At 62.7% G+C, this 55855-nt stretch carries 50 protein-coding genes (1 of these 50 cut by a window edge); 21 read left to right on the forward strand and 29 right to left on the reverse strand.

Going from position 1 to position 55855, the window contains the following annotated elements:
* Positions 1-731 precede the first annotated feature (731 nt).
* The 6 genes from AB4Z32_RS06595 to AB4Z32_RS06620 all read right to left on the reverse strand — a co-directional run bounded on the left by AB4Z32_RS06595 (position 732) and on the right by AB4Z32_RS06620 (position 5761).
* Positions 732-1352: a chalcone isomerase family protein gene (locus tag AB4Z32_RS06595; RefSeq protein WP_441935126.1), complete on the reverse strand. Its 621-nt coding sequence runs from the start codon at positions 1350-1352 to the stop codon at positions 732-734.
* A gap of 41 nt (positions 1353-1393) precedes the next feature.
* Positions 1394-2992 (reverse strand): methyl-accepting chemotaxis protein, encoded by a 1599-nt coding sequence (locus tag AB4Z32_RS06600; protein ID WP_441935127.1) that lies wholly within the window; start codon positions 2990-2992, stop codon positions 1394-1396.
* A 267-nt stretch (positions 2993-3259) separates the two neighbouring features.
* Positions 3260-3520, reverse strand: coding sequence for a YfhL family 4Fe-4S dicluster ferredoxin (locus AB4Z32_RS06605; protein WP_441935128.1), 261 nt, complete (start codon positions 3518-3520; stop codon positions 3260-3262).
* Between the two features lie 23 nt (positions 3521-3543).
* On the reverse strand, positions 3544-4047 hold the full coding sequence (gene coaD / locus AB4Z32_RS06610; RefSeq protein WP_441935129.1) for a pantetheine-phosphate adenylyltransferase: 504 nt from the start codon (positions 4045-4047) through the stop codon (positions 3544-3546).
* A 92-nt stretch (positions 4048-4139) separates the two neighbouring features.
* Positions 4140-4778 carry a 16S rRNA (guanine(966)-N(2))-methyltransferase RsmD gene (rsmD, locus tag AB4Z32_RS06615; protein WP_441935130.1) on the reverse strand — a complete coding sequence of 213 codons (639 nt, stop codon included), beginning with the start codon at positions 4776-4778 and terminating at the stop codon, positions 4140-4142.
* 86 nt (positions 4779-4864) lie between these two features.
* Positions 4865-5761 carry a DUF6279 family lipoprotein gene (locus AB4Z32_RS06620; protein WP_441935131.1) on the reverse strand — a complete coding sequence of 299 codons (897 nt, stop codon included), beginning with the start codon at positions 5759-5761 and terminating at the stop codon, positions 4865-4867.
* A gap of 34 nt (positions 5762-5795) precedes the next feature.
* Between AB4Z32_RS06620 and glmU the strand changes: the two genes are divergently transcribed.
* Positions 5796-7169 carry a bifunctional UDP-N-acetylglucosamine diphosphorylase/glucosamine-1-phosphate N-acetyltransferase GlmU gene (glmU, locus tag AB4Z32_RS06625; protein ID WP_441935132.1) on the forward strand — a complete coding sequence of 458 codons (1374 nt, stop codon included), beginning with the start codon at positions 5796-5798 and terminating at the stop codon, positions 7167-7169.
* Between the two features lie 438 nt (positions 7170-7607).
* Here glmU and AB4Z32_RS06630 read toward each other — a convergent pair whose 3' ends face one another.
* The gene (locus AB4Z32_RS06630) at positions 7608-8081 is read right to left on the reverse strand and encodes an Lrp/AsnC family transcriptional regulator (RefSeq protein WP_441935133.1); all 474 of its coding nucleotides are present in this window, start codon (positions 8079-8081) and stop codon (positions 7608-7610) included.
* A gap of 150 nt (positions 8082-8231) precedes the next feature.
* Between AB4Z32_RS06630 and glmS the strand changes: the two genes are divergently transcribed.
* Complete coding sequence (glmS, locus tag AB4Z32_RS06635; RefSeq protein WP_441935134.1) at positions 8232-10061, forward strand: glutamine--fructose-6-phosphate transaminase (isomerizing); 1830 nt, start codon at positions 8232-8234, stop codon at positions 10059-10061.
* 143 nt (positions 10062-10204) lie between these two features.
* Here glmS and AB4Z32_RS06640 read toward each other — a convergent pair whose 3' ends face one another.
* Complete coding sequence (locus AB4Z32_RS06640; RefSeq protein WP_441935135.1) at positions 10205-10684, reverse strand: SgcJ/EcaC family oxidoreductase; 480 nt, start codon at positions 10682-10684, stop codon at positions 10205-10207.
* 321 nt (positions 10685-11005) lie between these two features.
* Between AB4Z32_RS06640 and AB4Z32_RS06645 the strand changes: the two genes are divergently transcribed.
* From AB4Z32_RS06645 to AB4Z32_RS06655, 3 genes are all read left to right on the forward strand, one after another.
* A complete protein-coding gene (locus tag AB4Z32_RS06645; RefSeq protein WP_441935136.1) occupies positions 11006-12559 on the forward strand; it encodes an ATPase domain-containing protein in 1554 nt (517 codons plus the stop codon).
* Entirely contained in the window at positions 12556-13806 is a 1251-nt protein-coding gene (locus tag AB4Z32_RS06650; protein WP_441935137.1) for a sensor histidine kinase, read from the forward strand. Before AB4Z32_RS06645 ends, AB4Z32_RS06650 begins: the two co-directional genes overlap by 4 nt.
* A gap of 224 nt (positions 13807-14030) precedes the next feature.
* Positions 14031-15524 carry a hypothetical protein gene (locus AB4Z32_RS06655; protein WP_441935138.1) on the forward strand — a complete coding sequence of 498 codons (1494 nt, stop codon included), beginning with the start codon at positions 14031-14033 and terminating at the stop codon, positions 15522-15524.
* Between the two features lie 9 nt (positions 15525-15533).
* Here the strand turns inward: AB4Z32_RS06655 and AB4Z32_RS06660 are convergent, their stop codons facing one another.
* Together AB4Z32_RS06660 and AB4Z32_RS06665 are read right to left on the reverse strand one after the other, a co-directional pair.
* A complete protein-coding gene (locus AB4Z32_RS06660) occupies positions 15534-15839 on the reverse strand; it encodes a hypothetical protein (protein WP_441935139.1) in 306 nt (101 codons plus the stop codon).
* A gap of 8 nt (positions 15840-15847) precedes the next feature.
* Entirely contained in the window at positions 15848-17032 is a 1185-nt protein-coding gene (locus tag AB4Z32_RS06665) for a PQQ-dependent sugar dehydrogenase (RefSeq protein WP_441935140.1), read from the reverse strand.
* Between the two features lie 330 nt (positions 17033-17362).
* Here AB4Z32_RS06665 and AB4Z32_RS06670 point away from each other — a divergent pair, with 330 nt between their 5' ends.
* A complete protein-coding gene (locus AB4Z32_RS06670; RefSeq protein WP_441935141.1) occupies positions 17363-19594 on the forward strand; it encodes an NADP-dependent isocitrate dehydrogenase in 2232 nt (743 codons plus the stop codon).
* A 169-nt stretch (positions 19595-19763) separates the two neighbouring features.
* Positions 19764-20438, forward strand: a complete 675-nt coding sequence (locus tag AB4Z32_RS06675; RefSeq protein ID WP_441935142.1) for an MOSC domain-containing protein — start codon at positions 19764-19766, stop codon at positions 20436-20438.
* On the opposite strand, the gene tssG is transcribed toward AB4Z32_RS06675, so the two are convergent.
* The 3 genes from tssG to tssE are packed head-to-tail and all read right to left on the reverse strand — an operon-like array spanning position 20417 to position 23785.
* Positions 20417-21463: a type VI secretion system baseplate subunit TssG gene (gene tssG / locus AB4Z32_RS06680; protein ID WP_441935143.1), complete on the reverse strand. Its 1047-nt coding sequence runs from the start codon at positions 21461-21463 to the stop codon at positions 20417-20419. The two genes, AB4Z32_RS06675 and tssG, sit on opposite strands and share 22 nt — an antisense overlap.
* A complete protein-coding gene (gene tssF, locus AB4Z32_RS06685) occupies positions 21427-23268 on the reverse strand; it encodes a type VI secretion system baseplate subunit TssF (RefSeq protein WP_441935144.1) in 1842 nt (613 codons plus the stop codon). The genes tssG and tssF overlap by 37 nt, the downstream gene beginning before the upstream one ends.
* Position 23269: 1 nt before the next feature.
* Positions 23270-23785, reverse strand: a complete 516-nt coding sequence (gene tssE, locus AB4Z32_RS06690; RefSeq protein WP_441935145.1) for a type VI secretion system baseplate subunit TssE — start codon at positions 23783-23785, stop codon at positions 23270-23272.
* A gap of 173 nt (positions 23786-23958) precedes the next feature.
* On the opposite strand from tssE, the gene tssK reads away from it, so the two are divergent.
* Genes tssK through AB4Z32_RS06710 form a run of 4 tightly spaced genes read left to right on the forward strand, consistent with a single transcriptional unit; the run spans position 23959 to position 29238 of the window.
* Complete coding sequence (tssK, locus tag AB4Z32_RS06695) at positions 23959-25305, forward strand: type VI secretion system baseplate subunit TssK (protein WP_441935146.1); 1347 nt, start codon at positions 23959-23961, stop codon at positions 25303-25305.
* A 1-nt stretch (position 25306) separates the two neighbouring features.
* The gene (locus AB4Z32_RS06700; RefSeq protein WP_441935147.1) at positions 25307-27793 is read left to right on the forward strand and encodes a type VI secretion system Vgr family protein; all 2487 of its coding nucleotides are present in this window, start codon (positions 25307-25309) and stop codon (positions 27791-27793) included.
* A 57-nt stretch (positions 27794-27850) separates the two neighbouring features.
* Entirely contained in the window at positions 27851-28243 is a 393-nt protein-coding gene (locus AB4Z32_RS06705) for a hypothetical protein (RefSeq protein ID WP_441935148.1), read from the forward strand.
* Between the two features lie 47 nt (positions 28244-28290).
* Entirely contained in the window at positions 28291-29238 is a 948-nt protein-coding gene (locus tag AB4Z32_RS06710; protein ID WP_441935149.1) for a hypothetical protein, read from the forward strand.
* Positions 29239-29350: 112 nt separating this feature from the next.
* Here AB4Z32_RS06710 and AB4Z32_RS06715 read toward each other — a convergent pair whose 3' ends face one another.
* Complete coding sequence (locus AB4Z32_RS06715; protein WP_441935150.1) at positions 29351-29686, reverse strand: hypothetical protein; 336 nt, start codon at positions 29684-29686, stop codon at positions 29351-29353.
* Positions 29687-29863: 177 nt separating this feature from the next.
* On the opposite strand from AB4Z32_RS06715, the gene AB4Z32_RS06720 reads away from it, so the two are divergent.
* A complete protein-coding gene (locus AB4Z32_RS06720; protein ID WP_441935151.1) occupies positions 29864-30127 on the forward strand; it encodes a PAAR domain-containing protein in 264 nt (87 codons plus the stop codon).
* 8 nt (positions 30128-30135) lie between these two features.
* Positions 30136-31551, forward strand: coding sequence for a hypothetical protein (locus tag AB4Z32_RS06725; RefSeq protein ID WP_441935152.1), 1416 nt, complete (start codon positions 30136-30138; stop codon positions 31549-31551).
* A gap of 57 nt (positions 31552-31608) precedes the next feature.
* Here AB4Z32_RS06725 and AB4Z32_RS06730 read toward each other — a convergent pair whose 3' ends face one another.
* From AB4Z32_RS06730 to AB4Z32_RS06745, 4 genes are read right to left on the reverse strand one after another with little or no spacing between them, the layout of a single operon-like run.
* Positions 31609-32346, reverse strand: coding sequence for a putative type VI secretion system effector (locus AB4Z32_RS06730; protein ID WP_441935153.1), 738 nt, complete (start codon positions 32344-32346; stop codon positions 31609-31611).
* Positions 32346-35210 carry a T6SS effector BTH_I2691 family protein gene (locus tag AB4Z32_RS06735; RefSeq protein ID WP_441935154.1) on the reverse strand — a complete coding sequence of 955 codons (2865 nt, stop codon included), beginning with the start codon at positions 35208-35210 and terminating at the stop codon, positions 32346-32348. Before AB4Z32_RS06735 ends, AB4Z32_RS06730 begins: the two co-directional genes overlap by 1 nt.
* A gap of 18 nt (positions 35211-35228) precedes the next feature.
* Entirely contained in the window at positions 35229-36173 is a 945-nt protein-coding gene (locus AB4Z32_RS06740; RefSeq protein ID WP_441935155.1) for a DUF4123 domain-containing protein, read from the reverse strand.
* Between the two features lie 7 nt (positions 36174-36180).
* Complete coding sequence (locus AB4Z32_RS06745; protein ID WP_441935156.1) at positions 36181-38886, reverse strand: type VI secretion system Vgr family protein; 2706 nt, start codon at positions 38884-38886, stop codon at positions 36181-36183.
* Positions 38887-39097: 211 nt separating this feature from the next.
* Here AB4Z32_RS06745 and AB4Z32_RS06750 point away from each other — a divergent pair, with 211 nt between their 5' ends.
* Positions 39098-39541, forward strand: coding sequence for a hypothetical protein (locus tag AB4Z32_RS06750; RefSeq protein ID WP_441935157.1), 444 nt, complete (start codon positions 39098-39100; stop codon positions 39539-39541).
* A 20-nt stretch (positions 39542-39561) separates the two neighbouring features.
* Here AB4Z32_RS06750 and AB4Z32_RS06755 read toward each other — a convergent pair whose 3' ends face one another.
* Together AB4Z32_RS06755 and AB4Z32_RS06760 are read right to left on the reverse strand one after the other, a co-directional pair.
* Positions 39562-40200 carry a beta/gamma crystallin-related protein gene (locus tag AB4Z32_RS06755; protein WP_441935158.1) on the reverse strand — a complete coding sequence of 213 codons (639 nt, stop codon included), beginning with the start codon at positions 40198-40200 and terminating at the stop codon, positions 39562-39564.
* 96 nt (positions 40201-40296) lie between these two features.
* Complete coding sequence (locus tag AB4Z32_RS06760) at positions 40297-40656, reverse strand: MerR family transcriptional regulator (RefSeq protein ID WP_441935159.1); 360 nt, start codon at positions 40654-40656, stop codon at positions 40297-40299.
* Positions 40657-40732: 76 nt separating this feature from the next.
* On the opposite strand from AB4Z32_RS06760, the gene AB4Z32_RS06765 reads away from it, so the two are divergent.
* Positions 40733-41200, forward strand: coding sequence for a hypothetical protein (locus AB4Z32_RS06765; RefSeq protein ID WP_441935160.1), 468 nt, complete (start codon positions 40733-40735; stop codon positions 41198-41200).
* Here AB4Z32_RS06765 and AB4Z32_RS06770 read toward each other — a convergent pair.
* Positions 41128-42018: a LysR family transcriptional regulator ArgP gene (locus AB4Z32_RS06770; protein WP_441935161.1), complete on the reverse strand. Its 891-nt coding sequence runs from the start codon at positions 42016-42018 to the stop codon at positions 41128-41130. The genes AB4Z32_RS06765 and AB4Z32_RS06770 overlap by 73 nt on opposite strands.
* A 138-nt stretch (positions 42019-42156) precedes the next feature.
* Between AB4Z32_RS06770 and AB4Z32_RS06775 the strand changes: the two genes are divergently transcribed.
* On the forward strand, positions 42157-42738 hold the full coding sequence (locus AB4Z32_RS06775; protein ID WP_441935162.1) for a LysE/ArgO family amino acid transporter: 582 nt from the start codon (positions 42157-42159) through the stop codon (positions 42736-42738).
* Between the two features lies 1 nt (position 42739).
* On the opposite strand, the gene AB4Z32_RS06780 is transcribed toward AB4Z32_RS06775, so the two are convergent.
* Positions 42740-43756 (reverse strand): XdhC family protein, encoded by a 1017-nt coding sequence (locus AB4Z32_RS06780; RefSeq protein ID WP_441935163.1) that lies wholly within the window; start codon positions 43754-43756, stop codon positions 42740-42742.
* A 239-nt stretch (positions 43757-43995) separates the two neighbouring features.
* Complete coding sequence (locus AB4Z32_RS06785) at positions 43996-44421, reverse strand: DUF7684 family protein (RefSeq protein ID WP_441935164.1); 426 nt, start codon at positions 44419-44421, stop codon at positions 43996-43998.
* Between the two features lie 230 nt (positions 44422-44651).
* Here AB4Z32_RS06785 and AB4Z32_RS06790 point away from each other — a divergent pair, with 230 nt between their 5' ends.
* Positions 44652-45428: a glutaminyl-peptide cyclotransferase gene (locus tag AB4Z32_RS06790; RefSeq protein ID WP_441935165.1), complete on the forward strand. Its 777-nt coding sequence runs from the start codon at positions 44652-44654 to the stop codon at positions 45426-45428.
* Positions 45429-45461: 33 nt separating this feature from the next.
* Here the strand turns inward: AB4Z32_RS06790 and AB4Z32_RS06795 are convergent, their stop codons facing one another.
* The 4 genes from AB4Z32_RS06795 to AB4Z32_RS06810 form a co-directional block, all read right to left on the reverse strand.
* On the reverse strand, positions 45462-46478 hold the full coding sequence (locus AB4Z32_RS06795; RefSeq protein WP_442121286.1) for a zinc-dependent alcohol dehydrogenase family protein: 1017 nt from the start codon (positions 46476-46478) through the stop codon (positions 45462-45464).
* 193 nt (positions 46479-46671) lie between these two features.
* Entirely contained in the window at positions 46672-48432 is a 1761-nt protein-coding gene (locus AB4Z32_RS06800) for a DUF885 domain-containing protein (protein ID WP_441935166.1), read from the reverse strand.
* 30 nt (positions 48433-48462) lie between these two features.
* Positions 48463-48930, reverse strand: a complete 468-nt coding sequence (locus tag AB4Z32_RS06805; RefSeq protein ID WP_441935167.1) for a DUF2269 family protein — start codon at positions 48928-48930, stop codon at positions 48463-48465.
* Entirely contained in the window at positions 48930-50234 is a 1305-nt protein-coding gene (locus tag AB4Z32_RS06810; protein WP_441935168.1) for an SDR family oxidoreductase, read from the reverse strand. Before AB4Z32_RS06810 ends, AB4Z32_RS06805 begins: the two co-directional genes overlap by 1 nt.
* 44 nt (positions 50235-50278) lie before the next feature.
* Between AB4Z32_RS06810 and AB4Z32_RS06815 the strand changes: the two genes are divergently transcribed.
* Positions 50279-50746, forward strand: coding sequence for a hypothetical protein (locus tag AB4Z32_RS06815; RefSeq protein ID WP_441935169.1), 468 nt, complete (start codon positions 50279-50281; stop codon positions 50744-50746).
* Between the two features lie 92 nt (positions 50747-50838).
* On the opposite strand, the gene AB4Z32_RS06820 is transcribed toward AB4Z32_RS06815, so the two are convergent.
* Both AB4Z32_RS06820 and AB4Z32_RS06825 read right to left on the reverse strand, forming a co-directional pair.
* The gene (locus tag AB4Z32_RS06820) at positions 50839-53349 is read right to left on the reverse strand and encodes a TonB-dependent receptor plug domain-containing protein (RefSeq protein WP_441935170.1); all 2511 of its coding nucleotides are present in this window, start codon (positions 53347-53349) and stop codon (positions 50839-50841) included.
* A gap of 260 nt (positions 53350-53609) precedes the next feature.
* The gene (locus AB4Z32_RS06825) at positions 53610-54542 is read right to left on the reverse strand and encodes a DUF808 domain-containing protein (protein ID WP_441935171.1); all 933 of its coding nucleotides are present in this window, start codon (positions 54540-54542) and stop codon (positions 53610-53612) included.
* Between the two features lie 196 nt (positions 54543-54738).
* Here AB4Z32_RS06825 and AB4Z32_RS06830 point away from each other — a divergent pair, with 196 nt between their 5' ends.
* The 3 genes from AB4Z32_RS06830 to AB4Z32_RS06840 all read left to right on the forward strand — a co-directional run.
* The gene (locus AB4Z32_RS06830; RefSeq protein WP_441935172.1) at positions 54739-54966 is read left to right on the forward strand and encodes a BrnA antitoxin family protein; all 228 of its coding nucleotides are present in this window, start codon (positions 54739-54741) and stop codon (positions 54964-54966) included.
* Positions 54967-55087: 121 nt separating this feature from the next.
* Positions 55088-55372 (forward strand): HU family DNA-binding protein, encoded by a 285-nt coding sequence (locus AB4Z32_RS06835; RefSeq protein ID WP_441935173.1) that lies wholly within the window; start codon positions 55088-55090, stop codon positions 55370-55372.
* Positions 55373-55477: 105 nt separating this feature from the next.
* Positions 55478-55855: the 5' portion of a LysE family transporter gene (locus AB4Z32_RS06840; RefSeq protein ID WP_441935174.1), read on the forward strand. Its footprint extends 258 nt past the window's final position; the window shows 378 of its 636 coding nt (coding positions 1-378); the start codon lies at positions 55478-55480; the stop codon falls past the right edge of the window.

The raw sequence follows: 55855 nt of genomic DNA on the forward strand, positions 1-55855 counted from the left end.
AACGTGAACGCCTATCACAGCCGGATGCGCACCTGGCTGCTGCCTTTCCGCGGCATCGCCAGCCGTTACCTGGACCACTACTTCGGCTGGCGCTGGGCGCTGGATGGCCAGCGCATTGCCAGTCCAGACGCCTTTTTGAGAGCGGCGCTGGGCAGATTCAACACTTAGCGCGAACAGCGCCTTTTTTTTCGTCCGTTCACCCCGTTCACCCCCTCGTTTCCTGCCCGCCCTGAGTGGGAATGAAGAATCGCGGTCGACTTCCGGTCGCTCCGGTTTTCTGGGGATTTTTTAAGCAACCGATTTAACAATTAGTCGATATCGTATGCATGGCGCATAAATTCGAATATTCATAAAAATGCATGATGCATAAATATTGATGAGTTTTGTAGTGATTTTAAGAGAGGATGATTTCATCATTGGCATTCTGCGTAAGACAGTCGATGCAGCTTCCTGATAGACGATGTGACGGCTAGAACGATGCAGATGCGCGTAATTTAATGATGAGATATCGCTACTAAGAAAGAAGTTCAAGAAGAGTCGCTATGTGTGGTTGAATTATCGTAGTTTCGATCTTATCGAAGACATGCGCCGCCAGCGGCCTCGGCATGCCTGATGGGGGCCGGCCTCATCCGGAAATCCGGCAGCTGCGCAGTAAAAAAATCAGGGCGAAAAAAAACGCGGCGCCGGTTGCCCGGGGCCGCGTCGAACCAGGATGATGCGAGGGTCTTAAATCACTTGGCTTCGCCGAGCAGGGCCGGCTTCAGCGAGCGGTCGACCGGCTTGTCGCCCAGCCAGATGCGCAGGATGGCGTTGTAGAAGTTGATGTCGGGGATGGGGTCGCCCAGCTTCTTGCCGTTCAGCTCAGCCTGGGTACCGGTGCCCGGAATCCAGTCCAGATGCAGCACATCGCCCTTCTTGAGAGCATCGACCGAGGCGAACAGCTCGCCCATCTTGCCGATCTGGGCCACGATCTTCTGCTTCTCGGCCTTGTCGACGTTTTCGTTCAGGCCATCCATGAAGGCCTTGCCGAAGTCTTCGGACGAGATGTCGCGCGCCATCTGCAGGGTCACGCGGCGCGGGCCTTCCAGTTTCATGATGTCGGCGGTGGCGGTCTTCTTTTCCGGCAGGTAGAGGCCGGCGGCATAGACCTTGATGATCAGCTTGGTGCGCATGCCGGCGCCGTTCAGTTTCAGGTCCTTGCCGGCGACCTTGGCGGTGTCCTCAAACTTGTAGCCGCTGACGTCGACCGACGCCTGGGCCGGCAGGCTGATGGCGGCGGCCAGCAGGGCGCCGGCCATCATGCCTTTGACGACCAGCCGGCGCGCAAAGGAGGTATTGGAAATGGAAGTCATGTGTGTCTCCTCAGAATGAACGGTAATGCATTAGTAATGGCTTAGCCCAGCGTCAGCCGGGGTTCGGACGACAGGTGGGACGGCGCCTGCGCAGTATCCTGGTCGAGCTTGAAGACGCTGACCGCACGCGCCAGCCGCGCCGCCTGTTCCTGCATCGTCGACGCGCTTGCTGCCGCCTCCTCGACCAGCGCCGCGTTCTGTTGCGTAGTCTGGTCCATCTCGACGATGGTCTGGCTGACCTGGGCGATGCCGGCGCTCTGCTCGACGCTGGCGGCCGTGATTTCTCCCATGATGTCGGTCACGCGGCGCACGCTCTCGACCACCTCGGCCATCGTCACGCCGGCCTGCTCGACCAGGCTGCTGCCTTCATGCACTTTATCCACAGAATCGCTGATCAGCAACTTGATCTCCTTCGCCGCCGCCGCCGAGCGCTGGGCCAGGTTGCGTACTTCGGACGCCACCACGGCAAAGCCGCGTCCCTGTTCTCCGGCGCGCGCCGCCTCCACCGCGGCGTTCAGGGCCAGGATATTGGTCTGGAAGGCAATGCCGTCGATCACGCCGATGATGTCGACGATCTTTTTCGAGGAACCGGTAATGGAAGCCATGGTGGCGATCACGTGCGACACGACGGAGCCGCCGCGCGCCGCCACTTCGGAAGCCTGGGCCGCCAGCGTATTCGCCTGGCGCGCGTTGTCCGCGTTCTGCTGCACGGTATCGGTCAGTTCGCGCATCGAGCTCGAGGTCTGGGCCAGGGAACTGGCCTGGGCTTCGGTGCGGCTCGAGAGGTCGAGGTTGCCGCTGGCGATTTCACCGGTCACGCCGGCCATCGATTCGGTGCTGGTGCGCACCTCGCCGACGATGCGGATCAGGCTGTCGTTCATGTGGCGCAGCGCTTCCATCATCTGGCCGGCCTCGTCGCGGCTGTCGACGGCGATGTCGCTGGTGAGATCGCCGTCGGCGACGCGGCGGGCGATCTCCACCACCTGAGCCAGCGGCCCGGTGATGCTGCGCGTCGACAGCACCGCCACGCCGAGCGACAGCAGGCAGGCCGCGCCGGCGAGAAGCAGGATCAGCATCTGGGTGCGGCGGGTGACGGCGGCGGCATCCTGGCCGGCCTTGTTCATGGCCGCGTTCTGGTAGGCGACGAACTTGTCGAGCTGCTCGAAATAACGGGTTTGCTGGGGACGCAGCGAGAACATGAATTTCACCATGGCCTCGTCCTTCTTGTCTTCGTTGACCAGGCCGATGAATTTTGTCTGGGCCGGCAGGAATTTGTCCTGGATGGCGGCGATCGCCTTCAGGATGCCCTCGCCTTCGGCATCGCCGACGTGCCTGGCCAGTTGCGCCACCGCCGCGGTCGCCTTGGCGCTGCGCGCTTCGGTATTGGCCAGTTCCTTCTTGATCTGGTCGGGGTCGCTCATGATCAGGACGTTGAGCATGCTGCGCGTGGCTTCGCTCACGTCTTCCTTGACCAGGTTGGCGGCCACCGTATTCGCGTAGCGCACCCGCACCAGCGTTTCCATCTCCTTGTTCAGGCTTTCCATCCGCAGCCAGGAGATCGCCGCCAACAGCACCAGCAAGGCAATCACGAAGCCGAAGCCCACGGCCAGGCGCTGGCCGATCCGCATATTCCTAATCATATGTCTCCCCGTTCCCATCAAAATAGAATGGACGTGCTATTTTTTTGATAACAAATATAGCACCAATCAATTTGCCCAAATTAAATATTCGGAACTATTTCGATGCTGCGGGTGCACAAGCGACAGTCATGCCGACGTCGCCGGAGAGGAAAAGCGGAAGTTTGCTGTGCAACACGGACGCCGGCGGATGGCGGCGCAGTGTTGCGCGAATGTCATAGTCGACGGGGGAAGGACCGGCAGGCGCCGGCCCGAACTTGAAGCACGCTCTCAGGCTGCGGCCTTGGCGGCGGTCAGCTTTTCGTACTTGGCCTGGAGTTCTTCGCGGGTTTCGCGCCACTCCGGATTGAAGGGGATGCAGGCGACCGGGCACAGTGCCACGCACTGCGGTTCGTCAAAGTGGCCGACGCATTCGGTGCACTTGTGCGGGTCGATCTGGTAATACTCCGCGCCCATCGAGATGGCGTCGTTCGGGCACTCGGGCTCGCACACGTCGCAATTGATGCAGTCGTCGGTAATCAGCAAAGCCATTTTTACAACCTCTTGCGTGAAGCTCAGGCCTTCGGTGCGGCGCCGGTGATGGCCGCGATCTTCTTCTGCAGCCAGCGGTCGACCGAAGGGAACACGAATTTGGAGACGTCGCCGCCCAGCATCGCGATCTCGCGCACGATGGTGCCGGAGATGAACTGGTACTGGTCGGACGGGGTCAGGAACAGGGTTTCGACGTCGGGCAACAGGTAGCGGTTCATGCCGGCCATCTGGAACTCGTACTCGAAGTCGGACACGGCGCGCAGGCCGCGCACGATCACGCGCGCATCATGCTTGCGCACGAAATCCTTGAGCAGGCCACTGAAGCTTTCGACCTTCACGTTCGGATAGTGGCCGAGCACTTCGTTGGCGATTTCCAGGCGTTCGTCGAGCGAAAAGAACGGTTTCTTGTTCTTGCTGTCGGCGACACCGACGACCAGGGTGTCGAACAGACCCGATGCGCGACGCACCAAATCCTCGTGGCCGCGGGTCAGCGGATCGAACGTACCTGGATAAACGGCTACAACCATTGCGGCTCCCCTGGAGAAATGCACCTGAATAAGCGCGCATTATGCCTGAAAATTCGGCAGCCGCCCCAGGATGGGGCTGAAATTGCCGTGTTTTAGTGCAACTTCAGCAGGTGAAAGTAGACCATGCCGGCCTTGTCGCCACGCACCAGCTGCCAGCCCGACAGCCACTCCGGCGTACTGTCCTGTTCCGTTTCCGCGAACGGCAGGGCCGCACCCGCCTCCGCATACACCAGGCCGCCCTCCTTCAGCAGGCCGGCGCACAGCGGCAGGGCCTGGCTCAGGAAATCCTGTTGATAAGGCGGGTCCAGGAAGATCAGGTCGAAACGCTGGCCGCGCTGGGCCAGGTCGCGTGCGACGGCCAGCGCATCGGCACGCAGGATCCTGACGTTGTCGGCTTTCAGCTTTTCCTTGATGGTTTCGAGCTGGCGCACCACCGGCCCGAGGGTATCGATCATGGTGACGGAATGCACGCCGCGGCTGGCCGCCTCGAAGCCGAGGGCGCCGCTGCCGGCGAACAGGTCCAGGCAGTCGAGCTGGTCCCAGTCGCCGCCAGTCTGGTGGCGGATCCAGTTGAACACGGTCTCGCGCACGCGGTCGGGTGTGGGACGCAGGCCGAAGGCGTCGAGCACGGGCAGCGGCGTGCGTTTCCAGGCGCCGCCGATGATGCGCACCTGTTGCGGCGGGCCCGGGCGGCGGGGATACGAAGGTTTGTGTGAGGACTTCTTTTGCATGGCCGGACTATAGCATGCAGGTTGGCACGGGGTGCCCACCCTACGGCCGAGTCAGGTAGGGCGGGCATCCATGTCCACGATCGCGATTATTTCCCCTGCGCCAGGGCGTTGAAATCGTTGATCCAGCCCTGCATCCGCTTCTGCGCGTGCTGTTTCTGCTCCGGCGTGGTCAACTTGATCGCGGTCAGGATGAACTTCGAAGTGCTGTCCACATAGGCATCGTAGAAGGCTTTGCGCTCCGGCGCCTCCGTGCGGTCGAACATGTCGCGCAGCAGGTCGTGCACGGCCGACATGGTCTGTTCCTTGTTCAGCTTCTGGTCGTGCACGCGGCGCAGCAGGGCCACGATCTTCTTCTGGCGCAGCATGCGTTCCTGCAGGAAGACGTCGTTGTCCAGCGGACGCGCATCCGAGGCCCGGCGCAGCGCCGCTTCCTGGTCGCGGTTGAAGCTGCCGAGCCACAGCTCGAACTGGCTCATCGCCTTCTTGAAGCGGGCCTTGTGCTGATCCTCGACGCTGCCGCTCATGAACTCCTTGCGGAACTTGTCGTTATTCTTGGCAAACTTCTGCTCCATCTGGGCGATCTGGCCGGGCTTGATCGACATCGCCAGGTCGGCCAGCTGGGGCAGCGCCTTGAAGGCCAGCAGTTCGGTGCGCGCCTTGATGTCGCGGTAATCGGACAGCAGCTCGTCCTGGGTGACGTTGCCGTCGCCGAGCTGGCGCTGCATCTTGCCCAGCAGGCCGGCGTAGTCGCGCAACTGGGTCGCGCGGTGCCACTGGAACAGGTTGTCGATATCCTTCTTGACCCAGTCGGACTGGTCGCTGTCGAGGTCGACGTAAGCGTTCAACCACCAGTACAGCAAGGTATCGCCGTGGTTGTAGGTAAAGCGGATCGTGCTGCAACCTGCGGCAAGAACCATCAGCGCGACCAGAAACAGCAGGCGTGCGCGCTGGAACAGCGATTGGTGCGTGTTAAACTTTTTCATGTTATTCAACTACATTTTCTATTGAGAACGGCCTATGAACGTAGTCATCCTCGCCGCCGGCATGGGAAAGCGCATGCAATCCGCCCTGCCCAAAGTCTTGCATCCACTGGCTGGGAAGCCGCTGTTACAGCATGTCATCGACACGGCGCGCAGCTTAAAGCCGAGTAAATTATGCGTGATTTATGGCCACGGCGGCGCAGCTGTGCCGAGTGCGGTTCACGAATGGGGCCTTGACGCCGGCATCGTCATCGACACCGCCCTGCAGCAGCCCCAGCTCGGCACCGGCCACGCAGTGATGCAGGCCCTGCCTCTAGTCGACGAGAACGCGCCGACCCTGGTGCTGTACGGCGACGTGCCGCTGACCACCAGCGCCAGCCTGCAGCGCCTGGTCGAGGCCGCCGGCGACGACAAGCTGGCGATCCTGACCGTGGTGCAGGACAACCCCTTCGGCCTGGGCCGCATTATCCGCGAAGACGGCAAGATCGTGCGCATCGTCGAAGAGAAGGATGCCAACGAGGAAGAGCGCGCGATCAAGGAAATCAACAGCGGCATCATGGTGATCCCGACCAGGCACCTGAACGGCTGGCTGGGCGCGCTCAAGAACAATAACGCCCAGGGCGAATATTACCTCACCGACGTCGTGGCCCAGGCGGTGGCGAACGGCGTGCCGGTGGTGTCGGCGCATCCATCCGCCGAGTGGGAAGTCGCCGGTGTGAACAGCAAGGTGCAGCTGGCCGAACTCGAGCGCCGCCACCAGCTGAACATCGCGAATGCGCTGCTGGAAAAGGGCGTGCACCTGCTGGATCCGGCCCGCATCGACGTGCGCGGCGAACTGATCTGCGGGCGTGACGTCTCGATCGACGTCGGCTGCGTGTTCGAAGGCCGTGTCGAACTGGCGGACGGCGTGACCATCGGCGCCAACTGCGTGCTGGTGAATACCAGGGTCGGCGCCGGCGTCCAGATCAAACCCTTCTGCCACCTGGAAGACGCGAGCGTCGGCGACAAATCGCAGATCGGCCCCTACGCGCGCCTGCGCCCGGGTACCGAACTGGCCGAAGATGTCCATATCGGCAACTTCGTCGAAGTGAAGAACAGCAAGGTCGCCGCCCACAGCAAGGCAAACCACCTGGCCTATGTAGGCGATGCCGACGTCGGTTCGCGTGTAAACATCGGCGCCGGCACCATCACCTGCAACTACGATGGCGCGAATAAATTCCGCACCGTGATCGAAGATGAAGCCTTCATCGGCAGCGATAGCCAGCTGGTGGCCCCGGTGCGCGTCGGCAAGGGCGCGACCCTGGGCGCCGGCACCACGCTGACCAAGGATGCGCCGGCCGGCAAGCTGACGATCTCGCGTCCGAAGCAGATGACGATCGAGAACTGGACGCGTCCGGTCAAGACGAAGTAATCCACCGGCTGCGCACAGTATAGCCACAGCTTGGCAACAGCTTGGGCACAGCCTGGTCCACCGGCTTTGCACAGGGTTTTCGCCCAGTCATCCACAAAGTCATCCACAGGCCCGTACGGTGATCCGACGGGCCTGTTGTCTTTATTGGTGTTTGTTTTATCAAGCTTTTCTTCTCTGGCGCTGGAAGCGGCTGCGGCATGATCGGGGTGTTGATTGCCGGGGTTATCCACAACGCATGAAACGGGTGCTCGTCCCCGTCGAGCGGCCGTTTTTGCGGCCGATGACACCCTCTGCTCACAAATTCGGCAATGTCACAATCTGTCCACAACCAACTGTGGATGAGCTGTGCATTACTTCGCCGATGGCAAAGTTTACAGGTAAACAGCTTATCCACATTATCCACAATCCCCTGTGGATGACTTGTGCGTGACCGTATTTTTACACCACGATACGGGTCTCGAACTTGCTGCGGAAGGTCGAGAAATAGGCTTTTACGTTACGCACGTTCTTATGCGTGGTGAACAGGCGGTGCGCCAGCGCGTGGTAGGCCGGCATGTCGGCAACCTGCACCACCAGCACGAAGTCGGGGCCGGGCGCGACCCGGTAGCACTGCAGCACCGCGGCGTCCTCTGCGACGACGCGTTCGAACTCCTCCATGCGGTCGGCGGCCTGCACGTCCAGCGTGATCTCGACGATGGCAGTCAGGCGCGCGCCCACCTTGTCCGGCGAGACGATCGCAACTTGCCGTTCGATAACACCGTTTTCGGTCAGCTGTTTGACGCGCCGCAGGCAAGTTGGCTGCGATACGTGTACCAATTCCGCCAATTCGGCGTTCGTATGAGATGCATCAATTTGTAGCGTATTTAAGATGCGACGATCAAGTTCGTCCAAGACATGGGGCTCTGTCGACATTTTTATAAAGATTTCTTTGAAATTTGAAAGAATATTTCACGTTAGATGGATCGTGAAATAATCTATCAAAAATGGTTGGATTCTGAAAGCTTATTTCATAACGTCTGCTCTACATTATTGACATCTGTTAATTTCTATTGGAGTCCAACCATGTGCGGTATCGTCGGAGCTGTAGCTCAACGCAACATTACCCCTATCCTGATCGAAGGTCTGAAGCGCCTTGAATACCGTGGCTACGATTCCTGCGGCGTTGCCCTGCACGTCGACGGCCGTCTGCAGCGTTCGCGCAGCACTTCGCGCGTGGCCGACCTCGAATCCCAGATCAAGGAAACCGAGCTGCAGGGCTTCACCGGCATCGCCCACACCCGCTGGGCCACCCACGGCGCCCCGGCCACCAAGAACGCCCACCCGCACTTCTCGCCGACCGAAGAGAACGCCCGTATCGCCCTGGTCCACAACGGCATCATCGAGAACCACGACGAGCTGCGCCGCGAACTGACGGATCTCGGCTACAAATTCACCAGCCAGACCGACACCGAAGTCATCGCCCACCTGGTCGACCACATGTACAACGGCGACCTGTTCGAGACCGTCCAGCAGGCCGTGAAACGCCTGCACGGCGCCTACGCCATCGCCGTATTCTGCCGCGAAGAGCCGCACCGCGTGGTGGCCGCGCGCCAGGGCTCTCCGCTGATCGTCGGCCTGGGCAAGGGCGAGAACTTTGTCGCCTCGGACGCGATGGCGCTGGCCGGCACCACCGACCAGATCATCTACCTGGAAGAAGGCGACGTGGTTGACCTGCAACTGGCCCGCTACTGGATCGTCGACGTCGACGGCCGCCCGGCCGAGCGCGAAGTGAAAACCGTGCACGCCCACACCGGCGCCGCCGAACTCGGTCCCTACCGCCACTACATGCAGAAGGAAATCTTCGAGCAGCCGCGCGTGGTCGGCGACACCCTCGAAGGCGTCACCGGCATCATGCCGGAACTGTTCGGCGACCAAGCCTTCCGCGTGTTCAAGGAAATCGACCGTGTGCTGATCCTGGCCTGCGGCACCAGCTACTACGCGGGCCTCACCGCCAAGTACTGGATCGAATCGGTGGCCAAGATCCCGGTGAGCGTCGAGATCGCCAGCGAATACCGCTACCGCGACAGCGTCCCGCACCCGCAGACCCTGGTGGTGACGATCTCGCAGTCGGGCGAAACCGCCGACACCCTGGCCGCGCTGAAGCACGCCCGCAGCCTGGGCATGGTCCACACGCTCACCATCTGCAACGTCGCCACCAGCGCCATGGTGCGCGAGTGCAAGCTGGCCTACATCACCCGCGCCGGCGTCGAAGTCGGCGTGGCCTCGACCAAGGCTTTCACCACCCAGCTGGCCGCGCTGTTCCTGCTGACCCTGACTCTGGCGCAAGTGAACGGCCGCCTGAGCGACGAGGAAGAGGCCACTTACCTGAAGCAGATGCGCCACCTGCCGGTCGCGCTGAGCTCGGTGCTGGCGCTGGAGCCGCAAATCATCGCCTGGGCCGAGGAATTCGCGCGCAAGGAAAACGCCCTCTTCCTGGGGCGCGGCATCCACTACCCGATCGCCCTCGAAGGCGCGCTGAAGCTGAAGGAAATCTCGTACATCCACGCCGAAGCCTACCCGGCAGGCGAGCTGAAGCACGGCCCGCTGGCGCTGGTGACCGAAGAGATGCCGGTGGTGACGATCGCCCCGAACGACGCCCTGCTGGAAAAGCTGAAGTCGAACATGCAGGAAGTCCGCGCCCGCGGCGGCCAGTTGTACTGCTTCGCCGACGTCGACACCCACATCACCTCGAGCGAAGGCCTGCACGTGATCCGTCTGCCGGAGCACTACGGCCTGCTGTCGCCGATCCTGCACGTGGCGGCGCTGCAGCTGCTGGCGTATCACACGGCGCTGGCGCGTGGTACCGATGTGGATAAGCCGCGTAATCTGGCGAAGTCGGTGACGGTGGAGTAAGAAGACAGCTTGTCCTGAACAGCAGCAGGCCGCGAACCCCACAGGTCGCGGCCTGTTTTTTTAATGTCCGAGTCCAGCCGGCGCGCGTCCAGCGAGTCGGCGCCATAACTTGAGATAGGCGGCAAACTCCCGCTTTTTCACGGCTACTCCGGCAACACCGAAGAATGATGGCTTGTAATGAGCCACTGCTCCCCATCCCATCGGTAAGTAAAGGTATAACGGGCCGGCACCACCTGCCCGGTCCTGTCGAAGGTGAAGGTGTACAGGCCGGCATCGACGGCGACGTTGCAGCCGAGGTAGATGCGGCGCAGGTCGATCTTGCCGGACGGTTCATTGAGCAGGAAAGTCTCGAAATACTCTTCTCTTTCCGCCGGCGTCAGCTTGGGCTGGTTGGACACGGTCGCCAGCAGGATGGCGTCGTCCGCATAGTTGGCGACGACCTTGTGCGGATCACCTGATTCCAGCGAGTCGTTCCAGCGGTCGAACAGGGCCGCGATCTTCTTTTCGGAGGTCGGCTTGCACTTTTCGGTGCGCGGTACGTGCGTATAGGTCTTCCCTGGCTGCGCCGGTTGCGAGGCGCAGCCGGCCAGCGCGAGGGCGGCAGCAAGAGCGAACAGCTTCATGGCGAATCTCCTTTCACGGGTTGTGCAGCCAGGGATCACTCATCAATTACCGGCCGATCATAGGGCTGTGCCTAACGGGTACCGGCTCGCTTGAATTTGTGTCGCCTAAACGCTGCAAACGCACTTGCAGCAGGCTGGGGACGCGAAAGAATCGCCGTTCAGAATGTTTCAATCGTGTTAATACATGACGGCGAGTTGTCTTAGAATCTGTCGCTAATTTCACGTAAAAAAATTACATCGAGCCACCACTGGTGCCGGCAATCGCCGGCAGACTGTTGCGCCGCCGCATGTTAAGCTGACACACTTATAGAGGGTGAATCGATGAACGAACTGGTCAAGACGGGCATTACCGGGCTGGACGAGGTACTGCACGGAGGCATTCCCCGCAATAACAACCTGATCGTCGAAGGTCCGCCCGGCTCGGGCAAGACCACGCTCGGGCTGGGCTTCATCTACCACGGCGCGCTCGACTACGACGAGCCGGGCGCCATCGTGTCCTTCGAACTCGATCCCGCCAAGCTGATGCGCGATGCCGCCGGCTTCAACTGGGACCTGCAGGGCATGATCGACCAGGGCAAGATCAAGATCATCCAGACCAGTCCGGCCGTGCTGCTGAGCGAGTTCCGCAGTGACGACGGCGCCTTCGCCGCCTCGCTCGTCGAGATGGGAGCCAAGCGCCTGCTGATCGACGGCCTGACGCCGCTGCGCCTGTACGCGGAAGTGAACGACATGCCCTTCCGCGAAGACGTGCACCTGCTGATCGAAGGCCTGACGCGTCTGGGCGTGACCACCATGGTCACGGCGGAAAAGGACGAATCGCTGACCGGCGTGCTGGCGCACGAGCGCTTCGTTTTCGACACCATCATTTCGCTCACGTTCGGCGAGGCAAGGCGCCGGGCGCACCGCCGCCTGAAGGTCACGAAGTCGCGCGGCCAGGATTTCATCGGCGGCAGCCACACCATGCGCATCGAACCGGAGATCGGTGTGCATGTGTACCGCCGTGCCCAGTCGCGCCCGGTCGCCTCGCCCGACCAGCCGACCTCGGAACGGCGCCTGTCGACCGGTTCGCCGGCCATCGACAAGATGATGGCTGGTGGTATCTACGAAGGATCGGTGACGCTGGTGAGCGGTATTTCCGGCACCGGCAAGACCGTGTTCAGCGTCCAGTTTTTGACCGACGCCATCAAGAATGGCCACAAGGCGCTGCTGGTCAGCCTTGACGAACATCCGCGCCAATTGATCCGCAACGCCAAGTCGCTCGGATTCGATCTGCAGGGCCTGATCGACGATGGCAAGCTCTTCATCCATTATGAGTCGCCGCTGGAACTCGAACTGGACGTGCACTTCGACCGTATCGTCAAGCTGGTCGAGCAGGAGAACATCGACTGTATCGCGCTCGATTCGGTGGCTGTGTATGAAATGACCAGTGCCGACGAGGTTGCCGATTACCTGTACGCGTTGGCGAGCTTCTTCAAGAACCGCCTGGCAACGACCCTGTTCAACTACGAAAGCCCGGAACTGCTGGGCGTGTCGCAGATCAGCGAGGAACTCAAGGGCTCGCACCTGGTCGACAACATCATCCTGCTCAACTACGTGGAAATCTCGACCGTGCTGCGGCGCGCGCTGGCCGTGCCGAAGGTGCGCGGCAGCCGCAATGTGCAAGTCACGCGCGAATACGAAATCGGCGTCGGCGGCCTGGTTCTGCTGGATGAAAACGGCAGCGATACCCAGGCCGTGCCGCAACTGCCGTTCTCGTCCTACTACGGATTGCTGTCGCGCTCGCCATCGCGCCAGAGCCCGGCCATCGAAGAAGCCGTGGCCAGCGGCAACCCTCTGCCCGACTCGGCGCGCATGCCGAACGAAAATCCCAGGTGATCAAGGCCGAACTGCCAGACAACACACCGGTCGACTGGAGCGACTGGCATACGCCGCTACGGCAGTTCACGGAAGCGACGGGCCTCGTCACGTCGGCCTATGACGCGGCAGGCGTGCGCCACATCGGTCCCCTGACGGGTTCGCGCATGTCGGCCTTGCTGGCGGAACGCTCGACCCTGTGGGCCGAGGACGGTCCCGGTACGGCTTTCGAGCGCGCGCTGGTGCAGCAGGCATGCGCGCAGGCGGATTCCGCATCCGGGCAATTCGGCGAAGGCTTCCGCGTGTGCGCCCAGCCGCTGCTGCTGCGCGGCCAGGTCTACGGCGTGCTGGTGTTTGGCTGGCGCTTCGCCGACTTCAGTTCACCGCTGGCCTGCGAGCGTATCGCCAAGCAGATCGGACTGGCTGGCCACCTGCTGTGGAACGAGGCGCGGCTCGATGCGCCCGTGTCCGACAAACGCATGAGCACCTATGCGGGTCTCCTGAAAACACTGTCGAGCACGCTCGACCGCCAGCGCGAAACCATCGATGACCTGACACGCGTAAACCGGACACGCGAACTGTTCCTGGCGGCGGTCTCGCACGAGATGCGCACGCCGCTCTCGGCGCTGTCGATGCGCATCGAAATACTGTTGCGCACGACTCCCGACCTGCCGCCCAAAGCGGTCAGCGGGCTCGAATCGATGCGCGTGCACGTGCGCCAGGAAGCCGGGATGGTCGAGGACCTGATCGACGCCGCGCGCACGCTGACCGGGCAGATGTCGATCACACGCACGCGTGTCGTGCTGGGACAGGTCTTGCGCGACGCCATCTCGACGGTGGAGCCCCATGCGCACGCCAAGCAGATCCAGATACGGGTGACGCCGGCCGATTACGGCGACCCTATCCGCTTCGATGCGGACGGGCGGCGCCTCCAGCAGGTCATCTGGAACCTGCTGTTCAATGCAGTCAAATTCACGCCGGTGGGCGGCGTCATCCGCATCACCATCCGGCGGCTCGATGGCATGGTCGAGATCGACATCACGGATTCCGGCCAGGGCATCGAAGCGGAAGACCTGCCGCACGTGTTCGGTGCCTTCAGGCTGCAGCAGCACGACAATGCCACCGGTCTCGGGCTCGGCCTGTATATCGCCCGCCGTATCGTCGAGCTGCACGAGGGCACGCTCAGCGTCAGCAGCGCCGGCCGCGGCCAGGGCGCCACCTTCTCCATTCGGCTGCCTGTCGTGGCAGAACTGCCTTCCAGACCTTAGATTAGGGTCACTTTTCTCCACGCTTTAGCCGCTGAGTTCGATCAAGAAGCCGTGGCAGCTTTGTCACGATAGTAGCTGATGCCGGAATCGCCAAAAAAGGGAAAGCCCATCTTCGGTAAGTCCGAATCGAAGTAGGAATATTCCGCTTCGTGCTCCGGTACACGCCTCAGACACGCAACGCGCATCGCGCATCGCAATTCATTTCAGGCAAAAGGAGAAACACCATGGAACATTCGTTCATCGAGGCTGACGCAAAGCTCGAAGCAAGTCCCGCGCAGACCAGGACCCTGGACACCATGATGGAGGACATGCGGAACATGCCGGCGCCCGCTCAGAATCTTTCGGCGCAGCAGCGCATGAAGCCCTTCCTGCCGACCATGCCCGCCGCCGACTATGCGGAGATGAAGGCCAGGCTGCAGGAAGCGGGGGCGACGGCCGACAAGCCCGCCGATGTGCACACCGCGCTGCATGCCGAAGCGCAGCCGCGCGTCCCGATCGTGCTGGTCGGACCGAATTTCCAGGGCGCCTCGAATGTCGACGGGCTCACGCCGCCCGACACCCATGGCGCGATCGGACGCGAGCATTTCGTCGAGGTCACCAATTCGCACATCGACATCTATGCGCGGGATAACCCGACCCAGCGCACCAGCATTTCGCTGGCGTCCTTCTTCGGCTACACCGCCCAGATCCTGTTCGATCCGCGCGCGGTGTACGACACCACCTGGAACCGCTGGATCGTGACCGCCGTCGCCTTCCAGGAGTCGGCCACGCGCCAGCTGTATTTCATCGCCGTCTCGACCTCGTCGAATGCGGCGGGTCCGTATTTCATCTATGGACTGAACGTCACCTTCGCCGCGGGCGACTTCTGGGATTATCCACAGCTCGGCATGGACCAGGATTCGATCATCCTGACGGCGAATATCTTCGCCGCCTCCGGCGGCTTCCGCGGTGCCGACATGTTCGCCGTCGCCAAGGCGCGCCTCTACAACGGCCTGGGCTTCGCGGTGCCCGTGTTCACCGGCCTGCGCGGCACGCTGGCGCCGCCGAACGTCCTCGACCAGAACGCGCGCACCTACCTCGTCGCGGCGGCGGGCGGCAGCGCACTGAGCCTGTACACCCTGACCAACTCGAGCCGGCCGAACGGCATCCAGCTGAGCGGGCCGGTGAACGTCGCCGTGGCCGCGTATTCGGCGCCGCCGGACGCGCCGCAGCCCGGCACCGGCGCGCTGCTCGATACCCTCGACGGCCGCTTCGTCAATGCCAGCACGCAGATGGGCAACTCCCTCTGGCAGGTGCACACGATCAACCTGGTCGGCTATGCCGCCCCCAGGTTTTACGAGATCAATACCGCCACCAACTCGATCATCCAGAGCGCCTTCTTCTTCGGCACCTCGACCTCCTACGATTTCAATGCCTCGATCGCGGCGAACGCCGGCGACGATATCTTCGTGACATGGACGATGACGGACCCGAGGAACGGCACCAATGCCCAGGTGCGCTTCTCCGGCTACGACCATAACGACGGCCTGCCGTATATCCTTGGACCGGGCACGGCGGCATTCACGAGCCCGACCTGGTACGGCGGCGGCCGCTGGGGCGATTACTCGGCGGTGACGCTCGACACCCGCAACGCCAGGCGCGCCTGGCTGGTCAACGAGTATGTGCAGAGGAACCAGGACTGGACCAGCCGCATCGTCGGCTTCGGCTTCGCTACTTAGCACCTGTGCTCAGCGGATACCGCTGTCGACAACGATGCGGACAGCGGTGTAGCGCTTCTTTTCCACGGTCACGGTCTGCGGGGGCGCCCGCGGGCCGGCCACGTCCGGCTCGGCATGCAGGACATAGGTGCCGGGCGGGAGGTCGGCCCGGAAGCGCCCGTCGGGACCGCTCCGGCATTCGGTCACCGTGCGGCCGCTCTCATCCATGATGCGGATGCCGGCCGCGTAGGGGCGATGGGTGGGTATCCCCGGCCCTTCGACCGGACTGACGGGGCGGAGGATGACTTCGCCCGCGATGCCGCTGGAGGCGTTCATGAGCTTGCCTATTGTCCCTTGACGATCTTCCAGATGCCGCTCGCGGTCAGCACATACAGCTCGCCCTGCCCGTCCCGGCCGAACGATTGCACCTGGCCGGGCTTGGCGATGTTCCAGTCGCGCTGTTCGGAGACGGCCAGGCCGGAGGCAAGGAAGCTGCGCACGAAACCGGCGCAGTAATCGGAATAGAAATAGCGCCCGGCCAGCTCCGGGATCGCCGTCCCGCGGTACACGAAGCCGCCCGTGATCGCGCACGGACTGCCGGGATCGGCATGGCTGTACTCGAGCACCGGCAGCGCCAGGCCGCTGCGATTGCAGCTGGGCGCCTGGTAGCAGGTGCTGCCTTCCATGACTTTCCATCCATAGTTCAGCCCGCCTTGCGACGCCGGCGCCAGGTCGACTTCCTCGCGCAGGTTCTGGCCGACGTCGGCGATGTAGAGCTTGTCGGCATCGAAAGCGAAACGCCAGGGGTTGCGCAGGCCGTTCGCCCAGATCTCGGGCCGTACGTCCGCCTGGCCAAGATAGGGATTGGTGGATGGGATCCGGTAGGGCAGTGCAGAGCTGGCGCCGCTCACGTCCAGGCGCAGCATCTTGCCCAGCAGCGAGCCCAGGTTCTGCGCATTGCCGTTCGGATCGCCTTCGGAACCGCCGTCGCCGGTGCCGAGGTAGAGATAGCCGTCGGGACCGAAGGCGACCAGGCCGCCGAAGTGATTGATATAGGTCGGGTGCGGGATCTGGATGATGGCGAGCGCCGACGCGGCATCCGCGCGGTTGGGATCGCCGGACACCGTGTAGCGCTCGACCACGATGTCGTGATTCGCATTCGTGCGGTAGACGTAGAAGCGGCCGTTGGTCGCATAGCCGGGATCGAAGGCCATCGACAGCAGTCCGCCCTCGCCGGCGACGTCGGTGACGCTGCGCAGGTCGAGGAAGGGCTGGGCCAGCAGGCTGCCGCCCTGCATGACCAGGATGCGGCCGGCGCGTTCGACGATGAACTGGCGCGCGTCGCCCGGCGGTGTGGTGAGGAAGGTGGGACTGGACAGGTTACTGGCGAAGGGGGCCAGCGCCAGGGTGAGGGCGGCGGACGGCGGTGCGGGAGGCAGCACCGGTGTGCCGCCGCCGGAGGTACCGCCACCGCCGCCGCAGGCGGTCAGCATTAGGGACAAGGGTATAAGGATGCGCCAGGAAAGCATGGGAGCCTCCGGATCGGTCGCCAGACTCGCGTTGCCGCAGGATGAAGCAAACCTGCCACTGGCGGCGCGCGCTTGACGCCGAAAAGCGCGAAAGGGTGGTGTCCGCCTGAAAAGCGGTGCATAATATGGCGCTTGTCTTCTGTCTTATATAAGACTTGGCCATGCGGCAAAATGATCCGCCTGGCGAAAAGCTCCTCGCATCGGAGTAGATCGGTTAGGATCATCGCCTGACATCATCGCCTGATGGCGTGCGCGATCCGCGAGCCCAGACAGTTGATATCTTTTTAGTATTAGTTTCCCTTACCTTCGCGAACACCGAGGAAAAAGCGTATGAGCAGCGATTCGACCATCATCTACACCCTTACCGACGAGGCGCCCCTGCTGGCCACCCACGCCTTCCTGCCCGTCATCAGCACCTTCACCAAGCCCGCCGGCATCACCATCCAGGAAAGCGACATCTCGGTCGCTGCCCGTATCCTGGCCCAGTTCCCCGAGCGCCTGACGCCGGAACAGCGCGTGCCCGATGCCCTGAGCGAGCTGGGCAAGTTGACCCTGACGCCGGAAGTCAACATCATCAAGCTGCCGAACATCAGCGCCTCGGTAGGCCAGCTGACCGCCGCGATCAAGGAGCTGCAGGGCAAGGGCTACAACCTGCCCGACTACCCGGCCGATCCGAAGACCGACGAAGAAAAAGAGATCAAGGCCAGGTACGGCAAGTGCATCGGCTCGTCCGTGAACCCGGTCCTGCGCGAAGGTAATTCCGACCGCCGCGCACCGAAGGCGGTCAAGGAATACGCCCGCAAGAACCCGCACTCGATGGGCGAATGGTCGCCGGCCTCGCGCACCCACGTGTCGCACATGACCCACGGCGACTTCTACCACGGCGAGAAGTCGATGACCCTCGACCGCGCCCGCGACGTCAAGATGGAACTGCTGACCAAGAGCGGCCAGACCATCGTGCTGAAGCCGAAGGTCTCCCTGCAGGACGGCGAGGTCATCGATTCGATGTTCATGAGCCGCAAGGCCCTGCTGGACTTCTACGAACAGCAGATCGAAGACGCGCGCAAGACCGGCGTGATGTTCTCGCTGCACGTGAAGGCGACCATGATGAAGGTCTCGCACCCGATCGTGTTCGGCCACGCCGTGCGCATCTTCTACAAGGACGCTTTCGCAAAGCACGGCGCCCTGTTCGACAGCCTGGGCGTGAACGTCAACAACGGCATGGCCGACCTGTACAACAAGATCGCCACCCTGCCGGATTCGCAGCGCGAAGAGATCATCCGCGACCTGCACGCCTGCCAGGAGCACCGTCCGGAACTGGCCATGGTCGACTCGGCCAAGGGCATCACCAACTTCCACTCGCCGAACGACGTGATCGTCGATGCGTCGATGCCGGCCATGATCCGTGCCGGCGGCAAGATGTACGGCGCCGACGGCCGCCTGAAGGAAGTCAAGGCCGTGCTGCCGGAATCGACCTTCGCCCGCATCTACCAGGAGATCATCAACTTCTGCAAATGGCATGGCGCCTTCGATCCGAAGACCATGGGCACCGTTCCGAACGTGGGCCTGATGGCGCAGCAGGCCGAGGAATACGGCTCGCACGACAAGACTTTCGAGATCCAGGAAGACGGCGTCGCCAACATCACCGACCTCGCCACCGGCGAAGTCCTGATGTCGCAGAACGTCGAGAAGGGCGACATCTGGCGCATGTGTCAGGTGAAGGACGCACCGATCCGCGACTGGGTCAAGCTGGCCGTCACCCGCGCCCGCAACTCCGGCATGCCGGCCGTGTTCTGGCTGGACCCGTACCGCCCGCACGAGAATGAACTGATCAAGAAGGTCAAGACCTACCTGAAGGATCACGACACCACGGGCCTGGACATCCAGATCATGTCGCAGGTGCGCGCGATGCGCTACACCCTGGAGCGCGTGGCCCGCGGCCTGGACACCATCTCGGTGACCGGCAACATCCTGCGCGACTACCTGACCGACCTGTTCCCGATCCTGGAACTGGGCACCAGCGCCAAGATGCTGTCGATCGTTCCGCTGATGGCGGGCGGCGGCATGTACGAAACCGGCGCCGGCGGCTCGGCACCGAAGCACGTGCAGCAGCTGACCGAAGAAAACCACCTGCGCTGGGATTCGCTGGGCGAGTTCCTGGCACTGGCGGTGAGCCTGGAAGACATGGGCATCAAGACCGGCAACGCGAAAGCCAAACTGCTGGCCAAGACCCTGGACGCCGCCACCGGCAAGCTGCTGGACAACCGCAAGTCGCCGTCGCCGAAGACCGGTGAACTCGACAACCGCGGCAGCCAGTTCTACCTGTCGCTGTACTGGGCCCAGGAACTGGCGCAGCAAGCCGAGGATGCCGAGCTGGCCGCCTTCTTCGCGCCGCTGGCCAAGACCCTGGCCGAGAACGAGCAGAAGATCGTGGCCGAGCTGCTGGAAATCCAGGGCAAGCCGGTCGACATCGGCGGCTACTACCAGCCGGACAACGCCAAGGTGAAAGCCGTGATGCGTCCGAGCGCGACCTTCAACCAGGCACTGGCTTCGGCTGCCTGATAGAAGCAGGTTCTCCACGGAGGACCGGGCCCTTGAATACCTTAGGGCCGCGCTCTTGAATCCGTCGTCCCCGCGCAGGCGGGGATCCAAGTTTTGTTCGCGCTATGAAAGCGCTTGCAAACTTGGGTCCCCGCTTCCGCGGGGACGACGCTTTTTTGGGGATGAACACATGATGATCGGTGCAGGACTCGGGCAGGTGCTGGCGCTGGCGGACGGCGCGCCGCATGCCGAGGCCATCGCCGGCGTGGGCCTGGCCGGCGAGCGCCATGCCGATCCGCTGTCGCCGCGCCAGGTGCTGCTGGCCGGCGCCCCGGCCTATGCCGATTTCAAACTGCCCACGCAGGCGCTGGGCGAGAACCTGCTGGTCGACTTCGACACTTCGCAGCTGGTCTCCGGCAGTGTGCTGCGCATCGGCGACGAGATCCTGCTGCGGCTGATGTTCCAGTGCGAAGCCTGCGGCCACCTCGATGCCTTCCAGGCCGGCGTGGCGGCGCGGATCGGCCCGCGCCGCGGCGTGCTGGCGCGCGTGCTGGCCGGCGGCGTCATCCGGCCCGGCGACCGCATCCGCGACCTGGGCCGCATGCTGCCGGCCTGGGATGAGGACTGGCGCCTGCGGGTGGCCCGGGTGCTGCGCGCCGTGCCGGACGGGATGGTGCTGAGCCATGCCAGGCTGGCGCGCCTGGCCGGGGTGCAGTCGAGCTACTGCCGCGCCTTCCCGCGCCTGGCCGCAAATCTGGGCCTTGCCGGCAAGGCGGTGTCGGGCCAGGCCGCGGCAGGCCTGCGCTGCTGGGATGGGGAAGGCCTGTTCGACGACGAGGGCGGCTACAGCGAATTCAGTTCGTAACGCACGTCGCGGCGGTCCGCGTGCTGGGGACCGTCGACCAGATAGGCATCCCAGCCCAGGCGGCCGATATGGGTGCCATCCCGCAGGGTGACCTCGCGCACGTCGGCCGCGCGCAGCACCAGTTCCACTTCGTATTCGAGGGTCACGCCGGTGAACAGGGTCAGCAGGGAGTGCAGGGCTTTCGCCGCCAGGCCACCGGGCAGGAAAGCGCCGAAGCTGGCGCGGTCCAGCGGTCCGATCACGAGGCGCAGGCGCAGGTCGCGCTGCCACACGCGCACGCCCGCCATCGCACCGGCGCCCAGCACGGCGGTGGCCTGGCCGAGGATGGTCTGCTGCGCGGGCGGCACCTCGTACCATTGGCCGACGAACTGTTCGGCCGCCACCGGCTGGCCGAAGTATTCGCTCAGCACGCGCGCGAGCTGGCTGCTGGAGGCCGGCCGGTGCCGGATCGCGGCGGCGAAGTAGCCGACCGATTCGTCGAGCACCGCGCCGTTGTGTCCTTGCGCCAGGCGCTGGCGCAGCGCGGCATTGCCGAAGCCGGCCAGCCCGAGCAGCAGGGGCAGGAAGCTGTCCCTGCCCTCGAGCTGGTATTTGAAGGGCAGCCGGTATTTGCGCCAGGCTTCGTAGAACAGGGCCAGCGAGCGGTTCGAGAAGGTGTCGAGGAAGGCGCGCGGGCCTTCGTCCTTGTGGCGCTGCTCGTGCTCGGCGATGCGTTCGTTGTAGTGGGCCGGCAGCACGCCGTTGCAGCCCAACAGGCCCATGAAGGCGGGCGTGAGGTGGACGTGGCGCAGGCTTTCGTCGTCGTGGGTCTCGAGGTGGATGGCTTCGAGCTGGCTGGCCGGGAAGCCGTGCGAGGTCGAGTTCCGGAAGCGCAGCACCTGCGCCACCGGGTCAAGCCGGGACTGGCGCTGGCGCCTGAGCCAGAGCTCGAGCAGGCGCACCGCCTGGAAGTATTCGAAGCGCCAGGGTTCCTTGAACAGGCGCTCGATTACAGCAGGCTCGAATCGCCGCTTCTTGGCGAACATGCGAGTAGCTCCTCTCCGGTCTTGTGCGAGACGATGGTCAGCCTGGTAAAGCTGTTGGCGTGGACGTAGAGGGCCAGGAAGCGCTCGATCAGGTGGGCGAAGGCGTGGATGCCGCTGCCGACGAAGGCTTCCTCGTCGATGGTCAGGCGCACCTCGACCCCGCGCACCAGGCAGGTGAACGGATTCCCCGGCAGCCAGGCGCTGGCGGCCTTTTGTTCGATGCCATTGATGCCGGCGATCTGGCGCTGCGAAGAGGCCGAGCGCGGCAGGTCGTACAGGGCCAGCATCTCGCGGAAGGCGTCGATGCCGTCCGAGGTCAGCGACAGGTGGTTCAGCGACAGGTGGGAGATCAGGCGCCAGTGGGTGCCGCGTCCGTGCTCGAAGCGCCAGGAATTGGTGGGCTTGCGCAGGAAAACGATCGACTTCACGCTGGATCCGCCTTCGAGGAACAGGTCGCCGCCGCGCTGGCCGTAGGCGAGCTGGGAAGGCAGGTCGCGGTTGGTGCAGATGAGTTCGAGGTTCAGCGTGTCGGTCTCCACCGCGGCGGGATCGAAGTCGATGTCGACGATCGTGATCTGGGTCTCGAAGCCCGGGCTTCTGTCGCGCAGGGTCTCGTCGCGCCGCAGGGCCCAGTAATGGCCGCCGATCGAAGGCGCCTGCGCATGCTTGAGCGAATAGAAGGGCTGGTATTCGATGATGGATTCGCCCTGCGGCGTCTGGCGCACCAGCGAGACCGACTCGATCGTCTGCACCTCGTAGGCGAAGGCGCGGCGCCCATCGGCCAGCACAGGATAGCTGGCGCTGGCATGGGTCAGGCGGATCGGCTCTCCCTTCTGGCGGAACAGGTTGACCACCGGGGTGCAGCCGAGCAGCACGTTGTTCGTCGACAGCGTCTCCAGCATGCGCGCGGTGTTCGAATCGGCGCGCAGGCCGGACAGCGCCAGGTGCAGGGTGAGCGTCCTGCTCCCCGCCGGCAGCGCGCCCGCCAGCGCGGCAAGGTCGATGTCGAAGAAGTTGAATTTTTCGGGGAAGCAGAAGTACTCGGTCAGCAGCCGGTAGGCGGGATGGGAACGCGCCGGAAAGTCGATCAGGGCATCGTCGTCGTCGAAGCCGGCGGCATGGATCGGGATCGCGTCCAGCGGCACCCAGCGTCCGCTGCGGTCGGCTTCGGCCCAGGCGCCGACGGTGCGCATGAACAGCGCATCGCGCAGGGCCGCGCAGAACGAAGGCTCGCCGTCGATGAACACGCGCAGCCGCGCCAGCTGCAACTGGCCGGGCGCCTGCTCGCCGGTTGCGGCGATGCTGAGCTTGAGGCCGGCGCCGGCGCCGCCCGGCAGCCTTACCGCTTCCGGGCAGCGGATGATGGCGGAAAACGATGCCTCGGCGAGTTCCAGCGGCGCCACGCAGACCGGGTAGACGGTGCGGAAGGTGCAGGCGGCGCCGCGCACCGGCCGGGTATTCAGCTGGGTGCCGCGCGGGATGACGCTGGCGCCGGTCTGCTGCGCGGCGGCGGCGGCGACGTCCATGCGTGCGATCGAGCACGAGGGGAAGGGCCGCAGGTAGTGCGGATACAGCACCTCGAACAGCGCCTCGGTGAACTCGGGATAATCGTCGTCGAGGCGCTTGGCGATGCGCGCGTTGAGCAGCGCGAAGGACTCGATCATGCGCTCGATGTGCGGGTCCTCGCATACCTCGCCGCTGATCAGGAGGCGGCCGGCGATCTTCGGATAGCGTTCCGCGAAGTCGCGCAGGTTGCGGCGCAGGTAACCGAGCTCGCGCTCGTAATACGGCAGTAGCAGTTCCACCTCAGGCTCCCACCGGCGCGGACGCGGACGGCGCCGCCACCGCCGTCCGTCCTGCCTTGCTGATGCTGTACTGGAGCGTGGAGCGCTGCAGCACGGCGTCGAAGTTGACCGGCTCCTGCGAGCTGCTGGCCACCAGCAGCGCCGTGATCGAGAAATTCAGGCGGTTCACCGCGCCCTCCCTGATCTCGAGCGAGGCTTTCACGTTGCGCAGGCGCGGTTCGTGGCGCCCGATGACCTGTTCCAGGCAGGTGCAGATATGGGCGCGGTCGGTGGGGCTGGACAGCGAGCGGTCGGCGAAGTCGCTCAGGCCGTAGTTCAGGATCGAATTGCTGCATTCGGGGTAGTCCTCGAGCAGCGCTTCCGGGATCACGGCACGGGTGTTCAGCAGGGCCTCGAGGTCGCGCGCGACCGCATCCTTCAAGTCCTCGGCCGAGATCCGCGACACCGTGGCGCTGCCGGCGCCACGCGTCGGCACACCGAGCAGGCGGTCGAATAAACCAGGCGTGAAACCCTTCATCGGCATCCCCTCGCGTGATCCAGCCGAGAGTCTTACATAGACGCCGCCGAAAAAATAGTTCAGTTGGGAAGGCGCTACCAAAACATTGAGCGGGAGCAAGACCCAACCGGGTTCCCGTAAAAAGGGCGCCACGAAAAAGCTATGGTTGTGGACTCGACAGGAGGGAACGCGACATGAACAGCAAGGTACTTTGGGGCGAGGGCCTGCTGCTGCGTCCGCAGCACTTCCAGCGCCAGGACCAATACCACGAACACCGTCTCTACAAGAGCATCGATGCCGTTCATCCCTATGCCTGGGGCGTGGAGCGGCTGGAAGTCGACCGCGATGCCCTCGGCAGCAACGTGCTGCGCATCCTGGCGCTGGCGCTGCGCTTCCAGGACGGCGAACTGGTCGACGCGCCGGGGCCCGACGAGCTGCCGCCCACGGTCGACCTGAACCTGCTGCAGTCCCGCCACAACCAGCAGAGCGTGACCTATTACGCCGCCCTGCCGGGACTGAAACCCTTCAGCGGCAACTTCGTTCCGCCCGGCGAGGACAGCACCACGGCCCGCTTCGTGCAGGCGAACCAGGAGACGCCCGACCTCTACACCCAGGCCTCCCCGGCCCAGCTGGCCTACCTGAAGAAGACGGTGCGCCTGGTGGCCGAGTTCGAGCCGCGCGATGCCTATACCTGTTTCCCGCTGCTGCGCTTGCGCCGCGCCGCCGCCGGCGGCTTCGAACTCGATCCGGGCTTCGTGCCGCCCAGCCTGTCGGTCGGCGCCGCGCCGATCCTGCACCTGCAGCTGCGCCGCCTGCTGGACGCGCTGCAGGCCAAGGTCAGCGCCCTGTACGGCCACCACCGCGAGCCGAGCCGCAACGTGATCGAGTTCCGCTCCGGCGACATGTCCTCGTTCTGGCTGCTGCACACGACCAGCACGGCCTGCGCGGCGCTGACCCACTATCTGCACCACCCGGACCTGCATCCCGAGCGCCTGTACGAGCAGCTGCTCGCCACCGCCGGCGCCCTGATGACCTTCTCGAAGAGCTGGACCTTGGCCGACCTGCCGCCCTACCAGCATGCGGATCCCGGCCCGGCCTTCCTGAAGCTCCACCAGATCGTGCGCGAGCTGCTCGATACCGTGATCTCGTCGAAGTACTTCGCCATCGTCCTCAGCGAGGTGCGACCCAGCTACCACCACGGCATGCTCGACTCGGGCAAGATCGACGACAAGACCACCTTCTATATCGCCGTCTCGGCCGACATCCCGGCGCTGGAGCTGGTCGATACGGTGCCGCTGCGCTTCAAGGTCGGCGCTCCCGACGACGTCGAGAAATGCGTGCTGTCCGCCCTGCCCGGCGTGCGCCTGCAGTACGCGCCCCAGCTGCCGGCAGCGGTACCGGTGCGCCCCGACACCTGCTACTTCGTGCTCGAATCCAAAGGGCAGATGGTCGAGCGCATGCTGCAGGCGCAGTCGGTGTCGATCTACGTGCCGTCGGGGATGAAGGAGCTCAAGCTCGAACTGCTGGCGGTGGCGGCCTGAGATGGGTAGCGTCTTCGGCGAAGGACTGAGGCAGCACGCGCGGCTCATCACGCTTGCGAGCGCACAGGATGGCGATCTGCCCGAATCGCTGGTGGTGGAGCGCTTCACGGGCCGTGAGGGCGTCAACGAACTGTTCTGCTTCGACATCGATGCGCTGAGCGTGTCGGCCGATCTCGAACTGTCGCCCTTCATCGGCGAATCTCTCAGCGTGGCGATCCTGCAGCCGGACGGCAGCCGGCGCGCCTGGCACGGCCTGTGCACCCAGGCTTCATGGACGGGCGCGGACGGCGGCATGGCGCGCTACCGCCTGCGGCTGGAGCCGGCGCTGTCCCTGCTGGCGCTGCGCCGCGACAGCTACATCTTCCAGGACAAGAACGCGCGCGACATCGTCACCGAACTGCTGATGGATTATCCACAGCTGCGCTTCGACTTCGACCTGACGCAGCCGCTGTCCACGCGCCCGGTCTGCACCCAGTACCGCGAGAGCGATCTCGCCTTCTTCATGCGGGTACTGGCCTCGGAAGGCCTGAGCTGGCGCTTCGAGCACGACCAGGACGGACATCGCCTGCTCATCTTCGACGGCGATGCGCCGTCGCCCGCCACGCCGGGCGGCGACACCATCCGCTTCCACGGCGTGCGCGCCACCGAGCAGGACGACAGCATCGACGTCTTCGGCGCGCGGCGCCAGGTCGCGGCCAACGGCGTCGCCATCAGCAGCTGGGCTCCGTCGCAGCTGATGGCGCCGGGCGCGGAGCAGCAGTCCCACCTGGATGCCAGCGAGCTGCCCGGGATGGCGATCTATGACGGCGGCGGCGAGCGCATCGCAGCCAGCAGCGACGAAGCCGGCCGGCACTGCCGGCTGATGCTGCAGGCGCTGGAGCTGGACAACAAGCGTTTCGAAGGCGCGGGCTCGGTGCGCCGGTTGGCGGCCGGGTACGCGTTCAACCTGAGCCAGCACGAGCGCTATCCGGAGGGAGAGAACGCCTTCGTCGTGCTGTGGGTACGCCATCAGGCGCGCAACAACCTGCGGCCGGCCGGTATCGACGGCATCTACCGCAATACCTTCGCATGCGTGCGCGACGTGGCCGCCATCATCCCGGATGCGGTGACCGCGCCGCAGCCGTGCACCGCACCCGGACCGCAGACGGCGCTGGTGGTCGGCCTGCCCGATGCGGTGGCGACCACCACGCGCGACCACCAGGTGAGGATCCAGTTTCCCTGGCAGCGCGGGCGCAATCCGAACCCCGGCGGCCTGGCCCACAACAGCGACGCCGGAGGGTGCGCCCCCGGCGACGACAGCTCGGGCACCTGGGTGCGCGTGGCGGAAGCGCTGGCGGGGCCCAACTGGGGCACGCAGTTCACGCCGCGCATCGGCACCGAAGTGCTGGTCGACTTCATCGAAGGCGACATCGACCGCCCCGTGATCGTCGCCCAGCTCTACACCGGATCGGACCCGCCGCCGTTCGCGGCCGGCGTCGATTCCGGCATCAAGCATGCGGGCGTGCTGTCCGGGATCCACACCCATAACTTCGACGGCGGCGGCTGGAACCAGTGGCAGCTCGACGACACGCAGGGCCAGCTGCGCATGCGCCTGGCCACCAGCAGTGCGGCGACCCAGCTGAACCTCGGCTACCTGGTCGACCAGCCGCCCGGCTCGGCCCAGCGCGGACGCTTTCGCGGCAGCGGCTTCGAACTGCGCACCGATGCCTGGGCCGTGCTGCGCGGCGGCGAAGGCGTGCTGCTGTCGACCAGTGCGCGTGCCGAGGGCGCGTCGACCCAGATGGATGCGGCGGAGGCGCTCTCGCTGTTCAAGGGCGCGCGTTCGCTGAACGATGCGATGGCCGGCGCGGCCTCCCAGCAGCAGGCCTTGTTCAGCAAGGAGGCGGCGCAGGCGCAGGCGGACTTCATCGAGCAGATCGATCCGCAGGCGAAGGGCAGGTATGCCGGCGCGGTAGGCGGACAGCCGGCCTTGAAAGCACAAGCGGGCATGCGCGAGCTGGATGCGGAGCAGCCGGTGGAAAAGTTCGGTGCGGCGATCGTGCTGATGGATGCGGCCGCCGGCATCAACTGGGCGACGCCTGCCTCCACAGTCATCTACGCCGGACAGCAGCTGCACTGGACCACGCAATCGGACCTGCACATGACGGCGGCGCATACGGTGTCCTCGGTGGCCGGCCAGGCCGCAGGCCTGTTCACGCACGGCGGCGGCATCCAGGCCATCGCCGGCAACGGGCCGGTGTCGCTGCAGGCGCATACGGACCAGCTGGAGATCCTGGCGGAAGGGGCGGTGACGGTCATTTCCGTCAACGACGGCATCGAGATCAAGGCCAGGGACAAGATCGTGCTGCAGGCGGGGCCGGCGACGGTGACGCTGGCGGGTGGGGATATTACGTTTGCCTGCCCAGGGAAGTTCAGTGTGAAGGGTGGGCAGCATTTGTTTGAGGGCGGGGCAAACAAGGCTGCAGAGTTGCCGCAGTTACCTGATTGAGCTGGCACGACCAATAACTTCATTGCGCTCAACTATCGTGGTGTGGATGGTGAAGCGATGTCGGGCGTCGGTTACAAAATCAAGTTCGAAGCTCCAGGTACTACTATTTATCGGATCGTAGATCCTACGTCGAAAGACAACCGCATCTGTTGGATGACTGAAACAGAGTTCAGAAAACTGAAATCAAAAGACGATTGGCGTCGCCGTTTTGCTGTTTGGGCGAACTGGAACAGCAATGGTGAATTCATCACTTACACTGTCCTACCGGGTCCTAGATTGAATGTTTGGGAAGGAATAACAGCATCTCAAACAATGAAAAATACAAACTATGTCCTCGAGGGCGGTGCTATTCAACTCGTCGTCGATCCGTCTCACCTGGAAAAATTACATATTTCTCCCAGGCAGAAGACGGGATCGGGATATGACGATTGGGAGCAGCAAATGGCTTGATTGGTGTGCTTGTGCAAAAGAATAATTGGGCGATATAGAGAGGGAACATGGCCATCCAGATCAATCCGCAAGAAATACATTTGCTGGAGCGTTATAGCTCTTTGGAATATTTTGCGGAATTACGCGGTACATGGGGAAAAATGGTAAGACATGTTGAATCATGCTTGCAATTATATTTATCGAATCTCCCTTCAAAATATCGATCAATGCCGTTTTCGGAACAGCCAGATATCGTCTGGGACCATCGTATATTGCCGAATGTTCGTGATACGTTGAAGGGCCTGTGCACAGGATTCATTATGCTAAGTCATGGCGATGCCGATGGTCTTCGTTATGCTCATGGTCCAGTTAATGACGCCATAGGACAGAGACGGGACTATTCAACTGACTGGATGTCGGTTGAAGAGCGTGAGCTTTACGATAGACTTTTAACGGAAGCAGCAAAGCGAGCAGGGTATATCACGGCTACGGAAGGCGCGTACTGGAGGCCCTTGGAGTTATCGAATTATTTAGACTTAACAGAGCCCTTAGACCTTCCAGGCCAATGGCCGGCGTACCGTGTCAATCAAAAAATTTCGGTGCAAACTGGAGCCAAGACGCCTCAAAACGGTATCTATGTTCCCGATTTGCCGAATAGTTGCGCTCAGTTTTTGAGCGCTAACCATACACAATCTCCTCAAGCCTATGTGATTGCTGGTTTTCGTGACCTTTTGGATCCGAAAGACTTAAGAAAATATGGCGAAGAGCCCTGTCTTGAAAAAAAGGATTGCACTTGGTATCTGGTAGAGCGCGCACAGGATTCATACGAAACTCAGAAATCCGAAGCCATCAATTCCGCCCAACTTGTACGTGTCGCGGCCGGACAGTCATGTCCTGAAGCTGGATTCTATTTTACTCCTGCGCGTCTTGACTCCAGAAAGCTATTTAAAAAAGGTGATGTGATGCCGGAAACTTGGTACCGAATATGGAGCAACGATATGGCAACGAGACGTTAATCAAGTTAACGCCAGTAAAACAGCGGCGTCGTTGCCGTGGCGGGCGAAATCTGCGCTTACTAATATGTTACGCCATAGCGCAGATCGCGATTTTTGCGAAAGTTACCAAGAACTAATCCGTTTTCGTCAGTTCCAGACCATCGACGACCATTTTCCACCCATTGCCATCCTTGTAAGGCGGCTTACTCACCACAAAGGTCGTTGTGATTGGTCCAAGCCCTACTTCGAAATTGTCTCCATCGAACCCCTTGAGTGGACCGTCAACTGAGGTCGTGCCACCGTCCTTTAAACGCTTGTACTTGACGGAACCATCTTGCGTAATCAGTAGATACATCGCTTTTTCTTGCCACTCACCGATATATAAGGATTTTTCTTTTGGAATTGGTTTTCCGCAGCCGGCCAGCGAACCGAACAGGGTAAGAAGAATAAATAATTTCGAATGTTTCATATAACCTCCATGCAGGGTGAGCAATGTATTCAACGACGACCAAGCGTTGCCCAAGATAAAGCACTCCAGGAGGTAATGCTTGCGTAAGCTCATCGCGATTGCTTCAGGTCACTATTAATGTGAGGTGTTGAAGAGTATTTTTGTTTTTGAGCAACCGTATTTCGAGAGGAGATTCATATGGCAGGACCATTGATCAGACTCGGTGACAAAATCTCCCACGGCGGCAGCGTCATCGAAGCGTCGCCATACAGCGATATCGATGGCGTCGGCATCGCACGCATGGGTGACAAGGTCAGTTGTTCCAAACACGGCACGGTCACGATCGCCAGCGGAGACACGACCTTGATCGTCGACGGCAAGCCGGCCGCGCGCGACGGCGACAAGACTTCTTGCGGCGCTGTCCTGATCGCAGGTCAGCAAACCACCTCCGACAAGATCTGAGCGCGACGATGTCCACACATCCTGCCTTGCCAGCCGGTGAGCGCGTACTGCTTTCCTGGCTCAAATCCCTTTTTCTGGCCACCTTTGTCGTTGTCGCCTGCTGGGGAAGCGCGATCGTTTACTGGCGCACGACCAAAGCCAACCCGGCAACGGGCGAATTGCTGTTTTACCTGCTCGGATTGCCAGCTTGCCTGGTCCTGATGGGCTTCATTGGCCGAAAGCTGATTGCCCGACCGACCGCCGCGCCAACCGCTACCACCGTTTCCACGCCAGCAAAGGCAGCGACCGCGCCGTCGCAAACCCGTCCGCTGGCCATATTGGCGGCCTCGCTGCGGCTGCCGCATGGCGCATCGCCCGAAGAATTGGCCTCGGCCATCGCCGGTAACAAGGCGCGCGCCGATCTCGATAAAGAATTGGTCGATGAGGATGGCTTTCCCATCATGGCAGCGCGCTGCAATCACGCCGTGGACGAAGCGCTGCGGGACGAAATCGGGGAATGGCTGGCCCTGAATGGCATGAGCGGGCTGCAGTTCAATGACGAGCAATGGCGTGCGTTGACGCTGGCAAGCGCCGTGGTTGCCGAACTGGCCGCACAGGCTGCGGGACCAATCCTGTACCAGGTGGATACGCAGGCAAGGCTGCAATTGATACCGTTATTGCCGGCTGAATGGGATGTCGCACAAGGCCGCGCGGCCGGCATATGGCTCAAGCAGACCGTGGCACGCTACGGCTGGCCAGGCGACCATGTCATCGTGACGACGGAAGTCCCTGCGCTTGCGGGGGATGTTTCCCCATCAGCGGTAATCAATCGGCTGGCTCACAGCGCTGGTGCGGAGAATGCGCCATTGATCGCCATGGTCGTGGCGTTCGCTTCGCATATTGGCGACGAGTCGGTGGCGCGCTGGGCGGCGAATGGTTCCCTGTTCACGTCATCGCAGCCTCATGGACATATTCCAGGCGAAGGCGCGGTCGGGTTTCTGATGACGGATCAGCTCAGCCTGGCCGAATCCTCGACGATTGCGGTACTGGATGGAATCGAGGAAGCGCACCTGGATTCGTCGGCCGACGAGACCAAGCGTGTCGACTCCAGCTTGCTGGGGGAATTGTCGGAACGTGCCTTCAAACGCAGTGGGATCGATGCTTCCGATGTGACAATGGTGATTGCCGATACCGGGCAGCGCTCGAGCCGCGTACTCGAATTATTGGCGCTGAAGGCGGCCGGGTTATCCCGGCTGGACGAAACGGATGACATGGTCCGTGTTGGCGTCGCCAGTGGGAGATGTGGTGCGGTTTCATTTTTTGCTGCGCTGGCGTTGGGGCGCCATTTCGCGCTTGAGCGTGGTGCGCCGGTGCTTTGTGTCGGTAATGAAGATCCGTATCGTCGTCTGTCAGTCTTGATTCGACAAGTTGATTTATTGGATTAAAAATGGAGCATTAACCTTATCGATGCCGGTATGTTGTGAGCCTTTTTGAAATATTGACTAGCAAGAATTTGCCTTATATCGATATTTCCATGGCTCTACCTGCCATGGACGATGTTCGCCAATTTGCTCATAAAATTCTTTTTCAGCTGAATCGTGGTTTTTTGGAAGATCCACCATAGAAGGATCTTTGAAGCATAAAGTTTTGAAAATGCTCGTTGCTTCGTATGAGAATTTGTAGAATGGCCATCGTGAAAGAAAATTAACGATTAATATAATAAAAAAAGAAAGGAAAGAAAATCCAAGAACAGTTCTCCAGCAATCGGCCAAGGGACGAGATTCTTGATAATATGAGAATAGTGCAAAAGCCAATGAAGAAAATGCTGATATTGTTAAGCTGGAAAAAATATCATGCTTTTTTTGTGCAATATGGCCCCGTATTCGGTAAGGAATGCACCAAACTAAGCGTTGAGTCGGATTTCGAGCGCAGTAGACTTCATTTACCTCGTCTTTTTTAACTACGACAAATTCTATGTTGTCTCCGTCTTTGAAATCAACTTTGTAGAAACGACCGGATAATGTTAATTTATCAACACGACAAGTAAAGAACTCCATCGATACATCTGCTCCATTACTAGAATTTGCAAGTATGGTGGAGCTTGTAATATTGCCCGTCGCAGCTGCAGCGATTGATGCTAAGCCTGCAAATTTCTTTCCTTGGCTAGGGAATGAAAGGTCATCAAATCCTTTGGTGATGTTCAAATCTTTCACAGTGCCGGAGAGGAGAAGATAGTTCATTATATTACCTCCATCAATGCGTTTTCGAAATCTGTCTTTTGATTTTTTGGGCTTAATAATTTTTTCTTGCGATTGATTCCGAATGCGCAGTGCTCACACCATTCCTGAAGTTTATCGTCACTAAATTTCCAAATTAAAAACTGAATAGCTACAGTCGCAACGCTAAACCATATTCCGCCAAGCATTATTAAGGCTCTACCTAACAATAATCTGGATGCGACTCGCGATCCAATCCGTGGGATTATTGCTGAACTACGACCAATAACGGTATTTGGAAGCTTGGCGGCAAGCATTTCAAATGCCGGCTTGGTGTACGAAACGGCAGTAATTACCGAGGAAGCGCCACCGGCTCCACTGAAAATCACCTTCGTGTAACATAAGAATGAAATTAATGTGTCTCCATTTTCGCCATTTTTTCTGGCGTTCTCATAATCCTGGTGTGCGACTATCCAAGCGGACCCAGCGCTTAATATACCCCCGGCTAATTTTAATGCTTGAAATCCCGGAGCTGCATCTTTCAAGTTATGTAGGCCTTTAATTGCAGTTGCGCCAAGATCTGCCAGCCCGGCACTCAGGGAAATTCCAGCAGCCCAAAGCTCACCTTGGAGTTTCTTATTTTGAGGATCGGCTTCCGCATCAAGATAAAGTTTGGTGACATAGACCATCTGCACGATCGTTGCGATCATGCCGAACCGTAATTCTTTAGCTTCATTGAATCCGCCGGCTAGTCGTGGATTTTCGTTAACCTTAGTTGTATCCGCATCTTTGGCTAATTTTTCCCACGATTGTTTAAGTTTTAAAAACTCACTGCTCGACCTCTGACTGGCAACGTCATGTACTAACCGCAATGCGAACATTGTTTCGGCCCGTCCGGCCCTTCCGAATTTAGCTTCAGAGGCCAATAAGGACATAATGTTTGTATATTGTGCGCCAGATCGAGCCAGCAAGAGGCCTAAAATCAATTTTTCGGACAACCAATCAGCACGTTTTTTTAAGAAAGGTTGAAATAAAAGATTTCCAACACTCATTAGAATTTTTTCGATTCCGCCAGTCGGCACGCGGTAGACCTCAGCCTTCCTTAATGTGTTATGAAGTGAAAGCGCCTTCTTTGAAAGGTCAGCGAGCTTGGCTAGATGTTTGGTGCTGTCTCGGACTGCGTCAAGAGCAGTGTCGGTATAGGAAACTTCTTTTGATGCTATTACCTCATCTAATATAGTGTTAACTGCACTTATTCCGTCTATTTGGTTGAGTGCAAAAGCGCGCCATAGCAAATTACCATCACTAGCTTTCGCTTCATTGATCCACTCCTTGATGATGGTTAGGCCTGCAGGACTAGAGCTGATTCCAAGCATGATGTCACCCACAGCGTTCTCAAAAGCTACGCCGTCAGAAACGTTCAAAGGATGAAACTCGAGGAGAGCGTCCTGTAGGTAAGATGACTTCATCCATGCGACAACATCTTCCGTGCGCTCATCAGCTAGAGCTGCCGCAGCCGAGATAAAGTTCGCATAGTTCTTCCGGAACGTCTTAAGGGCAACGGTATCCAGTTTGGCCTCGTATTTCGACCACGCTTCTGTTGCCTCTATCTCAGCGGTACGTGTTCGTGCCTGAATAAGTTCATCACGCGTCTCCACTGCGCTCTTCCCGGTCGTTGTGTTTCGGGCGATCGCCTGGTTGGCGACTTTGTCGACTTCTACCATTCCATCCTTCCACTCCGGATCGGAAAGGCGAACGTAGTTTTCGCGGCGTCTTGCAATACTTGAAGGTATTCTTGTTGCAGCATCACGTTCCCAGCGCTTACAAAGATCTTCCTGTCTGGCGCGGCCGGCTACATCACCTGGGTAAGCAGCTTCATAATTCGTAAGTCTTCGCCGCGTGAATTCAGCATCCCATTTGAATACGCCAGCCTCTATTCCCGAGATTGCGTTGTTTGTTTCTCGCTGCTTAAGCGCCAACTTTGCGCCTTCAATCGCGCTTAATGCTCCTATCTCCAGCTCACGTTCTATTCCATATTTTTCAATCCATCCGGTAGCATCATTGCGATAGCCGTTCAGTTCATGCGTTATCCCTACGCTATCCCATAGGGCGATGACGATCGGCGCATGGGCTGGGCCGTGGGTTACTTCGCCAACCTGCGTCATCAGTTCGACCAGCTTGCGTTTATCGTCTCGGCGGACCGTTATCGGATATCGTGTTGCGCAGCTTCTTAGTCCGTTCTTGTCATACGACCCATCAGGCTTGCTGATCTCTGAAACGTTGTTGCGACCCAGCGTAGACAGCGGAAAGCCGCTCTTGTATTCAATAATGTTGTTTAACGCGGCTTCAGTGGCTTCGATCCCATGACGGTAGCCCCGCGCCTTGATCCAGACAGCGGGAGCAAAGGTTTGCATACGCCGGTCGCGAAGATGTCCGTCTTGTTCCAAAGCTTTGAACGTTTCGCTACTCCAGGCATGCTCGGAAAATGCCATCCATACTCGTCCACACCGCTCTGGAGAATCAATGGCAATTATTGATGCAGGAAGACTATGCTCTTTCCGTGAACAACGTTCCTGAGTGACGGCTTCGATTGCGCCAGGCGATATCTGCTTCCAAAGGGTTCCGGCCGTCGAAACGCTATAAATTTCCCATCTGATGTGCGTTCCATGCGCGTGCTTTTCATAGAATAAGTACAGGAATCCTTGGCGCAAGGTTCGGAGCGCGTATTTGTGGTGTTTGAGTCTTACTTCGGTAACCTTGTTTCCTAACGTAGGCGGCAAGGCTGCGTCCACGTTATTTGGTATTACGCTATAACGGACCGGTAGGACTGCCAGACCACTCTTGTTACAGTTGATGCAGTCCAAGTTTTCTTTATTGGTATAGACCATGTCAGTTTGTATGAACAGTCAGCGGTTGTAAGGATTCGGTGTGAATTGCTCGACAGGACAAGCGAATCTTTCTTCGAGTGCCGGGCCGTAGAAAGTGCCCGCAAGCGTCTTTTCCCATATCGGTTGCATTCTTTGATGGCTGTGAAAGTCGCTTCCGAATTTCATTGCATGCAACGCAAAAAGCTCACGGTTTTGTGCATCCAGAATCCCATACCGAATCGCATGGCTTAACGCTTTGAACACGCTTCGTTCCCAACCGGGGGTATAAGTCTTTGAGCTGTCTGAGTCGTTCCACCAAGCGAGCCACGCCGCGTGTAACGTCGCATAACTCTCTACTTGAGACCATTGCTCGCCATCGAGCACGAGATCGGGAAATGTCGTGGCTGACGACGGACCTGAGGGTCTGGTTTGACGTTGTATTACATGTCCTCGTCCGATAGCGATAATGCTGTCCGCAGGGCCAAGAAGGGCGTCTCGCTGTTGACTCGTAAGTGTTGACCACAACCACTCACGCACTCCGGGGTCATGAAAACGGAGAAGTTTGCCGAAGTGCTGGTAGCGATGTAGATAACAGCGTTGTGCCCAGTGTGCAGCCAGTGCTTTTGGCAGGGCCAGCGTTGCTACCCACCCTGAGATTGGCTGCCCGCAAAATGCCGAAAGGCTCTCCTTAGTCCATGCGTGCCACGCTATCTCTACGCTCTCTTCAAAAATATCGTTTTCCGAACTTTGAGACAGATCCAGCGTTACCAGATAAGGCGCAAGCCGCATGTCAAATCGCGGATGTCTAATCGGAACGCGAACACGGGATTTCTCGACTAAAGGCACCGTCGCGAAAGGATCGTTGTTGGCAGGGTTAACCCAGAGCTGGCACTTTCCTTGCGCGATCTCTTGGAACAGGTTGCGGAGATACTCGAGAGTTTGCGGCAAAGTGCTGCTAACACTTTGGTCAAAGTATTGGTCCATTGCTTGCTCATAGAGTTTGGGTACCTGCTTGCCGTGCACTTGCGTCGCGTGTCGCCTGCTCACAGCCCTTGAAGGAAGAGGTCGCGAATGTGTAAGTCGAGCTGGCGCCTTTGGGGCCCGCCAGCTCTTTCATGCTCGCCTTGAATTCCACCTTTCCTGGGCTATGCAGCAGGATGTCGCCGCCTTCCAGCTTCAGACATGCTCCCTGTGCAGTCATCAAGAGATGAGTCTTGCCTGAAATCGATATGGACTTCTTGACGCTCATGAAAGTCACCGTTTTGTCAGCCGTCATACGGATCTCATCCGACGTGCTTTGACTGCTTACTTTTCCACTCGCCGCATGCAACCTGATCCCTGTCTCCTGAGCCGGTTTATTGCTATTGCTTGCTTTGCCATAAGTGAAAAGGCTGATCCCGGCCGCCGTCGCCCAATAAGTACTCTTTCGTGTAACCGAATTGATGTCCTGCCCGGCACTGATACTGGTGGTGTTACCTGCTACCAGCACAACATCGGCAGGTGTCATTGCCACAATCCCTGCTGGGCTTGTCAATTGCAATTGCGGCACGGAATACGCGACAGCACTGTGATCATCAATACCGATGGTTTCCCCGGCAGCCTTTATCTGCGTAATGGCCGGCAGATCCCGTGAATCGCCTACCGCCGCATTGTGCCTACCCGCCATTCCCGCCAGACTCTCCTGCAACTCCCGGCTCGCATCGATCTGTCCGCACGCTCCGCGCGCGTCCATCTGCGCGCCACCCGCCAGGCGGTCCGCCGACAGCAGCATCCCCTTCCCGGCACGCAAGGCCAGCCCGTGCGCGGTCTTCAGTTCCGCGCCAAGGCCGGCCGTCTTGATGCGCTGGTTGTCCGTCTGGTGCCGCAGATGGCCAAGGTTCAGCTCCGCGGTGCCCTGGTGGGCGTTCGCATGCCGCTGCAGCGATACGCGGGCCTGGCCGGGGCTGTCGTCGAACACCAGCTGGCTATAGGCTTTCGTTCCCAGCTGGCTGGCCTGCATGGCCTGGCTTTTCAGGCCGGACAGCACGGCCGGATGCGCGTGTGCGCCGGCCTCGCCCGGGAACCAGGGCGGCGCATTGCCGGTCGCCGGACCGGCGCCGTGATTGCGGGTGTTGTGCTGGGCGTCCCGGGCGCCGGCGCCGTTGTAGAGCGCGCCGATCACCACGGGGCGGTCGATGTCGCCTTCCAGGAAGTCGACCAGTACCTCCTGCCCGACGCGCGGCAACGCGTGGCTGCCCCAGTTCGCACCGGCGATCGGCGCCAGCGGCGTGGCGACGCGTACCCAGGTGCCGGCGCTGTCGTCGCCGGGCGCTCCCGTATGTCCGTCGGGATGGGGATGGTCCAGGCGATTGTGGCCGTCCGCGCCGCGCTGCCAGTGGAACTGCAGCTTGATCCGGTGATCGCGGTCGGTGTGGATGACCGCGCCGGGCGGGCCGACCACGATGGCGGTCTGCTGGCCGCGGATGGTGGGCCGCGCATGCGGTGAAGAATGGGCGCGGTAGGGAATGCTGCTGCGAATGGCGTCGATGCGATTGCGGTACAGCGGACGTTCGCCGGGCCGGGCGAGGTATGCCCGACCATCCGAGGCCGGCGGCTCGCCAACACGACCGGCGATTTCCGCCTTTATCTCGGCGCTCAGGTTGTTATGCATCAGGTGGCGCGCGCGGGTGACGAGGAAGCGGCGCTTGTCCTCGTCGTCCGTATCGTGCACGGCGTGGCCCGACAGCGTGAATGTCGTTCCCGGCGCGAGGGTGCGTACCGTGCCGGCGCCGATGAACACCTCGCAGCGCGCTTCCAGGGCCTGCAGCCGGCGGTCGGCCAGGCGCTGGCCGTGGCTGCGGTTCGGATAGGCGTACTGTCCCGGCATGTCGCGCAGCGCCAGTTCCTCTTCCCTTGCGCGCATCGAGGATGAGAAGACCGGACGGCGATCGAGACTGCGGTAATCCCAGCTGGCGAGTTCGATCGCATTCGTCTGCTGCCGCACTTCGCAGCGCCAGCGGTCCATGCTGTCCTCCTTCATCACCGCGCCCGGCTGGGTGTAGCGCACGGCCGACTGGAGGTTGGCGAGGAAGGCGCCATTGTGGTCGGCGATCACCATCCGATGACTGCCCAGTCGCGGGCTGCCTGGATCGCCTTCATGCTCGAAGTAATAAAACAGGCCCTCCGCGCTCATCAGGCGCTCGATGAACGCGAGGTCGCTTTCCTGGTACTGCGTGGTCAGGCTGCGCTTCGGATAGCTGCCGGGATCGGCGAGATCGAAACGCCAGTCGGGAGCCAGCCGGCCACGTCCCTGCCAGGCCTTGAGAACCGTGTCGACGATGTCGGGCACGCTCATGTCCTGGAAGATGCGGCTGTCGCGGGTATGCGCCAGGAAGGTGCTCCACGGCTGCAGGCTCAGCGTATAGCGGGCCATGCCGCCATTGGCGCCGTTCAGTTCCGCCACCGTCAGGTAGCCGTGGAAGGCGCGCGGCCTGCCGGCGTCGACGGTCAGCAGCTCGAGCAGGGCCGGGTGGCCGATCAGGGCGCGCAGCGAAATCCCGGCATCCAGCGACAGGGCCGTGATCGTGAATGCATACCCTTCGCCGATGGCTTCCTCGCCGCGAATGGATTCGGCCAGCAGCCGGTCGGGACCGAGGCGCGTGTGCAGGCGCAGCAGGCGGCTGGTGTCGGAAAAGAAAGCAGGAAATTGTGCAGGCATGAATGCTCCCGGGCGGCAACGGAAGCATTTGAAGCTGGATTTACTTGGACTCTATTGACTGCTCGCAAGACGCTTTGATTCAGGCCAGATCATCCATAGTTGCCCTATTGCAACCTTGTCATTTACGCTCTACACTGCTCCGATGCCCGCACCCAGCCGCCGGACTGGAGCGCGTCGTCATCCACCATCCATTCATCAGGAGTGATCATCGATGGACACCACACTGCAGACCCGAAAACCGATCGATGCCCTCACGTCCGAGGATCTGGAAGCCTTCGCGATCTGGGAATTTGCCATGGATGAGGAGGCGGACGACGCGCAGGACGAAACCTGGGTCCGGCCGCTCGATCGCGCCACGATTCCGCGCGACGCCTCTTCGCTATCGGTTGCGGCCGATTTCGTGGCCGCCGACGGCACGCCTTTCGTCGGCGTCGTTGCCCTGTCGACCGATGAGGAGATCGCGTTCGATGGCGCCGGCCTGCTTGCCGACGGCGCCTACGTGTATGCCGCGCACGGCGCGAAAACGCCGCTCAGGTACAAGACCAGCACCGCCAGCGAGCTCGGCAAGCCTCCCGGCGGCATTTACCCCTTGCGCTTTACCCTGCGCGCGCTGCTTGAAGGCGAAGCCGCTCCGCGCAGCGGCGTCTTTTCCTGAGCGCGTAACGCTCAGAGAGCTCAGCGCACGCGGCGCATCGACGAAATGCGGTTGTTCATCCCTTCCAGGAAGGGATAGCGGCCGGGGCCGTACACCACGCACTGGCCGCGGAAATCGCCGTGTTCGCAGAATTCCCAGCGGCCTTCGTAGATGATGATGGAGCCGGCGCGGTCGTTGAAGCCGACGTCGTTCAGCGAGCGGACATCGCCGGACAGGCTGACGGCCGGGCCTTCGAAGCGCTGGCCGGAGAACAGCTGGACGGCGTCGCCGCCACGCGGGCCGCCGCGGTCGTCGCGGTCCCCGCGCCAGCCCGGGCCGCCGCGGCGGTCGTCACGGTCGTAGCCGCGGCCGCCGCGCGAGACTTCCCGCAGCGAGGAAATGCTGTCGTTGAAGCGCGGCAGTTCGCGGTATTCGCCGGGGCCGAACTCGGCGCAGTAGCCGCCGAAATCCCTGTCCTCGCAGACTTGCCATACGCCCGAACGCACGATGATGCTCGAGGCGCGGTCGTTGAAGCCGATGTCGGCCAGGTTGTAGGCGTCGCGGTTGATGGTGACGCTGGGGCCGCGGAAGTTACTATCGGTGAACAGCGTGATCTCGCCGGCAAAGGCGGCGTGGGCAAAGGTGGCCAGCACGGCGGCGGCAGCTAACAGGCGTTTCATGTGATCTCCATCGATGCGTTCTGTGCGCCCATGCCGGCGCCTGCGTATTCAACGCGGCAGGAGAGTAGCACGAGGACATGGCTTTGTAACAAATTTCTACGGCTGCAGCGGACAGGCGGCGCCCGGCTCGTCCAGTTCGCGCGCCAGCTCGGCGCGCAGCATGGTCAGGCCGGCGATGCGGGCGTCGATGTCGGCCAGCTTGCGGCGTAGCGCCTCTTGCAGCTCCTGTGCGGAGTTCTCGGGCGTCGCCAGCAGCGGCATCCCGGCTTCGATCTCGGCCAGGGTAAAGCCGAGCTGCTGGGCGCTGCGCAGGTAGCATAGCCATTGCACGGCCTCGGGCGGGTAATCCCGGTAGCCGTTGTCGCGGCGCCGGGGCTGCAGCAGGCCGCGCTTTTCATAGAAGCGCAGGGTATCCCGGCTCAGGCCGGTGGCGGATGCCAGTTCTCCGATTTTCATGGGCGTTCACATAAGGGCTTGACCCTGGAGTGTACTCCACGGTTGATGATCTCTGGAACCAACCCAAGGAGATATCATGAACCTGAAAACCTACCTGAAGATCGTCCGCGCCAGCGCCTGGTACGATCTGCTGCTCACCGCCTGCTTCGCCACGCCCTGGACCTTCGCCCTGGCGCACGAGCACCTGTCCGCCGTGAACCAGTGGCTGGGCGGCGCCGCGCTGCCGGCCTTTTCTCCCTTCCACATCCTGTTAGCCTGCATGATGGGCAGCGTGGTGCTGGTCTGGAGCGTGCTGCGCCTGCATGCGACGGCGGCGCTGTACGGGCGCTACGACGGCGTCGGCCGCTTCCTGTTTTCGATGTGGATGACTTGGGCACTTGTCCACACCGGCGCGCCGCTGCTGTGGCTGTTCGTAGTGCCCGAATTTATCTGGGGTGTGGTGCAATGGCTGCCCGTCGACGAGGCGGCCGCTCAGGATGGCAACAGCACCGCGCGCGCTCCTTTGACCAGTGCCGCGCCCATGCGTTCGAGCCTCGGCGGCTGAATCCGCCAGGCATGCCAGTGCAGGGACACGTCCAGGTGCAGGTCGGGCGTCAGGTCGACCAGCACCTCGGTCTTCAGCAGTTCCGCACACTGTTCCAGCGGCAGCAGGCCATAGCCCAGGCCGAGCCGGATCGCGTCGGCGAAGGGATCGCTGGCCGGCACGTAGTGGAAGGGATACGCCCCTTCCGGCAGGCCGAAGTGCTGCAGCAGGAAGGCCGCCTGCAGGGAATCCTTGCGGTCGAACACCACTACCGGCGCCTTCCTGGCGGCCTCGCGCGTAAAACCGCCGGGGAACCAGCGCCGCGCGAAGTCCTTCGATGCCACCAGGCGGTAGCGCATGATGCCCAGCGGCGTCACGGTGCAGCCGCGCATCGGCTCCGGTTCGCCGGAGATGCAGGCCAGGGCGCGGCCCTGCTCCAGCAGCGTAAACGTGTGCCACTGGTCGTCCAGCACGAATTCGACCAGCAGCTGTTCCGCGGCCAGCACCGGCGCCAGTACGGGCAGCAGCCAGGTCGCCAGGGTGTCGTTGTTGACCGCCAGCGGCACCCGCACCGGCAGCTCGTCGTTCTCGACCTCGGCCAGGAACTCGGCTTCCAGCAGGGCGCGCCGGCGCAGGAACTGCAGCAGGCGCATGCCGGGCGCGGTCGGGCGGCAGGGACGGGTGCGGATCAGCAGCGGTGTCCCGAGGTCGTGCTCGAGCGCCGAGATGCGCTGCGACACCGCCGAGGGCGTGATGCTCAGCTGGTGGGCGGCCGCTTCCAGGCTGCCGCTGTCGACGGCGGCCAGGAAGGCTTCGCTGCGGCGCGGATCGATCTTCATGGATTAGCGAAATTTACGATAGCTTAGATTTCGTTAATGTAATTGAAGATTCACCACGGGACGACGATCCTCTCGATATTTACGCACCGGGGATCGAACAATATGTTTTCGCAGCAGGTATTTCTACAGGGATTGGGCATGGGCGCGAGCCTGATCATGCCGATCGGCGCCCAGAACGCGCACGTGATCCGCACCGGCGTCAGCGGCCGGCACGTGGGGCTGACGGTGGCGGCCTGCATCCTGGTCGACGTCACCCTGATCGGGCTCGGCATGGCGGGGCTCGGGCAGCTGGTGGAGTCCTCGGAATGGCTGCTGGCGGCGGCGCGCCATGGCGGCGCCCTGTTCCTGTTGTGGTACGGCCTGCGCTGCTGGGCGAGCGCCTGGCGCGGCGCCGGAGCCGGACCGGCGGCCGCGGGACAGCAGGCGTCCACCGCCCGCCGCGCCCTGGTGACGGTAATGGCGATGTCGCTGCTGAATCCCCACGTCTACCTGGATACCGTGGTGTTGCTGGGCGCGGTCGGCGGCAGCCTGGCGGCCGGGCACCGCGGCGCCTTCGCGGCGGGGGCGATGACGGCTTCGCTGCTGTGGTTTTCCCTGCTCGGCCTGGGCGCGCGCCGCTGCGCCTTGGTGCTGGGACGGCCGGCGGTGTGGCGCGCCATCGAAGCCTTCACGGGCACCACCATGCTGGTGCTGGCCGTGCTGCTGCTGAGAGAAGCTTGATTCAGGCGGCCAGCGGATCGGGAGGCAGCTTCCCTGCCAATTCCTTGCCGCCTTCCACCGACATCTGGGCCGGCAGCGCGACCCCGTTCTTCACCGCGGTCAGCTCGGCCAGGATCGACACCGCGATCTCGTAGGGCGTCTTGCTGCCGATATACAGGCCGATCGGGCCGTGCAGCTTGGCGATCTGTTCTTCGCTCAGGTCGAATTCGCGCAGGCGTTCGCGGCGCCGCGCATTGTTCACGCGCGAGCCGATCGCGCCCACGTAGAAGGCGTCGGTCTTGAGCGCTTCCATCAGGGCCAGGTCGTCCAGCTTGGGATCGTGGGTCAGCGCGATCACGGCGCTGCGGCTGTCCAGCTTCATCTCGAGCACAAGGTCGTCCGGCATCGCATGCACGACCTCCACGCCCGGCAGGCTCCAGCTGCCGCGGTATTCCTCGCGCGGGTCGCACACCGTCACCTGGTATTCGAGTCCGATCGCGATCTGGGCCAGGAACTGCGACAGCTGGCCGGCGCCGATGATCAGCATGCGCAGGCGCGGCCCGTGCACGCTCACCAGGCTGCCGTCCGCCATGCGCAGCTGGTCTTCGGGCGATGCCGACGACAGCTCGACCGCACCGGATTCCAGGTCCAGGGTGCGGCGGCTCAGCACGCGGCGCTGGGCCAGGGCCAGCAGTTCATCCATGCGGCTGTGCGGGCCGAGCGGCTCGACCACCAGCTGGATCGTGCCGCCGCAGGGCAGGCCGAAACGGTGGGCTTCGTCGGCCGAGATGCCGTAGGTGACCACTTCCGGCCTGGTCCGCGTGATGCCATGCTCGCGCACCGCCGCGATCAGGTCGTCCTCGATGCAGCCGCCGGAGACGGAACCGACCACCAGGCCGTCGGCGCGGATCGCCATGGTCGCGCCTTCCGGCCGCGGGCTCGAACCCCAGGTGCGCACCACGGTCACGTACTCGCACGGGACGCCGTCACGGATCCATTGCGCGCAGGCGTGCAGCACTTCGAGGTCGATACTGTCCATTCCGTTTCCTTTTCCAGCGTGTTGAAGCGATTGCAGACCGCATGCTAACGCAAAACGAAAACACGCTCCGGACGGCTGGGCCTAAGTACTTACCCATAAATAAATATGTTTTTGGCTGCCAGAACCGGCGCGTTGCTGCGTTGGCTCCTGCTTGCAGTGCTCGCACTGCGGCGCACTCGCCGCCTTGCACCGCATCCGGTTCTGTTTGCCAAAATTCACATTTATTTCTGGCCAAGTACTTAGGCGTCCGTGTACTCCGCCTCGATCTCGTCCCTCCGGTTGCGCGCCGAGATATCGAGGATCACGGTGGCCTTGAAACTGTGGCTGGGGTGGGCCGCGCGGTGCTTGGCAAACCAGAACACTTCTTCGCGGTCCTCGTCCTCGTGCCAGGTCGCGATCACCTTGTGCTCCTCGGGGACGTCCTCGTAGTCGAAGGCTTCCAGCGCCGCATCCTCGACCATGTCGTGCCAGGCTTCGCAATCCTTGCCCCAGGCCAGCAGGTAACGGCAGCCTGACGCCACCAGCCAGCGGCTGATCTCCGCCTGCCAGAGTTCCGTGACCTCTTCCTCGGCCAGCACGATGGCGAGGAAGGGAGACAGGTGGTCGAGGGCGGGTGCTTCGCCGCCGGGCGGCAGCTGCAGGTAAGTGAGGATCTTCTTTTGCATGATGGCGCAAGCTTAACATCGGCAGCGCGTTGCTGGCATACTATGAACCTGTCCGGGTAGGCGGGAGTCGCTCCTGGCGCGCCTGACAAGCGCGGGCGGCGTTGCTCGTCGTTGCATGGCTCGCCATGCGGCCTCCTCGCGCCTTGCCCGCGCTTGCCATGCATCGCCATGCGCGTCCCCCCGCCCACCGGGACAGGTTCTTTGCCGTCACCGATCCAGGAGTCTCCACCTTGAAGAAATCCGCATCCTTCGCGCTTGCCGCCGCCCTCCTTGCGGGCACGAACTTCGCCCAGGCCGCCATTCCCGTCTATGGCTTCGTGGTCAAGAACACCTACCCGCACGACCCACAGGCGTTTACCCAGGGCCTGTTCATCAAGGATGGCCAGCTGTTCGAGAGTACCGGCCAGAAGGGCCAGTCCTCGCTGCGCCGGGTCGATCTCAAGACCGGCAAAGTGCTGCAGAAGAAGGAGCTGGCCGACGAATACTTCGGCGAAGGCTCGACTCCGGTCGGCAACACCATCGTCAACCTGACCTGGCAGTCGAATGTCGGCTTCATCTTCGATGCGAAAACCTTCACCTTGAAGGGCCGCTTCAACTACAAGGGCGAAGGCTGGGGCCTGGCCAGCGATGCGAAAAACGTCTACATGAGCGACGGCAGCGCCGAGATCCGCATCCTCGATCCGAAGACGCTCGAAGAGCGGCGCCGCATCCGTGTGACGGCCGAGGGCAAGCCGATCGTCCAGCTCAACGAACTCGAGATGGTGGACGGTGAGTTGTACGCGAACGTCTGGGGCACGGACGTGATCGCGCGCATCGACCCCGCCAGCGGCAACGTGGTCGGCTGGATCGACCTCACCGGCCTGCTGCCGCCGGCCCAGCGCGGCACGGGCAATGTGGATGCGGTCCTGAACGGCATCGCATACGACGACAAGCACCACAAGCTCTATGTAACGGGCAAGCTGTGGCCGAAGCTGTTCGAGATCGAGCTGGTCCAGATCCGGCGCTGAGCCGGCTTCACGCGCGGGCGCGCAGCGCCCACCCTACCTTACCGCGATCACCACCTTGCCGAAGTGCGAGCCCGATTCCATGTGGCGGTAGGCCTCCCGCGCCTGGTCGAAGGTGAACACGCGGTCGACCACCGGCTGCAGGCCGCTGGTGTCGGCAAAGCGCATGACCTGTTCCAGCATGGCCCGGCTGCCCACGAAGATGCCGACCATGCGCTTGGCGCTGGCCAGCAGGGTGGCCGGATTGACTTCGCCGCCGAAGCCGCTGACGCCGCCGATGATGGCGACGGTACCGCCCATCGCGCATGAGGATACCGAGCGGTTCACGGTGCCCTGCCCGCCCACTTCCAGCACCACGTGGGCGCCGGCGCCGTGGGTCAGGCGCAGCACCTCTTCCTGCCATTCCGGGAAGGTGCGGTAGTTGACGGTGTGGTGCGCGCCCAGTTCGCGGGCGCGCTGCAGCTTCTCGTCGCTGGACGAGGTGATGATGGTGCGCAGGCCGGCCGCCCTCGCCAGCTGCAGGCCGAGCACCGAGACGCCGCCGGTCCCCAGCAGCAACACGGTGTCGCCGGGACGGACCTCGTTGCTGGACACGAAGATCGCATTCCAGGCGGTCACGCCGGCGCAGGGCATGGTCGAGGCGTCGACGAAGCTCATCCCCGGCGGGATCTTCACCAGCGCGTCTTCGGACAGCACGACCTCTTCGGCCAGCATGCCGTCGATGTCGCCGCCCAGCGCGTGGCGGATCTTGTCCGGCCCGGTCGGACCGTCCTGCCAGTAAGGGAAGAAGGATGCGGCCACGCGGTCGCCGACCTGCACCCGGCTCACGCCCGCCCCCACCGCCAGCACTTCGCCGGCGCCGTCCGAGCAGGGAATGATCGGGTCGTCGACGGTGACCAGGTAGTTACCGCTCGCGACCATCAGGTCGCGGTAGTTCAGCGACACCGCATGCACGCGCACGCGCACTTCGCCCATGCCCAGTTCACGCTCGGGAAAATCTACGCACTGCAGCCCGTCGATGCCATCGCCGGGAAGAATCTGGTAAGCCCGCATCATTGCTCTCCATCCATCGATGTTGCGGCAGCGGACATCGGCGCCCGCACGGCCGGGGACATCATTGTGGACTCAATGATCAGTTGGACGGCGCACGAAAAAAAGGCCCGTCCTGCGGCAGGACGAGCCCGTGTCTGAATACCCAAAGCCCGGGGCCGCCGGCGCACCGCTCGCCTGGCCGCTCAGGTGACGATCAGTTGGCCGCCACCATCGCTTTCTGCGCCGGAATGAAATCGCGCAGCACCGCTTCGCGCATCAGCTTCGGCGGCAGGATGCCCTGGGCGATGATGAAGTCGTTGAAGGCTTTTAAATTGAAACGCTCGCCCAGTTCGATCTCGGCCAGGGTCTTCAGCGCGCGCAGCTTCACGTAGCCGTAGTAGTAGGCGGTGGCCTGGCCGGGGCTGCGGAAGGAATAGCGGTCCACTTCCGACTGCGCGAAGGGCTCCGACAGCACCACTTCCTTCATCAGGAAATCCTTGGCCTGTGCCGGCGTCATGCGGCCCAGGTTGATCTGCGGGTCGAGCATCGCACGCGCCATGCGCAGCAGGCGCGCATGCAGGGACACCAGCTGGCCTTCCGGCGGCATATAGGGCAGCACCAGCGCTTCCGAATACAGGCCCCAGCCTTCGACGTTGGTGCTGTTGAAGGCGAAACGGGCGCGCGCCACCGACATGCCCTGCTCCACCATCGACGCGAACTGCAGCTCGTGGCCGGGACGGGCCTCGTGCGCGGCCAGGGTCCAGGACATCGCGGCGAAGTCGAAGTCGTTCATCTTTTCCTTCGACTTCGCATTCGGGTTCGACAGCGGGATCACGAACTCGCCGTACTCCCCGGTATTGCCGATCATGCGCGGCGGGTTCATGAAGGGCGCTGGCGTGCGCGCCGCTTCGGCCGGGGTCGCGGTGCGGATATTCGCGTCGCGCGTGGGCAGGGTCACCAGCCCGTGCTGGCGGATGATGCCCTCGATGTCCTTCAGGCGCTCGCGGTAGAAGGACAGCAGCTGGTCCGGCGGGATCGAGGTCTTCTTCAGCTCGCGCATCACGTCGCGGTAGTCGCTGGACTGCAGGCCTCGCTGGGAGGCGATGGTGTTGGCCACCACCTGCATCTGGTCGCGTACCTCCTGGAAGTCGAAGCTGGCGCGCTCGATCATCTGCTCCGGCGCGATGTCGACGCCGACGTTGCGCAGGCGATTCACGTAGACCGCTTCCGGCAGCCGCACGTCCTTGCGCGCGCGCGGCAGGATGCGGCTCTTCACGAAGGCGTCGTAGTCGTTCACCTGCTGGCGCAGCGCCGCGAAGTCGGCTTCCCAGCCGCTGAGTTTGGCCTTCCTGAAGAGGTCTTCGATGCCGTCCAGGTAGGTGGCGTTGTTGTTCAGCCCATCCTCGACTTCGCCGACATACGGCCCGATCAGGGACTTGTTCGCCAGGCGCTCCTCGGTGCGTGCGCGCACCAGGGTGGCGATCGGCGTGGTGCCGTTCTCCTTGCCGGCGTAGCGCTTCAGGCGCACCAGGGCCCGCTTCTGGCGCTCCGGCTTGTTGCGGGGGTCGAGCAGGGCGCGCAGGCCGCCGTACACCAGTTCGCCCACATTGGTGTAGTCCAGCAGGTACTGGCGTTCCAGCTTCATGGAGGCGATCTGCTTTTCGCGCGAGTCGATCAGGATGTCGAGGTCTTGCCCCACCTTCGGACCCTTCTCGCCCGCGCGCTGGCGGCGCAGTTCGAGCAGGCGTTTTTCGGTGTCGGCCAGCTCGCGCTCGTAGTCGCGCGGCTTGTAGTCGGCGACCATGGTGTCGAAGCTTTCGTCGCCCAGCGAGGTGGAGTCTTCGGGGTGGTATTTGCCGGTATCCTTCAGGACCGGCTGGGCGTAGGCGTCGCTGCGTGCGACCCAGGCGGGAGGAGCAGCGAATGCGCTGCCGGATGCGAGAACCAGGGCAAGACCGAGCTTGAAGCGGGACATGACCATCCTTTGGAAAAGAGATCCCGCATTCTAGACCGGCTTGCTGACCATGAACCAGAAAATGAAGACGAAGGCGACGAAGGCCGGCACGCCCAGCGCCACCCAGGTCTTGAAGTACTTCCAGTACAGCGGCGGCAAGGTCGCGGCGCCGCTGCGCACCGCCGCCGCCGCGATATCGCGCAGGCGCATCTGCAGCCACACCACCGGCAGCCAGCAGGCGCCGGCCAGCACGTAGAGCGTGAGCGACCACATGATCCACTTGCTATGCAGCGGATAGCCGGCCAGGTGGATCATGTAGAAGCCGGTGGCCGGTTGCAGGATCGCGGTGGTGGCCGTGAACAGCCAGTCGGCGATCACCACGTACTTGCTGACCACGGCGATCGCGCGCACGTCGCGGCTGAAATTCGCGAACAGCATGTACCAGGCCGAACCGATGCCGGTGCCGAACAGGAAGGTCGACGACAGGATGTGCAGCCATTTCACGACGACGTAGTCCATCAGTTTTCCTCATCTTCGACCTGGTACAGCAGCCAGATCGCGGCCAGCATCGGCAGGTTTTTCGTGAGCGGCCCGTAGGGGTGGACCAGGAATTCGGGCAGCTTCCACGCGATCACCACGGTATAGAAACCGATCAGGCCCAATTGTGCCAGCCATAGCCAGCGCCGGCGTTTCAGGAACAGGATGCCGAGGCCCAGCAGCAGGTCGAAGGCGGACGCACCGTACAGCATCGGCGGCCGCAGTTCGGCCGGGATGCCGGTGCGCGCCAGCAGTTCATAGCTGTCCGCCACCGGATACACGAAGGCGGAGACGATGGCGGTGACGATCCACACCAGCGCGATGCTGATGCGCAGGATCGGCAGCAGCCAATCCAGCCTGGCGCGCGCACGTTCGGCGCGCGGCTCCAGCACGAAGGAGGTAATCGGACGCGCCGGCCGCCCCAGCAGGCGCAGCAGCGGTCCGGGGGCGCCGCTGTTGCCGCGGTCGAGCATGCGCAGCGTTTCCGGATCGAGCAGGCCGCCCGGCAGCCAGCGGCCGAAGCGGGCCAGCCCGCGCGCGACGCCGCCGGGCAGGCGCAGCACGCGCAGCCGTCCCATGCCCATCGAGGCGCGCAGGGCCGCCAGGTAGTCGGTAAAAGGCAGCGCATCGGGGCCGGCGAGCGGAATGCGCCGGGCGCTGCCCTCGTGACCCAGGTCCTGGTCGAGATACAGGCGCCGGCGCAGCAGGGCGACGATGGCGGCGACCACATCGTCGACGTGGACCGGCTGCACCAGCTGGGGCGCGTCGCCGAAGCGGAGCGCGAAGGGCATCGAGGCCAGCGCCTTGAACACGCGCGCGCTGGCGCCGTCGCTGCCGTAGACCAGCGAGGGCTGGACGATGGCGGCGCGTACCGGCAGCGCGGCCAGGTAGTCGTCGGCGGCCTTCTTCGACAGGTGGTAGGCGGTGTCGGCCTCCTGGTCGGCGCCCAGCGCGGACAGCTGCACGACCATATGCACGTCGTGCGATTCGGCGCAGGCCGCGAACAGCGCGCGCGGGGTCCGCACGTGCAGCCTGTCGAAGGTCTGGGCCCCGCTTTCGCGGAAGATGCCGACCGTGTTGATCACGGCTTCGATGCCCGACAGGCGCGCCAGCCAGACGGATTTATCGGTATCTTTCGTGAAGTCGGCATGGATGAAGGACAGGCGCGGATCGTCGGTCTTTTCTACCCGGCGCACCGCGCAGACGACCTCGTGGCCTTCCGCCAGCAGTGCCTGCAGCAGGTGTTGCCCGATGAATCCGCTTGCTCCCGTCAGCAGAATCCGCATTCACTTCCCTTTCTTGTACTGAGCTTTCTTGCATCGAGGACGATATGGAACCATGGAAAACTGCATTCCAGCGCGGCCTGGTCGGCGGCATCACCTCCAGCCTGCTGTCGACCGCGGTCCTCGCCGCATTCGGCAAGCGCGAAGCGGGTAGCGCCTATGCGCCGACCAATGCCGTCAGCCACTGGCTCTGGGGCGACAGGGCGGCCGATCACCACGAACTGTCGGCACGCTACACCCTGCCCGGCTACCTGATCCACCATGGCAGCGCGACGTTCTGGTCGGTGATCTTCGAGCGCCTGTGCGGCGAAGTGCTCGACCGCAAGAACCCCGCACTCACGCTGGGCGTCGGCACCGCGGCCTCGGCCGTGGCCTGCTTCGTGGACTACCAGCTTACGCCGGACCGGCTCAAGCCCGGCTACGAAAAACACCTGTCGCCGCCGGCGCTGGCCGTGGTCTATGGCGCCTTCGGTGTCGGGCTGGCGCTGGGGGCGATGCTGTGCCGGCGCGGGTGATCGCTTGAAAGGGAGTGTAAGCGAGATGGGAAAAGGCGGCCACACCGTCGTCCCGCCTGCGCGGGAACGACGGTTCATGGGTGACGGTCGACTCAGAAGCTGTAGTTGGCCCGCGCGTAGATATACCGCCCACCCGTACCAAACGGCGTGTAGTTCGCAAACGGCGTATTGCTCGTCGCGTTCAGCGACGGCGGCAGCGTTTCCGAATACTGGTCGAACAGGTTGTCCGCGCCGAGGGCCAGGCTCAGCTTCGGCGTGACGGCGTAGCGCGCCTCGAGGTCGACGATGGTATGCGGGTGGATCAGGAAGTCGAAGGCCTGGGTGGTGCCCGGGGACAGCACTTCGCCGTAGCGGGTGGCGCGCGCGGTCACGCCCCACTGCGCCAGCTTCCAGTTCACGCTTGCCGTGATCTTGTTCTTCGGCTGGCCCTTCTCCAGGGTCAGCACGTTCAGGCGGTCGAACAGCACCGGCGCCGGGTTCAGGGCCGCCAGCTGGGCGGTGGTCGGCACCTTGGTGACGTCGGTCTTGTTGAAGTTGCCGGCCAGGGTGAAGTCGAAACGGCCGCTGGCGCCCAGGTTCAGCGGGTAGTTGGCGACGATGTCGACGCCCGTGGTCTTGGTGTCGACGCCGTTGATGAAGAAGCGGCCGCCGCCCACGCCGGTAAAGCCTTGCGCCACGATGTAATTGCGCACCGCCGTCGAGGTCAGGTTCTCCGACAGGATGATGCGGTCGCTCACGTTGATGCGGTAGGCGTCCACCGTCAGCGTGAGCGGATCCAGGCGCAGCACCGCGCCCAGCGAGTAGTTGGTCGACTTCTCGGCCTTCAGCGGCTTGGCGCCGAGCGCCACCGCGACCGGATCGGTCGGCTTGAAGGTGGTGATCTCGAACGGTACGCCGTTGATGAAGTTGGTCGAGGTCGAGGTGAAGTTCTGCTGCTGCAGCGAGGGCGCGCGGAAGCCGTTCTGCACCGCGCCGCGCAGGGCGAAGGTCTTGTTGAAATCGTAGCGCGCCGACAGCTTGCCGGACAGGTTGTTGCCGAAGTCCGAGTAATGCTCGCCGCGTACCGCGACCGAGGCCAGCAGCTGGTCGGTGACGTTCGCTTCGAGGTCGACGAAGGCGCCGACCGCGTTGCGGCTGGCGTCGGTGGCGTTGGCCGGACGGAAGCCCGGGAACACCTGGGCGCCCGGTGCGGCCGGGGTGCCGTTGGCCAGCACCACGCCGCCGTAGCGGTAGGAATCCGGTTCGCCGGCGTTCAGCTGGTAGCCTTCGCGGCGCGCCTCGAGGCCGACCGCCACGTTCAGCGGCGAAGCCAGGCCGCCGGCGTCCACCTTGCGCACCCCGGTCAGGTTCAGCACGGTCTGGTCGTAGCCGAAGCCGCCGGCGTCGAACACCGTCTTGCTGGTCGGGCCGATCGAGCGGTTCAGGGTGTTCTGGATCTCGTAGCTCAGCTTGTTCTTGCCATAGACGATGGAGGCGTCCATGTCCCAGTCGCCGGCGGTCCAGGTCGCGCCGGCGGCGGCGCTGTAGTCGTCGACGGTCGGCGCGATGATCGGCAGGAAGCCGTCCGGATAGATCGACGGGATGTTGCGCACGTCCTGCGGCGTACGGAAATAGCCGGCCGAGCGGGCGTCGCGCTTCTGGTAGCTGGCCCAGCCGTAGACCTTGACGTCGGCCGTGATGTTGTTGCCGGCGTTGACGAACAGGGTCGACTGCTTGACCTCGGGCTCGCCGTACCAGGCGTCGAAGCGGTTGATGGTCAGCTCGCGCGGGTCGTAGGCGGTGCCGACCTTCGGATACAGCTGGCGCATGTCGTAGCCGGCGCGTTCCGTGTGTTCCTGGTTCTTGTATTCGGCGGCCAGGGTGATGTAGCCGGTTTCGCCCCAGGGCAGGCCCTTCCAGGCGCTGACGGTGGTGGTCTGGCCGTCGGTGCGCTTGCGCGAGTTCGGCGCGGTCCAGGACGCGCCGGCCGGAGCGGCGTCGTTCAGCAGGTCGTACTCGGTCTTGTGCGCGCCGTACACGACGGTTCCTTCGCCGCCGCTGCGGTCGGTGCGCAGGCGGACGTTGACCACGCCCGAGATCGCATCCGAGCCGTACTGGGCGGCGGCGCCGTCGCGCAGCACCTCGATCGTCTTGACCATGCTCGAGGGGATCGTGTTCAGGTCGACCGAGGCCGAGCCGCGGCCGATGCTGCCGTTCAGGTTGACCAGCGAGGAAGCATGGCGGCGCTTCGAGTTGACCAGCACCAGCGACTGGTCCGGCGCCATGCCGCGCAGGGTGGCCGGGCGGATGGTATCCGTGCCGTCGGTCAGCGAGGGACGCGGGAAGTTCAGCGAAGGCAGGGCCGTCGACAGCGCCTGGTTCAGTTCGGTGGAACCGGTGGTTTTGAGGGACTCGGCGGAGATGATGTCCACCGGCGAGGCGGTGTCGAGGGCGGTGCGGTTGGCCACCCGGGTGCCGGTCACCACCACGGTGGCGGTGGCACCGGATGTGGCGCTGGGGCTGGCGGCATCCCCTGTTTCCTGTGCCTGCGCGGCGGCGCCGGCGAACAGCGAGGCGATCGATAAGGCGAGTACGGTCTTTTCCGGTGCAAATCGTTGTTTCATCTCTTGTTCCTTCTTGTTGGGATGCGCTTTTCAACGATACTGTCCGGCATGTTTACCGTTGTCAATTAGCCCAAGTTGCGCAGATGTAATTACGCAACAGGGGGCGCATGTCAGGAAGGTGTAAGGGAGGCTGCCGTCGTCCCCGCGCAGGCGGGGATCCAAGTTCGATGCGCAGTCGAGACGCAAACCAACTTGGGTTCCCGCCTGCGCGGGAACGACGAGGTAACGCGGGAACGACGAGTTAGCGCGGGAACGACGGCTCAGTGTTTGCCGCGCAAACGCTGGAAAACGCTCACGCCAAGAAGAACGACCGCCCCGACGATCACACCGGCCACGGCATCGATGAGAGTCGGCGTCACGGCCGCCAGCAGGCCGCCGATCGCCGGCACCCCGGCCACCGCGTGGGCCGCGCCTTCGGCCAGGTGGTGCAGCGGTTCGAAGGCGTGGCCGATGATGCCGCCGCCGACCATGAACATGGCGACGGTGCCGATCACGGATAGCGCCTTCATCAGGCGCGGCGCCGCGGCCAGCAGCATGTTGCCGATGGCGCGCGCGGCGCCGCCGCTCTTGCGGCTCAGATACAGGCCGAGGTCATCGATCTTGACGATGCCGGCCACCACGCCATAGACCCCGATCGTCATCGCGATCGCCACCGCCACCAGGGCCGCGACCTGGGTGCCGAAGGAGGCGCCCTGCTCGTTGACCACGCCCAGCGCGATCACGATGATCTCCGCCGACAGGATGAAGTCGGTGCGCACCGCGCCCTTGATCTTTTCCTTTTCCACTTCGCGCATGTCGGCGCCGGTGGCCAGCGCCTGGGCCAGTTCCTCTTCGTGGGCGGCATCCTCGGCCTCGCTGTGCAGGAACTTGTGGGCCAGCTTCTCGAAGCCTTCGAAGCAGAGATAGGCGCCGCCCACCATCAGGAGCGGCGTGATCGCCGACGGGATGAAGGCGGAAATCGCCAGCGCGGCCGGCACCAGGATCGCCTTGTTCTTCAGCGAGCCCACCCCCACCGCCCACACCACCGGCAGTTCGCGGTCGGCGCTGACGCCGGTAACCTGCTGGGCATTCAGCGCCAGGTCGTCGCCCAGCACGCCGGCGGTCTTCTTGGCCGCCACCTTGCTCATCAGGGCAACGTCGTCGAGGACGCTCGCAATATCGTCGATTAACGCCAGCAAACTACCTGCAGCCATTGGTTTTCCCTCAATATCAATATGGCCACATCTTAACTGAGGCACCACAGCTTCTTCACACGGTTCAGGCGCGTTATTTGCGTTTCATCCCCGAAAATCTGCATCTCGTCGCTTTCCGGCGGAAGGGTCGCAACGCTGTACGTATAGTGCCAACATTGGCTGCGGTACAGCAGCCTTGCCGACCGAAGGAGATGCCATGACCACGAACCTCGCGAATTTCGCCAAACTCGATCTGCCGGTCGCGCCGCGCCGCCGCGCCCGTCCGCCGAAGCGCAAGACCCGCATCACGATCTACCTCGACGACGAGGTCCTGGACGAGTTCCGCTCGCGCGCCGAGCGCACCGGCACCGGCTACCAGACCCTGATCAACGCCGCCCTGCGTACCCGACTGGCTGTGCAGGAGGCTCCCGCAGTACCGGCCTGAACCTGCCGAAAACGCAGGAAGCCCGTGGCGACGGGGCGTACGGCTTACGTACGCCCTGTTAACAGATTACACAGGGCAATTAATTATGCTAATCTTCCGGCTCTTTCAACCCGGAGGATTTATGAAAAAAGGCGAACTGATCGCTGAATTTGCGAAGCGTACCGAACTGTCGGGTGCCGCTGCGAACCAAGCAGTGAACACCATCATCGACATCATCACCGAGCGCCTGAAAAAGGGCGACACGGTCGGTATCACCGGCTTCGGCACGTTCTCGGTCACCAAGCGCGCTGCCCGCAAAGGCCGCAACCCGGCAACCGGCGAAGTGATCAAGATCGCTGCGTCGAAGACCCCGCGTTTCGCTGCCGGCGCGACCCTGAAGGCCGCCGTCAACCCGAAGAAGAAGTAAGCTGTTCCCGTGGCTGGCCGCAGCCCGGCGCCATGCCGGCCGCTGCGCGCCATGCCCGTTTTCGCATTCCGCACCCCGCACCCCCGCACCCGCCCGATTTCCCCCATGCCCTTTTCCACCTGGATCGCGTTCGTCGTCGCCGGCATCCTGATCGCCCTGTCGCCCGGCTCCGGCGCCGTGCTGTCGATGTCGCACGGCCTGGCCTATGGCCTCAAGAAAGCCAGCGCCACCGTGCTGGGCCTGCAGCTCGGCCTGATCCTGGTGCTGGTCATCGCCGGCGCCGGCGTCGGCTCGCTGGTACTGGCCTCGGAGTCGGTGTTCACCGCGGTCAAGATCGCCGGCGCCCTCTACTTGATCTGGATCGGCATCGGCCAGTGGCGCTCGAAAGCGCGGGCCACCGACGTCGCCGCCGCCAGGCTGGATGCCCATCCGCCGTTCGGCCGGCGCGTGCTGACCGGCTTCCTGACCAATGCCACCAACCCG

It is taken from the genome of Massilia sp. 2TAF26 (assembly GCF_052115005.1).
Lineage (GTDB): Bacteria > Pseudomonadota > Gammaproteobacteria > Burkholderiales > Burkholderiaceae_D > Telluria.

What these genes read in the sequence shown, in the direction of transcription:
- AB4Z32_RS06595 (WP_441935126.1), bottom strand. Translation starts at nt 1,352, where the DNA reads ATGACTTCCATTTCCAATACCTCCTTTGCGCGCCGGCTGGTCGTCAAA.
- AB4Z32_RS06600 (WP_441935127.1), bottom strand. Translation starts at nt 2,992, where the DNA reads ATGATTAGGAATATGCGGATCGGCCAGCGCCTGGCCGTGGGCTTCGGC.
- AB4Z32_RS06605 (WP_441935128.1), bottom strand. Translation starts at nt 3,520, where the DNA reads ATGGCTTTGCTGATTACCGACGACTGCATCAATTGCGACGTGTGCGAG.
- coaD (WP_441935129.1), bottom strand. Translation starts at nt 4,047, where the DNA reads ATGGTTGTAGCCGTTTATCCAGGTACGTTCGATCCGCTGACCCGCGGC.
- rsmD (WP_441935130.1), bottom strand. Translation starts at nt 4,778, where the DNA reads ATGCAAAAGAAGTCCTCACACAAACCTTCGTATCCCCGCCGCCCGGGC.
- AB4Z32_RS06620 (WP_441935131.1), bottom strand. Translation starts at nt 5,761, where the DNA reads ATGAAAAAGTTTAACACGCACCAATCGCTGTTCCAGCGCGCACGCCTG.
- glmU (WP_441935132.1), top strand. Translation starts at nt 5,796, where the DNA reads ATGAACGTAGTCATCCTCGCCGCCGGCATGGGAAAGCGCATGCAATCC.
- AB4Z32_RS06630 (WP_441935133.1), bottom strand. Translation starts at nt 8,081, where the DNA reads ATGTCGACAGAGCCCCATGTCTTGGACGAACTTGATCGTCGCATCTTA.
- glmS (WP_441935134.1), top strand. Translation starts at nt 8,232, where the DNA reads ATGTGCGGTATCGTCGGAGCTGTAGCTCAACGCAACATTACCCCTATC.
- AB4Z32_RS06640 (WP_441935135.1), bottom strand. Translation starts at nt 10,684, where the DNA reads ATGAAGCTGTTCGCTCTTGCTGCCGCCCTCGCGCTGGCCGGCTGCGCC.
- AB4Z32_RS06645 (WP_441935136.1), top strand. Translation starts at nt 11,006, where the DNA reads ATGAACGAACTGGTCAAGACGGGCATTACCGGGCTGGACGAGGTACTG.
- AB4Z32_RS06655 (WP_441935138.1), top strand. Translation starts at nt 14,031, where the DNA reads ATGGAACATTCGTTCATCGAGGCTGACGCAAAGCTCGAAGCAAGTCCC.
- AB4Z32_RS06660 (WP_441935139.1), bottom strand. Translation starts at nt 15,839, where the DNA reads ATGAACGCCTCCAGCGGCATCGCGGGCGAAGTCATCCTCCGCCCCGTC.
- AB4Z32_RS06665 (WP_441935140.1), bottom strand. Translation starts at nt 17,032, where the DNA reads ATGCTTTCCTGGCGCATCCTTATACCCTTGTCCCTAATGCTGACCGCC.
- AB4Z32_RS06670 (WP_441935141.1), top strand. Translation starts at nt 17,363, where the DNA reads ATGAGCAGCGATTCGACCATCATCTACACCCTTACCGACGAGGCGCCC.
- AB4Z32_RS06675 (WP_441935142.1), top strand. Translation starts at nt 19,764, where the DNA reads ATGATGATCGGTGCAGGACTCGGGCAGGTGCTGGCGCTGGCGGACGGC.
- tssG (WP_441935143.1), bottom strand. Translation starts at nt 21,463, where the DNA reads ATGTTCGCCAAGAAGCGGCGATTCGAGCCTGCTGTAATCGAGCGCCTG.
- tssE (WP_441935145.1), bottom strand. Translation starts at nt 23,785, where the DNA reads ATGAAGGGTTTCACGCCTGGTTTATTCGACCGCCTGCTCGGTGTGCCG.
- tssK (WP_441935146.1), top strand. Translation starts at nt 23,959, where the DNA reads ATGAACAGCAAGGTACTTTGGGGCGAGGGCCTGCTGCTGCGTCCGCAG.
- AB4Z32_RS06700 (WP_441935147.1), top strand. Translation starts at nt 25,307, where the DNA reads ATGGGTAGCGTCTTCGGCGAAGGACTGAGGCAGCACGCGCGGCTCATC.
- AB4Z32_RS06705 (WP_441935148.1), top strand. Translation starts at nt 27,851, where the DNA reads ATGTCGGGCGTCGGTTACAAAATCAAGTTCGAAGCTCCAGGTACTACT.
- AB4Z32_RS06710 (WP_441935149.1), top strand. Translation starts at nt 28,291, where the DNA reads ATGGCCATCCAGATCAATCCGCAAGAAATACATTTGCTGGAGCGTTAT.
- AB4Z32_RS06715 (WP_441935150.1), bottom strand. Translation starts at nt 29,686, where the DNA reads ATGAAACATTCGAAATTATTTATTCTTCTTACCCTGTTCGGTTCGCTG.
- AB4Z32_RS06720 (WP_441935151.1), top strand. Translation starts at nt 29,864, where the DNA reads ATGGCAGGACCATTGATCAGACTCGGTGACAAAATCTCCCACGGCGGC.
- AB4Z32_RS06725 (WP_441935152.1), top strand. Translation starts at nt 30,136, where the DNA reads ATGTCCACACATCCTGCCTTGCCAGCCGGTGAGCGCGTACTGCTTTCC.
- AB4Z32_RS06730 (WP_441935153.1), bottom strand. Translation starts at nt 32,346, where the DNA reads ATGAACTATCTTCTCCTCTCCGGCACTGTGAAAGATTTGAACATCACC.
- AB4Z32_RS06735 (WP_441935154.1), bottom strand. Translation starts at nt 35,210, where the DNA reads ATGGTCTATACCAATAAAGAAAACTTGGACTGCATCAACTGTAACAAG.
- AB4Z32_RS06740 (WP_441935155.1), bottom strand. Translation starts at nt 36,173, where the DNA reads ATGGACCAATACTTTGACCAAAGTGTTAGCAGCACTTTGCCGCAAACT.
- AB4Z32_RS06745 (WP_441935156.1), bottom strand. Translation starts at nt 38,886, where the DNA reads ATGCCTGCACAATTTCCTGCTTTCTTTTCCGACACCAGCCGCCTGCTG.
- AB4Z32_RS06750 (WP_441935157.1), top strand. Translation starts at nt 39,098, where the DNA reads ATGGACACCACACTGCAGACCCGAAAACCGATCGATGCCCTCACGTCC.
- AB4Z32_RS06755 (WP_441935158.1), bottom strand. Translation starts at nt 40,200, where the DNA reads ATGAAACGCCTGTTAGCTGCCGCCGCCGTGCTGGCCACCTTTGCCCAC.
- AB4Z32_RS06760 (WP_441935159.1), bottom strand. Translation starts at nt 40,656, where the DNA reads ATGAAAATCGGAGAACTGGCATCCGCCACCGGCCTGAGCCGGGATACC.
- AB4Z32_RS06765 (WP_441935160.1), top strand. Translation starts at nt 40,733, where the DNA reads ATGAACCTGAAAACCTACCTGAAGATCGTCCGCGCCAGCGCCTGGTAC.
- AB4Z32_RS06770 (WP_441935161.1), bottom strand. Translation starts at nt 42,018, where the DNA reads ATGAAGATCGATCCGCGCCGCAGCGAAGCCTTCCTGGCCGCCGTCGAC.
- AB4Z32_RS06775 (WP_441935162.1), top strand. Translation starts at nt 42,157, where the DNA reads ATGGGCGCGAGCCTGATCATGCCGATCGGCGCCCAGAACGCGCACGTG.
- AB4Z32_RS06780 (WP_441935163.1), bottom strand. Translation starts at nt 43,756, where the DNA reads ATGGACAGTATCGACCTCGAAGTGCTGCACGCCTGCGCGCAATGGATC.
- AB4Z32_RS06785 (WP_441935164.1), bottom strand. Translation starts at nt 44,421, where the DNA reads ATGCAAAAGAAGATCCTCACTTACCTGCAGCTGCCGCCCGGCGGCGAA.
- AB4Z32_RS06795 (WP_442121286.1), bottom strand. Translation starts at nt 46,478, where the DNA reads ATGCGGGCTTACCAGATTCTTCCCGGCGATGGCATCGACGGGCTGCAG.
- AB4Z32_RS06800 (WP_441935166.1), bottom strand. Translation starts at nt 48,432, where the DNA reads ATGTCCCGCTTCAAGCTCGGTCTTGCCCTGGTTCTCGCATCCGGCAGC.
- AB4Z32_RS06805 (WP_441935167.1), bottom strand. Translation starts at nt 48,930, where the DNA reads ATGGACTACGTCGTCGTGAAATGGCTGCACATCCTGTCGTCGACCTTC.
- AB4Z32_RS06810 (WP_441935168.1), bottom strand. Translation starts at nt 50,234, where the DNA reads ATGCGGATTCTGCTGACGGGAGCAAGCGGATTCATCGGGCAACACCTG.
- AB4Z32_RS06815 (WP_441935169.1), top strand. Translation starts at nt 50,279, where the DNA reads ATGGAACCATGGAAAACTGCATTCCAGCGCGGCCTGGTCGGCGGCATC.
- AB4Z32_RS06820 (WP_441935170.1), bottom strand. Translation starts at nt 53,349, where the DNA reads ATGAAACAACGATTTGCACCGGAAAAGACCGTACTCGCCTTATCGATC.
- AB4Z32_RS06825 (WP_441935171.1), bottom strand. Translation starts at nt 54,542, where the DNA reads ATGGCTGCAGGTAGTTTGCTGGCGTTAATCGACGATATTGCGAGCGTC.
- AB4Z32_RS06830 (WP_441935172.1), top strand. Translation starts at nt 54,739, where the DNA reads ATGACCACGAACCTCGCGAATTTCGCCAAACTCGATCTGCCGGTCGCG.
- AB4Z32_RS06835 (WP_441935173.1), top strand. Translation starts at nt 55,088, where the DNA reads ATGAAAAAAGGCGAACTGATCGCTGAATTTGCGAAGCGTACCGAACTG.